Genomic DNA, 57671 nt, shown 5'->3' on the forward strand with positions numbered 1-57671 from the left:
TCAGTTCACTCTGTCGTTCTATTCTAACCGTCTGCCTGTTCGATCTTTGCTACATGGCGAGATGTATTTGCTTGTACGTCAAAAGCTCCCGTCGCCGAGAAGGTCGTCGAAATCCGCCGGGATGGCTCCATTTATATCTCCGATAACCTTCGCCGATCGGAGAGGGCGCGAACATTTGCCGATGACAAATCTCCGCGCCCCTTTGGTCAATTAAGCGCGTAGCATTCGGATGTCGGAACGTTCGCGTCGGTCGCTGGATTGGCGCCTCTCAGAAGGCAGATGCTGTAGGCCTTCTTCAACTGAACCGTCACGATCGGGCCGTTCGTCCCGACATAGGAACTGACGACCTTGCCGCCTGCGTTCAGGATATCGGTAAGCGACTGCATCATCGGGTCGAGTTTTGTCGGGATGCTGAGCGCCTTGGTCGGCGACTTTACCGACTCTTCGAGGGGCCAGCGTGCCTCCTGCGCGAAGAGCGGGGCTGGCACGACGACCATGACGAGCGCTGCAAGATTGAGAAAAGTCTTCATGGCATTGCGTCCTTGGCAGGCATCATCGCCTGTCATTCGAGGGGGAAAATCAAGATGGTCGATGTCGCTGTGGCGCAAAGGCGGCCGTGACGGTCGAACAGGCGGCCAGCGGCAAACGCGGTGGTGCGCCCGATCGAGATGACGCGGCCTTCCGCCTGAACGGGGCCACTTTCGTACGTCGGCGGTCGGTGGTGCGCTATTTTCAGTTCGAGCGTCGTGTAGCCCTGGCTAGCGTCGAGTTGCGAATGGACCGCATAGCCACATGCGCTATCGAGCATCGTGGCTGCGTAGCCACCATGTACCGTGCCGATCCGCGTGTGGACCCGCTGGTCAGGATGGCCTTCGAACACGACCATGCCGTCTTCGACTGTGATCAGTGCAAAGCCGAGCGTCCGATTGATCCTGGGCGACGCGTTACCGGACATCATTGCGCGCAAGGCCGCGATGCCGGCATGTCTCGTACAGCGCCGGGGGCAAACGCCGTCATGCTACCCGCTAATACGATTCAGTCGGACTTCGGGGCAGGGCGCGCACTACGCCGAGGCTGGCGACGGAGAGTCTGGACCGAACACGGAGCGCGTATTGCTGTAACGGCCTGGGTTTCCGACCCGAATCGCGGACTAGCACGAGCATATCCTTCAAACCGTTATTGCGACCCATTATCATGGCCGGATCGGTCCTGCAAGCGTGGTACTATACTGGTAATGCTCCAGCGTGCCGCAGGATCTTTCGGATTCAAGCGCCTGTGCGTTGCCCCGGGGTGCCTTGCACGGCGAGCAAACCGGCAAGCAGCTTATGGACGGTGTAGGGCGGCGACCGCGAACCGTTGAGATCGAACCCACCCGATTTGATCTCTCCTTTCATGCCTGGTGGCGGCAGGCTGCAAAACCGCCCGGTGCGGTGTTCGCGTTCAACCGAAGGCTTGCTCCGTACCCAAGTCCCGGGGTGCCAACAGCATGGCTCGGCGGACATGGTCCGGGTTCGCCAGGGTGCGTGAGGGCTTGCCGATCAGATAACCCTGGATCGCGCCACATCCTTCCCGCGTGACGATGGACAATTGCGCCGGTTGCTCGATCCCTTCCGCAAGGACCGGCATATCCAGGCTGGAGCCGAGCGCGGTGACGGACCGCAGGATGGCGACTGCCTGCTCGCTATGCTCGATTTCCGCGACAAACGACGCGTCGAGCTTGATCCTGTCGAACGGAAACGAGCGCAGAACGTCGAGCGAAGAGTATCCGACGCCGAAGTCGTCCAGTGCCAGGGCGATGCCCATAGCCTTCAACTGACGAAGCTGGTTCAGGGCGAAGTCGCGGTCGTGGATGATGGCGCTTTCCGTCAATTCCAGCGAGAGCCGTTCGACCGGCAGGCCACTGTCTTCGAGCGCGGACCGCACCGTCTCGACCAGTTGAGGGTCTGACAGATGCAGCGGTGACAGGTTCACCGCAACCATGTGGCGATTGGTCCAGAGGGCGGCTTCGAAACAGGCTTGGCGCAGGACCCAGATACTCAGCGGCACGATCTGCCCGCTTTCCTCCGCTACCGGAATGAACGTTGCTGGCGAGATCGAACCGCGCGTCGGATGGTGCCAGCGGATCAGCGCTTCGTAACCGGTGATTTCGCCGGTCGCGACCGAGGCCTGGACTTGATAATGGTGTTCGAATGCGCCGGCGGCGACCGCGCTACGGAGGTCGCTGGCAAGTTCGCGTCGATCGCGGACTGCGTCATCCATCTCGGCCTGGTAGTAACATGGCTCGTCGGAGTGCAGCGATTTGGCGCGGTACATCGCCAGATCCGCCTTCGCGAGAAGCGTATCGGCGTCGAGCCCGTCATGGACCGCCAAGGCCACACCGATGTTTGCCCCGACCGACGCGGTGAACCGCTCGAACTCGAAAGGGGCCGTGAACGTCGCGCGCAGACGATCGAGGAAGTCGGCCAGGTCGGACGGAGTGTCGTAGGAGATCAAGGCAGCGAACTCGTCACCGCCAAGGCGAGCGATGCTTTCGCCACGCCGCTGGGCTGCAACGAACCGCGTGGACAGAGCGATCAGCAGTTGGTCGCCGGCTTGATGCCCATAGGTATCGTTGACCGCCTTGAAGCGCGACAGGTCCATCATGACGATCGCCATGCAAGGGCGTCCGGACTTCAATCCCAGTCGTCGACCAAGCTCTTCGTTGAAGCTCATGCGGTTGGGCAGGTCGGTCAGGCCGTCATGCAACGCCATCCGCCTGAGGCGTCGATAGGATTCGTCCTGGCTATGTCCGTCGATCAACGCGCTGAGCGCGGCGCATCCGACCACGAGCAGCGCGGCGATCGCGGTCGTGATCCCCAGAGCGGACAGCGTTCCGTCGGACAGGCCGTCGCCGAGTTGCAGAACAGCGATGTTCATTGCCGCCATGCCGGTGAAATGCAGCACCGCAACGCTCAATCCCAGCATCCCGCCAGCGCGTGCCCGCCGCCATCGGCCAGCGCGTTTCAGGATGTGAAACGCAGCCGCGGAGAGCACCGCCGAAAGGACGATCGAAGCGAGAACGTATCTCCAGTCCCACGTGACGATTCCGTCGATCCGGTACGCCGACATGCCGAGATAGTGCATCGCCGACACCGCCACGCCGATGATCGCGCCACCGGCGATACCCGTCCAACGTTGCCGCATCGCCGCGAGTGCGAGTCCGGGAACGGCGACGACGATCGCCAGAAGCAGCGAGGCAAAGGTCAGGATCGGATCGAGTACCACCGGGGCCTGCGTGCGGAAGGCCATCATCGCCACGAAATGCGTCGACCAGACCATGGTCCCGGTGCTGACCGCGGTCAGCAGGACCCAGCCGAGCCGGCTGTATCCCATCGCCGACCGGATCCGGCCGAACAATTGCACCGTCGCAGCCGAGCCGATCAGGCATACGGCGAGGGCAACCATGACGAGCCGCAGATCATGATCCTGCGTGATGCAAAGCGCGATCTTCATCATGCCGCGCTACCTTCGCGCCACAGGTCGCCACGCGCTTCCAGTGCCATCGATGCCTGGCGCGCCAGGCCCAGGAGGTAGGCGCGCTGGTCGGGCGAGGAGGGGGGGCGTGTCACGGTGTCGAGTACGCAGAGCGCACCGACATCGACACCGTTCAGAAGCGTGAGCGGGGCGCCGATATAGTAGCGAACGAACGGGTCTCCGGTAACGATCGAAAAATCGGCAAAGCGGGGATCGACTTCGGGATGGCAACATTCCAGCACGCCTGGATGGTCCAGCGTGTGCCCGCAGAAACCATTATCACGAGGTATGCAGGTTACCGCCATCCCCACGGCAGCCTTGAACCATTGGTCGTCGCTGTGGATCACGGACAGCACGGCGATGGGCGCGTCGAACGATAAAGCCGCTTGATGGACGAACCGATCGAATGCCGGTTCAGGTAACGTATCCAGAACACCGAGCCGCTTCACGGCATGGGAGCGCCGACGCTCCTGAAAGAGATTTTTGAACATCGACGGACCACCACGGCGTTAGCTAACCGCCGACATATCCAATCAAACTGTTTAGGATTGGTAATCGGTCTGCGCGAACGGATGGCGGTGCGCGATGAAATCGCAGCGTCACTCGTCGGCCTGAAAGTCCCTGACGTGGCAGCTACTTATAAGATGACGCACGCATTGATTGCCGGCATCGCTGGTCGCTATGGGCTGGCCATGGAGAGAACTGCGCTGCGGCGATCATCCTTCGCGCTGCCGACGATCAAGCCAGCCAACCGCCTGCGAAGCCAGCGCGTTGCAGACCGCGGCGGATGTGCGGGTTGCCGCGCATCGTCGTCCAGACCAGACCGGTCCGCCAATTCTCCATCATCACGACGATCGCGCCCTGGTCGATCCCGAGATAGTCGTTGTCGACCCAGCCCATCTTCGGATCGATGCTGCCATGCTTCAACGGCATCGCCGCTGCCGTCAGCGTCGGATTGAACGAGTCGAGAAATCCGTATTTGCCGTAGATCTGCGTGCGGTAGCGCCCGTGCATCGTCTCGATCGCACGGCGTGCCAGTTCCGGCTCGAACGCGATCGATGCCGCGGCTGCTGTCGGTGCCAGCGTACCGTCGTCGCGATCGTCGGGCCCGCGCGCGGAATAGCTGAAGAATTCGCGCTTGCGCCCGCCGAGGTCGATCGTGAAGTCGCCCGGCCCGTCGCAGGCTGTCAGCCCCCAGACGTCGGGGCCATAGCCGCTCCAGCCGCCCGGATTGGCGATCGCATAGGCCCGCTGCGCGCGCACCGCACGGCGGCTGTTCTCGAAATAATCGATGCCCTTCTTCGCCATGTAGCGATCGCGGATGCCGCGGAAGTCGATCCAGCAATGGCTGTATTGATGCACGAACAGCGGCGCGAAATGGATGTGCGGCTCGCCACCCCATTTGTCGGTCCACTGCGTGTCGAAGCGATCGGTCCATGCATCCCAGGTTTCGGCGGGCAAGGCGTGCGTCGGCGATCCCAGCGCCAGCACGTACAGCAGCAGCGCCTCGTTATAGATGTTCCAGTCGTGTGCGATGAACCCGCTCTCGGGGTGCCAGCCCATCGACATGAACGGCGGGCGCGGCACGATCCAGCTCCAGTCGATCGCGGCATAGAGCTGGTCCGCGAGCGCACGGATTCGCACTTCGCCGGGATGATCCGAGTCGAACCAGCTCTGCGCGAACAGCACGCCGCCGATCAGCAGCGCCGTGTCGATCGTCGACAGTTCCGCGCGCGCGAACCGGTGCCCCTTGGTGGTGCCGAGGAAGTGGTAGAACAGCCCCTTGTAGCCGCTGTCGTCGCTCTTGCTGTCGCCCTGCGGCGCGGCGGCGAAGAATTCTAGCGTGGTAAGCGTCCGGGTGCGTGCCTCGTCGCGCGTGATCCAGCCGTTGACGACGCCGATCGGATAGGCGGTCAGCGCGAACCCGACCGCGGCGATCGACGCGAACGACGGCGTCGGCCAGCGATCGGGGGCCAGCCCAGTCGTGGGGTCGGTCGTATCCCAGAAGAACCGAAAACTGCGTTCGTGCAGATCGGCAAGCAGCGCGGTCGGCATCGCCGTGCCCGTAGCGGTGCCCTTCGCGCCACCTGCCACGCTACCGAGCCGGGTAGCGGACGGCATCGCGCAGCCGGCCATAAGTCCTGCCAAGCCCAACGAAGTGCGGCCCAGCAACTGCCTGCGATCGATCATGACGTCCTTCGGTTACTGATACGCGAACAGGGGCGGGACGCGGTCATGCCGCGTCCCGCCAACGGGTTCTAGAACGAGAAGCCCGCAGACAGCTTGATCGTGCGCGGCGCGTTGCCGCCCGTGCTGTAGGTCGATCGCTGTCCGTAGTTCGGATCGAGCGGGCTGTTGTTGAAGTCGGTGTAATTGCGGTCGTTCATCACGTTCAGGATATCGAGCCGCATGCGGACCCTCGCCTGTTCGGTGATGAAGCCGACGGGCACATATTTGGTGAACGCGAAGTCCAGCTGTCGGCGGCCCCAGAGATCGCCCAAGCTGTCCGCCTGCCGTCCGACCAGTTCGCGTGAGAAGGGATCGGACCGGTCGACGAATGCCTTCAAATAGATCGGCGACTCGATCTGGAACTTGGTCGAGAAGGTCACACCGATCGGCGTATCGACGCTGCCCGCGATCACGAAGCGGTGCTGCGGCACGCCCGACGAGCGCAGCATCGGGTAATCCGAGAGCTGCGCATAATCGAGCAGATACGTGTCCCCGAATTTCCCCGTCTCTTCGGCCTGCGTGTAGGTGTAGGTCGCATCGATGCTCCACGGCGAAGCCGCCGAATAGGTCTTGGTCAGCTTGAAATAGACCGCATCCGAGTTCGTCTTGAGACCGTTCGTGCCGAGGATGATCGAGCCATAGCCGTTTGGCGAGAACGAGAAGGGCGACTGCGGCACGTCACCGGGATCGGCCGGATCGTTGAAGAAGAACGAGCCGTCGGGCCGGCGATTGCCGAGCAGGAAGGCGAACCCGTCGCGGCTGGCGATATGCGTGTAGCCGACCTCGAGTTCGACCGGCGAGAAGCGACCGCGCATGCCGAGGCTGAACTGGTCCGAATACGGCACCTTGAGATCGTTGTTGAGGAAGCGGAACTCGCGCCCGCCGCCGATGGCCGCGCTGGCCAGCTGCTGGCGTCCGGCCGCGGTCAGATAGACCGGGTTCCACGCGATGCAGGTCTGGCTGGGGATGCAGGGGTTGAGCGAATCGTTGCCGATGAAGTTGAACGTGCGGACCTGGTACGCGCCCTGGCTTGCTTCCTGCTGGAGGAAGTCGAACTGGTTGCGATCGTACGACCGGCCATAGCCACCGAACATCGAGAAGCGTCCGGCTTCGTCGAAGCGGTAGGTAAAGCCAAGCCGCGGCTGCCACGCGCCCTTGAACGCCTTCCGGTCATTGCCGTTCGAGATATAGTCGTTGATGTCGTAGTCGGCTTTGTTGAGGTTGGGGTAGTTATCTGGCGATACCGCCGCGATATTCTCGGCCGACGTGACGTAGTCCAGATAGGACGGCGTGCGCTCGTAATCCCAGCGCAGACCGAGATTGAGCGTCAGGTGGCTGGTGATATCCCAGTCGTCCTGCGCGTAGAAACCGATCTGGAAATTGTTCGACCGGACATTGGCCTGCCCCGCCGCGCCGGTTGCCCCGAACTGAAGTTTGTACGGCAGCGCATCGTTGAAGGCGACGCCGGGGATCGCGTTGACGTCATAGGTATATTCCGGGTTCGTCAGGTTCTGCTCGAGCGTGTTGAGCTTCACCCACTTCGCCTTGGCACCGACCTTGATCGTGTGCCCCTGAAGTCCAGTGAATGTGAAATCGTCCTGGATCGTCCAGCCCTTTTGGCCCTTGGTCTGGAAGTTGCCGCCGCCACCGGCACGGAGCAGGTCGGTGCGCTGGATGCCGTTGCCGATCCGCTGCGTCGCCTGGAAGAACTGTGTGATGCCGTCGGTCGCGGGGGTCGGCGCGAACAGCGAGTCCTCGTAGGACAGGCGCGCGTCGTTGATCCACTGGTTGCCGGTGTGCTGCCAGCGGAGCAGGCCACGCTTGTCGACGACCTTGTTGAGCGTCGACGTGCTGGCCGCATTGATGCCGGTCGCGTTCTGGATGCCCGACTCGTCGCGATATTTGCCCGACAGTTCGATCAGGTCGTTGTCGGTCGGCTCGATGTCGATTTTGCCGAAATACAGGTCCTGCTTGAACTGCAGCGCGAAGGTGCCAAAATTATCCTGGTATTGCTGCGGAATAGACGAGATCGGATAGCCGTTCTCGGGCCGCACGTCGTACGGGCTGGAGATGCGCTTGCCTTCGTAAGTGAAGAAGAAGTGCGCCTTGTCCTTGATGATCGGACCACCCAGCGCCGCGCCGAACTGCTTGTTGCTGGTGTCGACCTTCGGGATCGTGGTCGGAAAGATCTCGCTCGGGCGGCGATCGCGCAGTTTCTGGTTGGTGAAGTCGTAGAAGCCCTCACCGTGGAACTCGTTGGTGCCAGACTTGGTGACCGCGGTGATCGCCACCGAGCTGACCTGGTCGAATTCCGCCTTGTAGTTCGACGACAGCACCTGATACTCGCCGATGCCGAGCTGCGGGAACGGGTTGCCGGGCGAGGAATCCTGGCCGGTGATGCCGTTCTTGAGGACGTAATCCTTCTGGCTTACGCCATCGATGAAGACGTTGACGGTGCGGCTGTCCTGCGCGCCGCCCTGGATGCGCGACGCGCCGCTTGCGTCCTCGATGAACCGCACGCCCGGCGCGAGATCGGCGAAGGCGAGGAAGTTACGATTGTTCTGCGGCAACTGCTCGATCAGCCGCGACGAGATGACGCTGCCGACCTGGCCACCCGACAGCGATCGGATGCGGTTGCCGGTGACGACGATCTCGTCGCCAGCCGCCGCGGCCCCCGTAGCGGGCGTATCGCCGGGCGTGGCTTCACCGGTGGTACCCGCGGGGGCGGGCGTTCCGGCGGCTGCGAGATCGAGATCGAGGCCGGCCACCTGGCCGACGCGCAGTGTCAGCGCGTCCGAATTGCGCGTGCCATTGCGCTGCTTGATCTCGAGGCGATAGGTGCCCGCGCGCAGCGACGCGAAATTGTACGCGCCGTTCGCGTCTGCCGGCACGGTGCGCCGCAAGCCCGTGGAAATCTCGACCGCGGTGACTTCGACGACCGGATTGTCGGCGGGTGCGGTGATCGTGCCGCGCAGCGAGGCCTGGCCGACCTGCGCCGCTGCCGGCGTCGGCGCAAATAGCAGCCCGCTCGACAGCGCCGTCAGCGAGACGACCGCCGCGCGCAACATAATCTTGGTCATTGGAGTTCCCCTTTTCCCGATTGTTCGGGTTTGTTGTTGTGGACGTTGGAAAGATTCGGGCCGTGCTGGCCGTGGCTGGCCGGGCCGGTGGATTCGCGGACGATCACGATCGGTACGCGCTGCTCGACACCGCCGTCGTCGTCGCCCGCGATCGCCTTCACCAGCCGCGCGACCGCGCTGGCGCCGAAGCTGGCGATGTCGATGCTCGCCGAGGTCAGCGACGGCGAGATGAGCCGGGTCAGCGGGATGTCGTCGAATCCGGCGATCGCGATCTGGTCGGGAACGACGATGCCGGCCCGCTTGAGCGTCATCATCGCGCCGATCGCCATCATGTCGTTGGCGGCGAAGATCGCGTCGATGTCGGCGCCCTCCTCGATCAGGCGCGCGGCGGCGGCGGCGCCCGACGGCTCCTTGAAGTCGCCCGTCAGCACGCGGAGCGAAAGCCCGGCGCGCGTGCACGCCTCCTGCGCACCGCGCAGGCGCTCGTCGGCATCGATGTTGCCCGCGGGCCCGGAGATATGGACCAACCGCCGCCGGCCAGTCGCGATCAGATGCTCGACCAGCGCCGACGCGCCCGCGACATTGTCGATGCGCAGTTCGGTGCGACCCGAGTGTCCCGGCGCGCAGTTGACCAGCACGGCGGGCATGCCGCGAGGCAAGTGCGCGAGCAGTTCGTCCGCGGACACCTGCGGCGCCATCACCACCAGCCCGTCGACCCGGCCGCGCATCGCGTGCAGCGCCGCGACGCCGCGCTGCGCATCGCCGTGCATCACCATCATCATGCAGTACAGGCCGCGCTCGGACGCCTCGCGGTCCATGCCACGCAACAGTTCGGAGAAGAATTCGCCGTGCAGGTCGGGGACGACGACGCCGATCATGCCCGAGCGTGCCGAACTTAGATGGCGCGCTGCGGCGTGGGGGACATAGCCGAGCCGCAAGGCGACGCTTTCGATGTGTTCGCGGACTTCGGGGCGCACGTTGCTGTGCCCGTTGAGCGCGCGCGACACCGTCGCCACCGACACCGCGGCTTCGCGGGCGATATCACGGACAGTGGCGTGCGGCATGAAGCGTCAGTATCCCCTCTGGCACCGATCTGCGTGTTGCGACCGGCATCTTGTTCTTGATGTAACCGGTTACATGATCCAGAAGCAGGGATCAAGAACCTTGCGACGATCGTCTTTCCGGTGTGGGCTGGAGCGATCGCTACTGGCATGGATGGGGATGAGCGGATGACGGCGGCAACGAATTCACAGGCGATTTCAAAGGCAATTTCACGGCGGGCGATGATGATGGGTGCCGCGGCGGCGACGGCCTGGGCCGCGAGTCCCGCGCGCGCGCTGCTTCAGCAGGTGAGGGGTGGTGCCGCGGCGCTGCCCGCATCGGTCGAGGCGCTGATCGGTCGGATGACGGTCGTCGAAAAGGCTGGGCAGTTGACGCTGATGGCTGCGGCCTGGGCAGGGGGCGCGGCGACGTCGCTCAACCCGGCAGGCGGAACCGCCAGCTTCGATAGTCAACTCGCCGACGTCCGGGCCGGGCGGCTTGGTGGTGTGTTCAATGGCAACGGCGCGGTCATGGCGCAGCGGATGCAGACCGTTGCCCTGCGCGAGTCGCGTTTGAAGATCCCGTTGCTGTTCGCGGCCGATGTCATCCACGGCCTGCGCACCGTGTTCCCGGTACCGCTCGCCGAAGCCGCCAGTTTCGATACGGAGTTGGCGCGGCTCACCGCGCGCGCCGCGGGCGCCGAGGCAGCGGCGTCCGGCATCGACTGGACCTTCGCGCCGATGGTCGACATCGCCCACGACGCGCGCTGGGGGCGCGGCGTGGAGGGCGCCGGCGAGGACGCGCTGCTTGGCAAGATGATGGCAGCGGCACGCGTCCGCGGGTTCCAGGGCGAGCGCGGGCTCGCGGCACCCGATGCGGTCGCGTCGTGCGCCAAGCATTTTGCCGCCTATGGCGCGGCCGAGGCAGGGCTCGACTACAACTCGGTCGACATTTCCGAGCGCACGCTGCGCGAAACGTATTTTCCGCCGTTCCAGTCCGCCTTCGCCGCGGGATCGCCGACGGTCATGGCCTCGTTCAACGAGATCAACGGCGTCCCCGCCACTGCCAATCCCTGGCTGCTGACCGATGTGCTCCGCCGCGAATGGGGTTTCGACGGGCTGGTCGTCTCCGATTATACCGGCGACGAGGAGCTGATCGCGCATGGCTTCGCCGCCGACGCGCGCGAGGCGACCAAGCTTGCCTTCATGGCTGGCGTCGACATGAGCATGCAGAGCGGCTTCTACCTAAAGCACCTCCCCGATTTGGTCGCGTCGGGCGACGTCCCGATGGCGCGGCTCGACGAAGCCGTCCGCCGCGTGTTCGCCCTGAAAGTACAGCTCGGACTGTTCGACGACCCTTTCCGCCGGATCGATCCACGCCGCGAGAAGACCCGCATCCGCACGCGTGAGAGCCTCGCGCTCGCGCGTGAAGCCGGCGCGAAGTCGATCGTCATGCTCAAGAACGACGGCGGCCTGTTGCCGCTGCCGCGCGCGGGCAAGCGGATCGCGCTGATCGGTCCGTTCGCAGCCGGACAGCACGACCTGATCGGACCGTGGAACGTCTACGGCACCGATGCCGAGGCGGTCGACCTCGCGACCGGAGTCCGCGCGACCGTCGCGGATCCGTCGCTGGTCAGTGTCGCGCTTGGCTCGGGCGTCGACGGTCCGCTGGCCGGCGGCATCCCCGCGGCGGTCGCTGCCGCGCAAGCCGCCGATATCGTCGTGCTCGCGATCGGCGAGAGCCAGCGCATGTCGGGAGAGGCACAATCGCGCGCCGACATCGTTATCCCGCCCGCACAGATGGCGCTGGTCGACGCAGTCGCGGCCACCGGCAAGCCGATCGTCGTCCTGCTCCGCACCGGCCGCGCGCTGGCGCTCAGGGGGGCGGTGCTCGCCGCGCCGGCGATTCTCGTCACCTGGTTCCTCGGCTCGCAGGACGGCCCGGCGATCGCGGACATAGTGTTCGGCAAGACCGGACCGTCCGCGCGCCTGCCGGTCTCGTTCCCGCATGCGACCGGGCAGGAGCCCTATCACTACGACCACAAGAGCACCGGCCGCCCCAATCCGCCGGGCCCGCTGGTCGAATACAAGGCGCATTATCGCGAATTCGCCAACGACGCGCTGTTCGCGTTCGGCCACGGCCTGACCTATGGCGCGATCGGGTATTCGGGTCTCGACGTCGGCACCGGCATCGTGGCAAGCGACGGCGTGCTGACCGTGCGCGCGACGATCGCGAACACCGGCACACGGGCGGCGGAAGAAACGGTCCAGCTCTACATCCGCGATGTGGCCGCTAGCATTACCCGGCCGGTGCGCGAACTGAAGGCGTTCCGGAAGATCTCGTTGAAACCCGGCGAGCGGCAGGTCGTGGCGTTCACGCTCCGCCGCAGCGACCTGCTGTTCGTCGGCCGTGATCTCAAGCCGACCGTCGAGTCCGGCCGGTTCCAGGTTTGGATCGCGCCATCGGCACAGGCCGAAGGCGTCTCAGGGCAGTTTATGCTGGCCTGAACCCCGACAGCGTATCGCGGCGAAGTGGGATGGCGACCACCGCCACCAGCATCGCCGCGATCAGCACCGCGGGCCCGGCGAGCATCAGCCAGCGGATCGCGTGCAGGCTGTCCGCGCTTTGTACTGCGCCGGCCACGAAGCCGTTCGCCTGATACACCGCGCCGATCGCAAACCCCGCGCCCGCCAGCGCGATCTTCTGCACGAGCGCAAACGTGCCGAACGCCAATGCCTCGACCCGCTTGCCGGTACGCGCTTCGTCCCAGTCGACCGCGTCGGGCAGCAGCGTCCATGCGGCGAGCGCAAATCCTATGAACACCGCCTGCATCGCCAGCAGGAATGCGGCGGTTCCCATGCTGCCGGGGGCCGCGATCAGCGCGAACACGGCCGGCAACACCAGAGCCAATGCGCCCGCACCGATCCACGCGACGCGCGCGCCACAAGCACGGGCCAGCGCAGTCCAGACCGGCACGGCGATGAGGCTGGCGAGCGCCATGCCGGCCAGCGCGCGCGGTCCGCCCGAGGTGTCGAGCAGGACGTAGCGGAAGAAGTACAGCACCGACTGAGAGGTCAGCGCGGTCGCCGCGCCACCCAAAGCGGCGGCGATGTTGAGCGCTACGAACGCCCGGTTGCGTGCGAGCGTCGCCAGTCCGGCGCTGATGGTGGGGCGATCGACGGGAAGGGCAGCGGGAATTGGCTCGGGAACGCGCCACGCCATGATCGCGAGAATCGGCACGCCGAATGCGGCAAGCAGCGCGCTCGCTGCGCCATAGCTGCCCATCCGCTCCGCCAGCCAGGGCAGGGCCAGCGCGACGAGTGCAGCGGCGGCCGAGCCGAACCCCATCCGCCAGCCGGCCACCAGCGACCGCTCCCGACTGGTCCGCGCCACGCGCGTCGTCCACGCCGCGTACGGAATATTGGTGAACGCGTAGAGCGTCCGGAACAGCAACTGTGTCGCCAGTGCCCATTTCGCGGCCTCCGCCGGTACCGCGAACATCGCGACGAACGCCAGGCCCAACGGCAATGCGCCCCATCCGACGAGTCGACGATACGAAAGCCGCATCCGCTCCGCCGCCGCACCTGCGAGGAAATCCGCGGCGCCGTCCCAGATCGCGCCGATCATGAAGATCAGCCCGGCGGTGGCAGGCGGCAACGCCAGCGTGTCCATGTAGAAGAACAGCAGGTAAAGGCTGATCGCCTGCCAATAGAGATTGAACGCGAAGTCGCCGGCACTGAACAGCACGAGTGTCCGGCTCGGGATCGTCGCAGGATTGCCGGGAAAGGCAGCCGTATCAGACCGTCGTTGCGATATCTCGTTCATCGTCGGGAAGCACCCGACGAGCTTTCCGGGATACGCCGGCCGGGATGGCAGGCGCATCGGGCGAGCGTGACAAACTCGGTCGAGCTGCCCTTGATGGATCTACCCGGACTTGGCGCACTTGGGCGACGAACTTCGAGCAGAGGGACCAAGGGCCACGATTTTACCAAGGGCAAGGCGTGCTCCTCCTATCTCAGCCCCGAGTAGCACAGACCGGTAGGCCTCCCGACAACCGATCGGCGCTGACCGCTAACGGGTCCGTTGGACAGGAGATATGATGGGTTTTGCGACGACCCATAACGCGACCGTCCGTTGCGGCGGAATGGGGGGAGTATGCAGTGTCAGCGCGTCGACGGGGCGGTGTTTTATCGATCGGTCGTCGGGAGCGCGGCAGCGTCGCAGCCCTTCACTCGCCAGCCGTCCCACCGCGTGACGAGATCGCGTGCGTCCCGAGACATCGCCGCATCGAACGGATCCGCGTCGATCCGCTTCGCCTGCCGTTCGATCATTGCCAACCATTTTGTACGGACCGCATCCACGTCGCGGGGCAGTATATACCGATGCCACAGCCGCGCGACCCGACGTTCGGCGAACAAGCGTTCCAGTACGTCGTGGGTAAGTTCGAGCGGCAGGCCAGGATCGAGCCGCCGCAACTCGCCGACCATGTGCGACGGATAGATTTCGCGCCGCGTCGCCAACAGATCCAGGATGGCGTCTTCGATCAGCGTTTCGTCTTCTGCGGTCCTGATCGGCATAGAAACTCCGGCAAGGGGGATGGTCACCGCGCAAGCGCGATCAATTGGGCAAGTCCGTTGGTGCCGGTCTTGGCGACGATCGCGGCACGGTGATCCTCGATCGTCTTGGGGCTGAGAGTCAGGAGGTCGGCGACCGCCTTGTTGCTGTGTCCCTGAACGAGCAGATCGAACACCTGCCGCTCGCGCCCGGACAGCGCCGCGGTACGGGCGCGGATGTCGCGCTGGCGCCGCGACCAGGCGACCCCCTCGTCGACCGCGGCGAGCAAGCGGAGTTCGTCGAGCGGCTTCTCCAGATAATCGAGGCCGCCGTGGCGACGTACCGAATCCACCGCATGGGTGGTCGTCGGCCAAGCCGTCATGAAGACGATCGCGACGGCGGGATCGATTGCGCGCAGACGGTCGGCAAACCCGAAACCATCGAGATCGCCCATCATGATGTCGGTGACGATGCAATGCGCCGGCGCGTCGGTGTAGACGGACAGCAACGGCGCAGGGTCCAGAAAGGGCTTTGCAGCATGACCGTGGCGCACGAGCAGCCGCGCAACCGCCGCGCCTAGATCGCGGTCGTCATCGACGACGTAGACGACTGCACCATCTGGTCCAGCAGCGCTCTGATTGGCGCGCAGGGTCATGCAACGGCTCCTACAAGTTGCAGCGAAAGCGTCGCGCGTACGGTGCCGTCGCCGTCGGTGACCCGGTCGAGCGTACCGCCATGCGCTTCGATGATCGCGCGCGCCACCAGGGCACCGACTCCCATTCCGGGCTGCGGTCCTCGACGATCCGGGCACCGGTTCGCGACCGTCACCTCAAGCTGGTCGTCGTGGCGGCGGGCCGACAACGTCACACGACCGTCGCACGCCTGAACGGCATTGCGGACGAGATTGACGATCGCCTGCGCCAGTTCGATCTCTTGTCCCATGATGATAAGGTCGGGATCGACGGGCGCGATCTCCAGCACGACCCGTGCGGCCTTCGCCTCGGCGTGGGTCAGTGCGGAAACGGTCTCGATCAGCGCGGAAACGGGTAGAGCGCTCGGCTCGTCGACCGACCTGCCCCCGAAACGGCGCAGGCGACGCACGAGCGTCGATAGCGCGGCGGCCTTGCGATCGATGATGGCCGCGGTTTGCGCGATGTCCGGATCGGTGGAGACAGTGATTTCGTGAAGGTGCTTGGCCTCGATCGCCAGTGTCGAGAGCGGTTGACTGATCTCGTGAATCACCGCGACCGACATCGCGCGCAACGTTTTCAAGCGCTCGGCCTGGAACAGCATGCGATCGCGGCGCGACAAGGCTATCTGCGCGCGAACCTGCGCATCGGCGAAGCTGCCGGCGAGATACCCGACGACCACGATCGACGCGAGGCTCATGTGAAATTCCAGCCGGTCTGCGAGCGGCATGTCGCTGGCGGTATAAGGTAGCACCATCGCGGCGACGATCAGGATGGCCAACCAGCCCATGGTGCGCCCGAAGCGCAGCCCGATCCACGCTACCGCCAGCAAGGCAGGGGTAGCGGGGACGCCGAGGCCGATATGCGCGAGCAGCATGCTTGCCGCGATCGCCACGCCGAGAACGACGCCGGCCTCGCCGAGCACGGCAAGCTGCCGCAGTGCCGGCCGATGCAGCGACAGCCGCCCGTCTTGTACCGCCTGGGTTGCCCAAAGCAGTGGCGGGGCGATCAGCAACACGCCGAGCAGGTCGCCAACCGCAAATCCGGTCAGTGATGCGATTGTCTGGCGGAGGCCCACGACCCCGGTAAGCTCGGGACTGAGCAACGACCAGGGGAGTGCGACGAGCGCCACCGCCATGGGCGCGGAGACGGCGGCGAGACCGAGCGGCATCGGTGCAACGCCGAGGCTGGAGTGCGAGCGCGCGGCGACAAAGCGGACCAGCCAGACGACGAGGCCATAGACGAGCCCGGGACGTGCGACCCCCACGGCGGCGGCGAGCCAGTCCGGCTGCCCCGGCACGATGATCCCCGCGGCAGTCTGCACCGCCAACTCCGTGGCGACGATGGATAGCGTCAACCGCGGTCCGCGGCTCCATAAGAGCGCGATACGGACACCCGCCGCGGGATAGAGCAGCGAGTAATAGCCCTGACCGCCCCAGCCCGCCGCAACATGGTGCGCGATCACGAAGGCTACGGCATAACCGACCAGCCACGGCAGATCGGCCGGTCTCGGTACCGCTGCATGAACTGCGGCGCGTATCGCGAGCGGGGTGGGGAGACGAAGCGCAGGCATCGCCGCCTGCCTAGCCGCATCCGGTCTTCGAAGACTATCGGGGAAATTCCCGGATTCCGTGTCCACGGCGCGCTGCGGTGATTTAGCCGAGCCACGATCAACGGAAGCGGAATGCCGATCCGTTCCGGTGTGGGCCGCTGCCGAAACTACGCGCTGGACCGTCCACCGACGCCACGATGCTGAACGATAGTCGCGGTATCATACCGCCTACATCCCAACGGATGTCGCTCTAAGCTTCTCGCGCACGAACCACCGTGTGTGAAGAAGGACGTCAGTTTATGACAATCGAGTTTGCTCCTGTTGTTCCAGCGGACGAAAACGGGTCGCGACATGGAACCGTGACCGAACCCCTACGCGCGCCTCTAGGCCAGCAGCCGTTCGCCTTCGTTGATCTGGAGACGCGGTTCGATCCCGAGCTCGATACGCTCTGGACCTACATGCGACAGCGTAGTCGACCTAGCTTCAACCCGGATTTGCTCGTTGAGTTCGCAGGGTGGCAGAACGACATCTGGGTAGCCCGATCTTCCGGAGCCATGCCGATCCGGTACGTCGTGCTCGGGTCTCGCTTTCCCGGCGTCTTCTCGCTGGGGGGAGATCTCGATCTCTTTGCGACGCATATCCGCAACGGGGATCGCGCCGCTCTGGTGCGCTATGGGCGGGCGTGCGTCCGGATACTCCACCGGAACATGCTCAGTCTGGAGCAGCCGATCATCACGATTGCATTGGTCGAAGGTGACGCGTTGGGGGGTGGGTTTGAGGCGTTGCTGTCGTTCAACGTGGTGATTGCCGAACGCGGAACGAAGTTCGGGCTGCCCGAGACGAATTTCGGTCTCTTCCCAGGGATGGGGGCGCACTGCTTCCTGTCCCGACGCCTGGGGGCGGCGCGTGCCGAACAGATGATCCTCAGCGGGAGGACCTACACCGCAGAAGAACTGTACGACCTGGGGATCGTCCATGCGCTCGCCAATCCCGGCCAGGGGCGTGCCGAGGTCGAGGCCTATATCCGACAGAACCGGCGTCGGCATAGTGGCCACTGCGCCATCTACGAGGCGTCTCGATCGGTGAATCCGCTACCGCTGCGCGAACTCGAGGCGGTCGTCGACCTTTGGGCCGATGCGGCACTCCGGCTCAGCGAGGCCGACCTGAAGCTCATGCGGCGGCTGGTCGGTGCCCAGACCCGATTGCTCGATAAGGCGGCGTAAAGCGCTCGTTACTCAGGACCGCCCATTCGCCTCGAGCCGACTCCCGGCAAGCATGGACGTTACCATGCTTGCCGAGATCGGCCGCGCGAGCAGAAACCCCTGCACCGCATCGCACCGGGTGCGGCGTAGCTGATCGAGCTGGGCCTGCGTCTCTATGCCCTCGGCAACCGTCCGCATGCCCAGTTTGGCGGCAAGCTCGATCACGGTCTGAACGATCGCGACCGATGCGGGACTTTGGTCGAGGTCGGTGATGAAAGAGCGGTCGATCTTCAGCGTCTGGAACGGGAATTTCGTAAGGTAGCTGAGCGACGAATAGCCCGTCCCGAAATCGTCCAGCGTCGTGCGGACGTGGAGGCGGTTGATCGCATTGAGCGCGGCGAGCGACGCATCGATGTCGTCGAGCAGGACCGATTCCGTCACCTCCAGCTCCAGGCGTTCGGCGGGCAGGCCGCTCGCGGCCAACGCCCCCATGATGACCATTGGCAGATTGGCCGACCGCAACTGGATCGGCGACAGATTGACCGCAATCTGCACGTCACCCGGCCATTCGCTTGCAGCCTTGCACGCCTCGCGGATGACCCACCCGCCGATGGCGACGATCAGACCGTTGTCTTCCGCGATGGGAATGAACTCGGCTGGCGAAATCGGACCATGCCGACGATTGGTCCATCGCAGCAGTGCCTCGCACGACAATACGCGCTCGCCGGCAAGATCGAAGATAGGCTGGTACATCACGTGGAACTCGCCCCGTTCCAATGCTCCCGCCAGCTCCAACGCCAGATCCCTGCTGCGCTGGACCTTCTCGTCCATAAGCGGTTCGTAGAAGCACATACGCCCCCGTCCGGTATCCTTTGCCCGGTAGAGGGCGAGATCCGCGTTTTTGAGCAGGGTATCGGCATCGGCGCCGTCGGCGGGCGCTATTGCGATCCCCAGCGATGCGCCAACGCGTAGCAGACGCCCGTCATGATCGACGGGCCGCTCCACCAACTCTATGATCCTGTGTCCGATCGAGTTTGCGGCATCCCGGTGTTCGATTTCACAGACTACGGCAAATTCGTCGCCCCCCAATCGTGCTACGATCCCCGCGCTCCCGAATGCCTCGTCCAGTCGACCGGCTATGCAGACGAGGAGCGCATTGCCTGCAAGATGCCCGAACGAGTCGTTGATTTCCTTGAACCGGTCGAGGTCGATCCAGTGGATCGCCAACCATTGGCTACCGCCGTCCAGCGCGCGCAGGCGAGCTTCGAATCGCTCGCGAAACGCCGTCCGGTTGGCCACGCCGGTCAGGTCGTCGCGACGGGCGATTGCCGCGTGGTGTTCGGCCAGCGCAGCCTTTTCCCGCGACGCCAGGGTCGCTTTCAGGATGACGCTGTACGTCTGCAGCGTGATGTCCATCATCGCAACGACGAACAGGACGATGACGACCGCGAGAACGATCTTGAGCACATCGAACGAGACGATCAATCCGACCGCCAGCGGGAGGGACGCACAACAAAGCTGTGCCAGCGCGATCCATGGCCGCCCTGCATTACGCCCCGCGATCCCGGCGGCGTACCCTATCGTCGTCGTCACCGCGAGCAGTTGCAGCACGCCATCGCTCGTATTCAGCAGCGTGAGCAACCCGAACGTACCGAGCAGCGCCGAATAGCAGAGAGCCCCCACCCGATACACGATTTCCCGACGGCGACCCGGTGCCTTGTTCGGCGTGGCTCGCTTGGGAACGCGAAGTTCGAGACGCACGGCGTCGGCAATGCGGATGCACGCGACGATCGCGATGGCGATTGCGCAGATCACCATGGCTTGATCGCCGCTGACGATCGATACGGTCGCCGTGATGGCGCTGCTCGTCAGCGCACCGATTATCAGGGACCTCGGCGAGGCATAGAGCGACTCGACAAGCGTTTCGCGCACGGCATCGGCGATCGCCTGATCGGATTGCCGAAGCTGTCTCAAACGAGAGATTAGACCATTCATGAATCTGGCTTTGGACTCGTGAAGTGAAAAAAACCAAAATCTTTCGGTGGTTCGAACAAAATGCGGAATCGCGAACGGTGCCGTATGCGTGGTCGTCTTTACCTGCCCCGGGAGTATCCCGACCACCGCGGCGGTTTCGCGGACGGAAGGATTGACCCCACCGCGAAACCGTCGCGTGTGTTCAGCGATTGTCGGGGTTTATGCCGCGCTTGCGATCAGCGCAGGCGTTTGCTGATGTTGGACGACGCGCCACTCTTCATGCTCCAACCGCCGCATCGTCGTCGTGCAATACGCAGTGTAACCGGTCGAATCATCGCGGCTGGCCTCCGCTCTGTAGGCGATCGCGATCAGGCCCTCTTGCGGGCGTATGATCTGCTGCTCGCTAAACTGCACCTTCGACCAGCGCGGCGTATTGGCCACTGCCTCGATCGCCTGCGTGCCAGTAAGCACGAAGGGGTGCTCCGGCAAAACCATGACGCACTCGTCGTCGATCAGCGCGCGGTACTGTTCGGCATCGCCGGTCCATAGGCTTTCCTCGAAGCCCCATACTCGATTGTCGTCCATTCCATGTCTCCTTCTCGCTATCGAGCGCGGGGACGATGGAGTTCGTTCCTTGCGGCCCGCTGGAAATCGCCCTTTCGACTGCCAGAGCATCTTATGTTGCCGGGCAGGAACGTCGTCTCCGACGCAACCTCTAGATCGAGAGCGGAAAGGGCTTCGTGAGCATCCGGGATACGCGCCCTGCCGGCCAGGCGTCGGCCCGACGCGAGTGCGGGATCGCGAGAGGCCCGGCATCGTTACCTTGTTTATCGCGAGCGCTCGCTCGCTAAAACATCAGAAAGGCCGATGCCGATGAACGCTGCCGATGTCTTCACGACGCTCGATGTCGAGTTGAAACCCGATCCGTCGCGCACTGTGATCCGGCCGTTCAGCTTCGACTATCCCTCGGCTTTCAAAGCCGGACATCCACCCCGCAGCCAGGTCGTGGTGGACCGCATTCGGGCACTCGACGACACGATGCGGGAAAGGATGCGCGACTTGTTGCTGACTCCGATGCGCGAACGCCATCGCAACGTCGAGCAGGTATTGCTTCGTCGCTTCGAAGACGTCCGCGAGGACATCGGCGAAGGCGACTTCAACGACGACGAAAAGCTGTTGATCGGCGCGTATTTCAGCCAGGAATACGCGTTCGAGTCCGCCGCGCTGTTCAATCCCAGCATCGTTTTGCTGGCGGACGAAGAGGCGTCGGTGCCCGGCGCAGTTCGCTTCGTTATGTCGTTGCGGGGGATCGGCGAGGGACATATTTCGTCGATCACGTTCCGCACCGGCGAATGGGGCCCCGGCGACCGATTGGTACTCGATCCCCCCAGCGCCCACGGCGTACCGCCTCGCATTGAGCGTCAGGACGACGGTTGGGTCCGCCTGCTATGCGAGGATAGTCAGGATGCGTCGGAGACGGTCATCTTCCCGGTGCTGCCCAGCCAGCGCCAAGGCATCGAGGATCTGCGACTCGTCAATTTCACCGATCACGACGGTGTCCGCAGCATCATCGGGACGTACACGGCGTTCGACGGCAAGGATGCGCGACAGGAAATCCTGCGCGGCGTCGATTTGCGCCGGGTCGAGATGAGGCCGCTTGCCGGGGCGATGACCGGGTACAAGGGAATGGCGCTGTTCCCTCGACGGATCGAAAATCAGTTCGTCATGCTTGGCCGGCAGGACAGTGAAAACATCTGGCTGCTGCGTTCCGACGATCTCTATACGTGGGAAACCGGAGCGCCGATCATGGCGCCGAAGTATCCGTGGGAGTTCGTGCAACTCGGTAATTGCGGATCGCCGATCGAGATAGACGAGGGCTGGCTCGTCTTCACCCACGGCGTCGGCATGGTCCGGGGATATTGCATCGGTGCCTGTCTTCTCGACAAGGACGATCCCTCCAAGGTGCTGGCGCGGACCGCGTCGCCCTTGCTGGTTCCCAGCGCGGAGCAACGCGGGGGCTATGTGCCGAACGTCACTTACAGCTGCGGCGCCTTGATCAAGGACCGTCGCATCCTGTTGCCCTACGCGATCGGCGACGAATATTCGGCGTTCGCCGTGGCGGATGTGAACGACCTGCTGGCGGTGATGACGGCGGATTGAGTCGATTTGGCGCGCAGGGCGAACGCCCCCTGCGAGCCAATGGCGTCGATACGGCCGCGAGGGATCATGCGATACCGCGCGATTAGCGTGCCGGTATCGCAGAATGGAACATGCCGACCACGAGCAGAACGAGCACGAGCGATACGAGGCTGGACAGCGCGACGAGGATTGCGGCTGCCTTGCGGTTGGTATCGAGAAGGGTTGCGAACAGGGTCACGTTGCTGGCGATCGGGAACAGCGCGACAAGCCCGACGATCACGCGGTCACGAGGGCTCAATATGCCGACGAACGCCGCTTCCGCCGCGAGCGCGGTGGCGAGCAGAACCAGTCCGCTTGCTTGCCGGATCGCGAGAATGCGCGCCATCAGTGCTGGTCGCCAATCCTCGCCGCTGGTTTCCGCGAGATTGAGACCGATTACCGCCATGCCGAGGACGGAGACCAGCGTGCCGGCTATCGATACGATCGGAGCCGCCCCTTCGGGCATAGTGACACCCGCCCATTTTGCGATGATAGCACAGATGATGACGTAGACGACGGGTACGCGCAGCGCCTTGGTCGCCGCCTTGCGGGTGCCTTCCTTGGTACGGGCGATCAGGAAATAGCCGATCGTGTCGCCGTACAGCGCGCTGCCGATATACGCGCAGATCACGGTTGAAACGCCGACGTCCCCGAACAGCGCCTGGCTGACCGGAACCCCGAAAAACGCGACGTTGAAGAACGAGAAAGAGGCGGAGAGCAGCTTTGGGTCGAAGTCGTCGCCAAGTCGCTTTGCCAGCCGGTGCGCCGGGATGCTCATCAGTGCCGCGACCAAGAACATCATTGGCGGGATCACCATCAGCTGCCGCGTTTCGGCGGCAAGCATCTTGTCGATCACGAGCAACGGAATGAGGCCGAAGACCAGGATCGTCGAAAACAGCTTTGCTGCCCAGGGAACGCGGCTGCCGAAAGCCCATGCGAGCAGGATCACGCCGTAGAGTGGCAGGAGTGCCGATGCGATATTACCGAGCGCGCTCATCGTTGGCGCAGAATGTCATCGATCGCGCGGCCCGCACATTCGACATTGAACCACACGGCATTGGTGTCGCGCAGTTCGCCATTCAACAACTGGCCGAGCGCATAAAGACGCGGTGCATCGCGTGTCGCGGAAATGACCCGGCAGGTGGCACGGTGCGCGATCGCGCCGCCTACCGGATGCGGTTGCAACCAGTCCTTTGCAAGCAGATCCCGGATCAGCGGCTCCTTCATCTCTTCCAGCGTCGTGGCTTGGCCGGTGGCGTTGACGACGATCGGCGGCGCAAGCGTCTCGCCATTTTCGAACCGGACGACGAAGCCTTTGCCGTTCTCGTCCGCGACGGTTTCGTCGACGAGTCCGCGTACGCTGAGCAAACCCCGCGTCATGGCGTCGGCGATACGGCGTGCGTTGATCATCGGCGTCACGAAGCGTGCGGCGGCGAAATGCGGCGCCAGCCATTTGCCGAACCGTTTCTGGTCGACGGCGCGCAACAGATTCCAGATCGCGGTCGAGTCATGGCGAGCGGCTGTGAGAATGCGTTGGAAAGGCTCGTCTTCGGCCTCGGCCGCGGCGATGTCGCGCAACAATGCAGCCTCTGCGTCACGACCACGGCGATCCTCCGCATGCCAATCGATCGGATGGCGCAGGGCGGTTTCGGCTTCCATACGGAAAAGACGGACAAGATCGACGACCGAAAAGGCGGTGCCGCGTTCGCGGATCAGGCGGTGGACGTTTTCCAGCGTGAGGTGACGGCGTTCGTAGCCGGTCTCCGGGGCCGGGATCTCCACGCGCGGCAACAGCCCCTCCTTGGAAACGAGGTGGATGTGACCGCGATGATCGGTGTCGAGCAACGTCATCACCGCATCGATCGCGCTGAGCCCGCTGCCGAGAATGACGACCGGCTGATGCTGGCCGATACCCTCGGTCATGCGATGCGAAGGATAGGGGGAGTCGAAATAGCCCGACACGCCGTCGAGGTTGCCGAACCTGTCCGGATCGGGCGTGCCGATCGTCAACAGGACTACGTCGGTCGCGATCGAGGACCCGTCCGAGAATTCTATCGTCGCCGAGGAATGGTCACCGTCGATCGTGATAGCCTCCGCGCGATGGATTTCGACCGGAATGCCGGCGGCGCGTGCGTCCTCCAAGGCGCGCTCGAAGACGTCATGCATGTACTCACGATACTCGCGCCGTTGCGGGTATTCCACGCCATCGGGATCGAGCGGCGTGCCCATTGCCGCGCGCCGAGCCTCGAGCCAGGTCCGGAAATGACCCGGCTCGCGGTCGTAAAGTCCCATCAGCCGGGATTCGGTATTCAGCAGATGCCCGGGCTGCTCGGTACCGAACGCCAGCCCGCGCGCGAGCTGGTCGTCGCGCTCGACCAAATGGATCGTCCAGCCATCGCCCGGATCGTAGCGCAGGCGCGTCACGGCTTCGGCAAATGCGGCGACGCCACAGGCACCCATGCCGATAATAGTCAGTGTTTTCGGCATGATACCCCACTCCCATAAGGAACCGCGACAACGCGCGGGGGCTATTCAGTGCCACGAGGGACGGAAAAAATAGCAGGACCGAGGCGGCATGCCGATCAATTGCGAAAATCGGTTGGTCGGGAGCGCCATGGTACGTCGCCTCGCTAGAAACATCGGCCATCTCGCGGGCACGGACGATGCGACACGGAAAGGGTCTGAGCCCGAGAACTACGTAGATTAATCAAAGGGTTCTTCAACTTTTTGATCTGGATCAATGTGCCATCGATCTGGTAGCACGACCGATATGACCACCATCAACCCACGCGTCGTCCGCCCGAACCTCGTGGCGTTAGCCGGCGCGGTCGCGGTGATCGTAGTCGTCTCGCTCAGCATTCACGTCGTGATGCTGCAGGTGCTCTGGGTGCCTTTTCCCGACCCGCAGGGGCTTGGCAGGCTGGGGCTGCTTTATCCGATTGCGCAATCGTTGGGGCTCGTGGCGTTGGCCGCGGCCGCACTGCCTTGGCTGAGTCGATTTCACGGTCTCGCACGTGGCCTGATCGTCGGAATGCTGTTCGCGACGATGAACGGCATTTTCCGCACCGGGCTCATGGCCGGCCTGACGACGACCGACTTCGGCGGCGGGGTCGCGGGGTTTGTCCAGGAGACGCTCCATGACGTGATCCTGAGTACGCTTGCCGTCATGGCCGTGTCGTTTCTACGCGGCACTGCGTTCCGGTTCATGGCAGCGGTCGCGCTGGCCGCGGCGAGCCTCATCGTTCTCAGGCCGATGCTGGCGTCACTGCTCGCCCCGATCATCGCATGGTCGGCGCGGCATATGCATCCGGATGTCTATCTGGTGCCATACGGACCCAACATATTGGTGCCGAGTTACCTGCTGTTCGCCGAGACGGTGATCGCCTGCCTGGTCGCACGCTTCGTCATTACCCTGCGCGCCGTCGCGTGGGATCGAACGGGGCTCATCCGCTATGTCGGGTTGATCCTCCTCGTTCGCGGCACCGGGGCGATGATGTTCGGTTGGGGCCCGATCATCGGAATGCTGAGCGTCAGCCAATTTTTCTTCCAGGACCTCGTCACTGCCTTGCTCATCCATGCCGCGTGGCTGCGGTTCGGGAAGGGCGCTCCCGATGTGTAGCGCTGATCCGATACCATGGCTTCAGGGCTGGCCGAGGTGTCGTCCGGCGTGATCGCGCGCCGATGACGACTGCCTAAAGTTCCCGGCGAATGGGGTATGTCCGGTAAAATACGCTACGATCGGGCAGCCGGGCCGTAAGCCATTCCAGGCGAGCCTCGGGGGAGGTTGCAAACGCCGGATCGGCCTTCAGTTTCGCCTCGAACTCGGCCCTAACGCCGTCGTCCCGGGCGAGCAGCGCCTCGGCCAGCGGCGCGAGCACGAACGCTTCGGCGCCGGGCGGGGACGACAGCATCTCCGGAAAGAAGCCCCAGGCGAGGAACGAGTCCGGCGCTTCCGGCTCGAGCAGTGCGGCGGCCAGCAAGCCAAGCGGTTGATCGGACGGTACGCGGATCGTGCCGGCCGGGAGCGTTTCCGTCGCCGTTTCGTGCCGGAACGCTGCCTTCAATGGCAAACGGCCGTCCTGCGCGGGTTGTACGGCCGGGTTCTCCACGCGGGTACGGTCGAGCGTCAGGGTGCGTGGGGCCTCGATCGCGTCGAACCGAATGCCGTGCAGACGAAGGCGATCGAGCACCTCTGCCTGCTCCTTCGGCACCCACCAGGCGATCGGCAGCGTCACCGTCTTAACCGGCTCCTGACCGATGATCGGCATACGGAAGGTAATGGGCTTGCCTGTCCAGCGCTGTTCCATGCGGCCCGTCGCCGGCGAAAGATATCGTTCGAACGCCACGCCCTTGAACGCGTCGATCCAGCCGATCGGCTGTGCCGCGCGCGTCCAACTCGTCAGCAGGGTGGCGGGGCGGCTGGCACGGTCGCTTCTCTTCGCCGCGACGATGCGATCCTTGTCCGTTGCCGCGAGCTTCAGGGCCGCTTCCAGCAGGACATAGGTTCCGAGTACGCGCTGCCGATAGGGTTTGAGCATGTGGTTTTCGACCAACACGGTCGGCACGCCGATGAAATCGCCATAGCCGGTCGAGTATCGGGGCCCCTCGGGCGCCTGGCGGATACCGCTCGCCGGCTGACGCGTGTCGACCGGGCTGGGATACAGCGTCGGGATATGGCCGCCGCGTTCGAGCGCTGCGGTAACCGTCGGTCCGAAACGCCCCGCCAGCCAGTCGGCGGTAGCACGGTGATAGGCATAGCGGCCCCAGCCGGCATAGGTGAAGGTGATGTCGTACTGCATGTCGAAGCCATCGCTGACATGGCAGTCGACATAGAGGACCGGATCGAGCCGTTGCAGCAGCGCGATCATCGCGCGGGTTTCGGGCGCATCCGCCTTGGCATAATCGCGATTGAGGTTGATGTTGCGGGCGTTGACGGCGAGGCCTTTCTCGCGCGGCCCGCGCAGCGCCGGGAAGTTCCAGCGGCTCTTCGCTTCGTGTCCGTCGATATTGTAGATCGGTACGAACACCAGATCGACCTGGTCCAGCAGCGACTCCTTCCCGCGCAGGGCGATGTCGCGCAGCAGCATCAGCCCTGCGTCCTTCCCGTCGATCTCGCCGGCATGAATACCGGCCTGGACGAGGACCACGGGTTTGCGCGAACCGCCCTTGCTTGCACGCACCATGAGCATATCGCGCCCCTGACCCGTACGCCCGAACGTCTCGATCGAAACAAGCGGTGAGGCGGCATCGAGCCGCTCCAGCCAGGCGCGGGTCTGGTCATAGCTTGGCGACGTCGCAAAGCCGGTGCGTTCCGCCGGCGTAATCCAAGGATCGTCCTTGGCGACGATCAGCCGCTCGCTCGTCCCCGACCAGCGAGATGCCGGCGGCAGGACGGACGCGGGAAGTTCGGGACTCTGCGACGCCTGCTGCGCCTGCACGACGGGCGCGGCCAGGACGGCGAAAATGATCGACAGGAAGGATGGCAAGCGCATGGTGATCTCGATTCAGAAGCTCGTGCGCAGGCCGATCGTCGCGGTGCGCGGCGCGCCCGGCTGAACCCAGACGGGCGAGTAGCTGTTGGCATACCAATGTTCATCGAACAGGTTGGTGACGGAACCGAACAGCTGCACCCCGTCGATGATGTCGAGTTGGCCGAAAACGCGGAAAAGCGTGTGTGACGGCAGCGTGAAATCGGTGCCCGTCTCGCCGTTGCGCTTCCCGACATATTGCAGACCTGCTCCGAGTAGCGCGCCGTGTCCTTTAAGGCTGAAGCGCTTCACCGCCTGCATGTTCACGTTATGCTTGGGGATGTTGATGAGCGGGTCGCCCGGCTCGATCTGGAACGAGAAATTCGTATCCAGCACGCGCGATCGTGCCTCGGCATGCGTGTAGGCATAGCTGAGGAGCACGTCGACGCCCCCAGGAAGACGGCCGTTGAGATCCGCTTCGATGCCCCGGCTCCGCGCCTTGCCGATCGCAACGGAGAAACCGGGGTTGAGCGGATCGGTCGCGAGAACGTTGGTTTTCGTAAGCTGATACGCCGCCAGAGTGCCGGTCAGCTTGCCGCCCAGCGCCGTCAGCTTCACGCCCGCTTCGATCGACCTGCTCGTCTCGGGGTCGAACACGTTGCCACCGGCGTCTGCACCGATATTGGCGCGGTAGCCTTCGCCGTACGCGGCATAGAGCGAGACGGGTGTGCTCACCGCGTAGACGATGCCGGCCTGTGGGCTGAGGCGGCTACGCCTGCGTCGACCGAGCACGGAGGTTAGACGATTGTCCACCCGCAGCAGAAAATCGTCGTACCGCCCGCCAACGCGGATCTGCAGCCGGTCCGTCAGGCTGATCTGGTCCTGCAGATAGGCGCCCATCGTGCGCTGGATATCCAGACGGTTGGTGATCGGCGCGGTTACGGGCGGAGGGTATCGGCCATAGACCGGGTTCTGGAGGTCGAGCACATAGCCCGCCTGATCCGTCGTGTTCGCGGTCACGACGGGCCCGCGATACCGGGTGAAAAGCTGGTCGGTGTCGAAATAATCGAAATCGCCACCCAGCAGGATACGGTGACGCAGCGTGCCGGTGCGGAACTCACCCGCAAGCTCGGCACGCAGTACGCTGTGCTCGGAGGTGTAGCGACGCGAGCGACGCTGGCGCGACAGCGACCGGCCGTCCACGTAGAGCTTCTGGCGCGAGCGAAGCGTTTCGGCGTCGGAGGACAAGCTCGTCAGGAGCGTGTCGCGGTGGCTGGCGCCGACCGACAGACTCCAGCGGTCGCTGAAGTCGTGTTGCAGGCGCAGTTGGTGACCCGTGGCGCGCGCCACGGTGTCACCATCGCTCGGCTCGCCCAGGAACCGCGAGCGTGGCACCGTGTCGAAATTGTTGTTCAGAACGACGATCCCGCGATCGAATGGCACTTCGACCCGTGTCCACTCGAAGTCGTAGGTCAGGCGCGTCGCGTCGCCCAGCTTCAGGCCGATCGACGGCAGGAACCCCCAGCGCTTCTGCTGCACGGTATCACGGAAACTATCCCCGCTCTCGGCGTAGCCGATAAGCCGCGCAGACAGCGTATCGGTGAGCGACACGTTCGCATCGCCCTCGGCGCGAACCGTGTCGAAGCTGCCATATTGGAGCGATGCGGTGCCGAAGGTGCGGCCGAGTTCGGCCTGTTTCGTTACCAGGTTGATCGAGCCGCCCGGTTCTCCCCGTCCGAGCACCGCGGCGGCCGGGCCCTTCAAGACTTCGATTCGCTCGATCCCCGCCACGTCGCGCTGGCCGCTGAAGCCACGCCCGGCATTGAAGCCGTTGACGAGATAGCCGCTGGGCAGGTTCTCATCGCCGGCAAATCCGCGGACGGCAAAACTGTCCCACAGGCCGCCCAACGTGTTCTGCCGCACGACCGACGCATTCAGGTCCAGCGCGTCGGTCAGCCGTAACAGGGTGTTCTGTTCGAGCACCTTGGCGTCGATCGTTGCGATCGCTTGCGGGATCTCACGCAGCGCGAAGTTGCCGCGATACGGCTGGCGCACGCCGGTAACCGTAATTTCCTCACGCTCGCGATCGGCGCGCGTATCGTCGTCCGACTGGGCGAGCGCCGGCGTGCAGGTCAGCATGATGGCAATGGGAAAGGCACCAGCCTTCGAGGCGGTACGCATGGACTGGCGTAAAATGATGATCCCCCTTCGGCAGTTAAGCAGGGGCGCCACCCGTGCGTCCCGTCGCGAGCGCCTATGGAGGATATGATGTAACATCGTCAATGATATCTTGTTACATTTAAATGCCGTGTATTACGGATAGAGTGAACGCTCGAACCTCGTGCGGTCACTCGATCCGCAAACCCTCGGTCAGGGTCTTGAGGAGCGCGTCGACCTTTGGGGTGAGCTGGCGGCTCCTTCTCCAAACAAGGTGCAGCGGCAAGCCGACGGTCGCCAGTTCCGGCAGGATCTCGACGAGTTCGCCGCGGTCGAGTTCGTCCTTGATCAGCCATGTCGCGAGTTGGGCGATTCCGAACCCTGCCTTCACGGCGCCGACCTGCGCCTCGGCGCTGCCCAGGACGATGCGGGCCTCCACCGGGTACCCTTCGACTTGCCCGCCTTCGCGGGCAAACCGCCAGTTGATGGTGCTGCCATCGCCGCGGCCGTAGCCGATGCAGTCGAACTCGCCGAGCGCATCGGCGCTGGCGGGCGTTCCGCGGCGGTCGAGATAGGCGGGGGCGGCGCAGACGATGACGCGTTCGCTGCCGAGATAGCGGTGACCGAGATTGTCCGGCCAGGGCTCCGACGCGCCGATCCGGATCGCGACGTCGACGCCCTCCTCGACGATATCGATCTTGCGGTCGGTGAAGGTGATGCTCGGGCGCAGGTTCGGGTGGCGTTCGGCAAAGGCGAGCAGCAGCGGCATCGCCTGCATCCGCCCGAACGCGATCGGCACGTCGACCTTCAGCCGCCCGACGATCTCCGAGCGATGCGCCGCCAACACCGCTTCGGCATCGGCCAGGTCCCCGAGCACGCGGACGCACGTCTCGTAGAACGCCGCGCCGACGTCGGTCAGCGTCAGGCGGCGCGTGGTACGTTCGAACAGCCGGCTGCCGAGCCGCGCCTCGAGCCGCGCGACGCTCTTGCTGACCGCGGAATTGGTCAGGTTCAGACGCACGCCGGCCGCAGTGAAACTGCCGGCGTCAGCGGTGCAGACAAAGGCTTCGATACCCTTGAGGCGTTCGGACGGGATCATGGCTGACTATCCATTGTGGAATTATTGTCGCGCCATGCACGAATTAATGCCGCACGACGCGTGTTTTCGTCGCGCGTAGAGAGGCCGCCATTCAGGAGCCTTGCCAATGTCGTCCCCCAGCCAACCGATCCACGCCGCACCATCCGGCACGAAGTCCGCTGGCCACGGTCTCGCCGTGCTGTTGCTGGCGATCTCGGCGTTCGTGATCGTCACGACCGAGTTCATCATCGTCGGGCTGTTGCCGAGCCTCGCGCGCGATCTCGACATCTCGATCACGGTCGCGGGGCAGCTCGTGACGCTGTTCGCGTTCACGGTGATGCTCGCCGGACCGTTCCTGACCGCGATGCTGTCGCATTTCGAGCGCAAGCGGCTGTTCGTCGTGATCCTCGTGATCTTCGCCGCCGCCAATGCGCTCGCGGCGGCGGCGCCGGACATCTGGGTGCTTGGCCTTGCGCGGTTCCTGCCGGCCCTCGCGCTCCCCGTGTTCTGGGGCACGGCAAGCGAGACCGCGGGTGAACTGGCGGGACCTGAGAAAGCGGGCAAGGCCGTCGCCAACGTCTATCTCGGGATTTCCGGCGCTATGGTGCTCGGCATTCCGCTCGGCACGCTCGCATCGACTGCGTTCGGCTGGCGCGGGACGTTCTGGGGGCTGTCGGGGCTGTCGCTGCTGATGGCGGTACTGCTGCTCGTCGTGATGCCGACGCTGGCACGCCCCCCGCGCGTCAGGCTGGCCGAACAGGCGCGGATCCTCAAGGACCCGTATTTCCTCGGCAACGTCGTGCTGTCCGTGATCGTGTTCACCGCGATGTTCACCGCCTACACCTATCTCGCCGATACGCTCGAGCAGATCGCGCACATCCCGGCAGGGCAGGTCGGCTGGTGGCTGATGGGCTTCGGCATCGTCGGTCTCGCCGGCAACTGGCTCGGCGGGCAGTTCGTCGGTCGCGGGCCGCTGATGGTGACGGCGATCACGTCGCTGGTGCTCGCGATCGGCATGGCCGCGACGACGCTGGTCGCGGGCTCGCACGTCTGGCTGGTGGTCGCGCTCGCCATCTGGGGCATCGCCAACACCGCGCTCTACCCGATCTGTCAGGTGCGCGTGATGCAGTCGGCGAGCCATGCACAGGCACTGGCCGGCACGCTGAACGTCTCGATGGCCAATGCCGGGATCGGGCTTGGCGCGATCATCGGCGGGTCGGTGATCCAGCATATGGGCCTCGGCGCGGTCGGCTATGTCGCCGCCGCGATCGCAATCCTCGCGGTGCTGGTCACGCCGGTGGTGAACCGGTTGAGGAGCGCGCAGTGATGAAGGCGCTGACCCCGGACCTAGCCGAACATCCCGCCTATGCGCGCGTGTTCCAGCCCGGCCGGCTGACGCTGGGGTTCATCGCCCCGCTCGAAGCCTATCCGAACGCGCCATGGCCGACGCTTAAGGATCATGCGGCACTGGCGCGGAAAGTCGACGCGCTCGACTTCGCGGCGATCTGGCTGCGCGACGTACCGTTCTACGATCCGAGCTTCGGCGATGTCGGGCAGATCCTCGATCCGATGGTCTATGCCGGCTGGCTCGCGGCGCAGACCACGCGCATCGCGATCGGTACGGCGGGGATCGTCCTGCCGCTGCGCGATCCGCTGATCGTTGCCAAGCAGGCGGCGAGCGTCGACCAGTTGGCGGGCGGGCGGTTCCTGCTTGGCCTTTCGACTGGCGACCGCCCGTCCGAGTTCGCGGCGTTCGACAGCGACCTCGGCAACCGTCCCGATCGCTACCGCGATGCGATCGACGTCATTCGCGCGGCGACCGAGCAGTCGTTCGCCCGCCACGCCTCACGCCACTACGGCACGCTCGACGGCACGATCGACCTGGTACCGAAGCCGGTCGGACCGCGGCTGCCGATCCTCGCAATCGGGCGCGCGGGACAGACGCTGGAGTGGCTCGGCGAGAACACCGACGGGTGGATCTGGCATCTGAGCGACCCTCGGCGGTTGCCCGATGTGCTCACGCGCTGGCGGGCGGCAACGGCCGGCGGGGCTTACAAGCCATACGGCTATGGCGCGATGTTCGACCTGCTGGCCGACCCCGATGCACCCCTGGCGTATGCCGCGGGCGGGATCAGGAGCGGCCGCAACGCGCTGATCGAGCTCTGGAAACGCCAGCGCGACGAGGGTGTCGCGCATGTCGCGCTCAACCCCAAGCCCTCCCGGCGCCCGTTCGCGGACGTCGCCGACGAACTCGCAACGTATGTCCTGCCGCATTTCCCGACCGACGCGCGTTGAACCCCCTCACCGACAGGATCACCCCCATGCCCAAAGCCTCGACCACCACCGACTATGCGACGCGCGACGATAGCATCGCGACCAACAGCTACACGACGGTGCTGCGCCGTCCCCGCGTGCCGCACGACGTGTTCGCGACCTATTGGCGCGACGTCCACGGCCCGTTGTGCTCGCGCATCCCGGGTCTCGCCTGGTACGTCCAGAACCATCTGAACCGCGAGCAGGACGCGCATCTCTGGCCGGCGATCGACGGGATCACGCCGTTCGCGGACTATGAACTCGACGGCGGGGTCGAGATCGGTTTCGCGTCGAAGGCTGACCAGGACATCTTCAACGCAGCGAGCCACATCCTGTTCGCCGACGAGCAGAACATGTTCGCCGCCACCGTCGCCTATGCGCTGCCCGACGGATCGCGCACGCTGATCGACCGCATCGCCGACCCGATCCCCAATGGCGACGACGGCTTCGACCGCATCCACGTCCACTTCGGCGCGGCGGGCAACGACGCCGAGACGTTCGGCACCTTCATGACCGAATTCGCCGAGACTCTCGCTGCCGACCAGGCGGTGCTGAAGCTTCGGCTGCACCTGCCGGACCGGTACGACAACGCCGAGCCCGCGCCCCCAGCGCCCAACGTCGATCACCTCGTACCTGACGAGCGTGCGTTGATCGCGATCATCGAGCTGGCGTTCGAAAGCCCACTGACACGCCGCGCGTTCTTCGAGTCCGACACCTTCAAGGCAACGCAGCCCGCGCAAAAGGCGCACATCGCACATGTCTCGGCATTCGCGGTCAGCGGCGTCTACACCTACGTTCGCGACAAGCAGCTTACCACCGCAGGCTTGCGCGGGAGCCGTCAGGCGCAGTTGATCGAGCGGCTCGGCGCCAACAATCAGATCGCAGCCGACGTGCGCGAGTTGATGCGGACGGGTTCGGTCAGCTGAGCATTCGGCACGGTCGAATAGTCCGGGGCGGGATGGCTGCGATCTATATCGTGGGGCAATCCCGCCGGCACCGGCTGCCTTCGGTGAAGTACGGTGAGCTCAGAGCGGAGAGATCGGACGCCGTATACGCGCCGATGCAAAGCAGGTGAGCCCCTCCAGCTAGGCATCGTGAGCACGATACTCTTTCTGCAAACACGGTCCTGAACTTCTCGAAGGGTGATCGCGTAAACCACCGATCGATCGTCGCACACGCATCGTCACGATCACGCGAGCATCGGTAGCAGTACTGGTAATCCGCTGCTCGTCACGACCTGACGATGCGCGCGGCGTAGCAGCCTGGCTTTGCATAATGCGCGTGCAGATAGGCCGTTTCCCGGTTCGCGAAAAAGCGTGCGATCAGAGCCGCCAGCTCGGTACCCTCCGCAAGGTCTGCGTCGATCATGGCGCCCGATGCGTCGAACGCGCGCAGCGAGATCGTCCGGATGCGAAGCACGTCGGGGATGGTGTCGATCAGGTCCGACGCGTGCTCGGCGCCTTCGCGGATGTAGATCGCATGGCGTGACCGGTAGGGAGTATCTGCTGGCTGATGCTCGAAGTTGAGGAGGATCGCCGTCTCGCCGATGTCGAGATCGCGCATTTCGATGCGATCGGGAAAGCCGGGCTTGGCGTCGACGACGTGGCGCTGGGCGCCAAGGCGCGTCAACGCGGCGTCGGAGAGCCCGAACAGGTGACTGAACTGGCTGGGGTCGAGACCCTGGATACGGAACGCCATATGCTTTGATCCTGCTGTTGAGGCAGCCTGCTCGCAGAACCGGAGCGTCGCCGCATCCCGAACCTTGCGGCTGAACTGGTGGCCGCCGTGCTCAAATCCGTGCAGCGGACGGAAAGCCGTGCCGCCGGGCAGTCAGGACGATAACCAGGCACGGTACCAGGAGGATACACAGGCTCCACGGCAACACGCCGGCACCGCGCGTCTCGAGCAGATACCCGCCGATGAGCCCGCCGCCAGCGATTGCGATGTTCCAGGCGGTGACGATCATCGACTGTGCGACGTCGGCGGCCGTGCCCGCGGCATGGGTCGACGCCGTCTGGAACAGCGTGGCCGCGCCGCCGAATGCAAGGCCCCAGACGAGCACCCCAGCATAGATCGCCGGTGCAGCGGTGCCGACGCCGAGCAGGATTGCACCGCCAAGGAAGATCATGACGCTGGCGATGCTGAGCCCGCGCAGCCAGCGGTCGATCCGTACGCCGACCACCCAGATGCCGCCGAACGCGGCGATACCGAACGCGAGCAAGATCCGGTCGACCTGACCGGCCAGTCCTGCGCCTTGAAGATAGGACGCGATGTAGGTGTAGAGGATGTTGTGCGCGAGTACGAAGGTCAGCGTGACGAACAGGATCGGGCGGATACCCGGCATCGTCAACACGCGACGCAAGGAGGCACGGTCGCCACCGGTCTCGCCAGCGAAGTCGGGGACTTTCCATAGTGTCCATCCGATCAGCGCCACGCTGAGCGCGGTCATGATGCCGAAGCTGACCCGCCATCCGACCGTACCGCCGAGGAACGTCCCCGCGGGCACGCCAAGCGACAGAGCGATCGGCGTGCCCACCATCGCGACCGCGATCGCGCGGCCGGCCTGATGCGGCGCGACCATGCGCGTGGCGTAGCCGGCGAGCAGTGCCCAGAGCAGCCCAGCCGAGACGCCCGCCAGGAAGCGCGCACCCATGATGACCGCATAATCGCTCGATACCGCGGTGATCGTGTTGACCACCGCAAAGCCGGTGATCGCGCCGAGCAGCAACGGTCGCCGCCGCATCGACCGGGTCGCAGCAGTCAGCGGAATCGCCGCCATGAGCGAGCCGATCGCGTAGATCGTCACGAGCTGACCGGTCATCGCCTGGGTTACGTGCAGATCCCGGCTGATCTCCCGGAGGAGCCCGGCGGGAAGGGCTTCGGTGAGGATCGTAATGAACCCCGCGGTCGCGAGCGCGAGCAGGCCGGACAACGGGAACGGGGTTGGCCTAGCCCCACGGTCCGAAATGCTGACGGTGAGGGCTTCGGGCATGCAATTCTCCCGACGTCGCATTGCGCGGCGTCGCCGTCCCGCCTAGCGCGGATGGCATCGGGGAAAATCAGGCATGGACGATCGACAGAGCGGACTAACATTCCGTAATGATCTGCGCTGATGGACAAGCTTGGAGCGCTGCGCGCTTTCGTCCAGGCAGCCGAAACACGCAGTTTCGTCGAAGCCGGGCGACAGCTCGGGCTGTCCGCATCGGCGATCGGCAAGGCGATTGCGCGGCTGGAAGAGGGGCTCGCGATCCGCCTGTTTCACCGCAACACGCGGGGCATGGCGCTGACCGAGGAGGGCGCGGCGTACCTCGATCGATGCCGCAAGATCCTGTCCGATCTCGATGATGCCGAAGCGGGGCTGCGGGCGGGTGCGACCAGCCCCAGCGGGATGCTGCGCGTCAGCCTGCCGATCGTCGGCATGTTGCTGATGCCCGCGATCTCCAGCTTCATGACCGCCTATCCCGACATTCGCCTCGACATCGACTTCACCGAGCGACTGGTCGACGTGATCGAGGAAGGGTTCGACGTGGTCATCCGCACCGGCGAGGGCGGCGACAGCCGGCTGATGAGCCGCAGGATCGGCGGCTTTCGCCACGCGATCGTCGCGTCGCCCGCTTATCTTGCGCGTCGCGGAACGCCGGTACTGCCTGCCGATCTGACCGCGCATGCCTGCCTGCTGCACCGCTATCCGAATACGGGTAAATTCGAGCGCTGGCCGATCGAGATCGACGGCATGGCGGTGGACCCACCGCTGGCGGTCCGTGCATCGGCCAGCACGATCGAGCCGCTGGTCGATATGGCGGAGGCCGGTTTCGGGATCGCCTGTCTGCCAGACTTCGCGGTGTCGCGCGCGGTCGAGACCGGCACGTTGACGACGGTGCTGGATCGCTACGTCGGCACGCGCGGCGTGTTCAAGGCGCTATGGCCGTCGAGCCGCCACGTTGCGCCGAAGGTCCGGGTGTTCGTCGATCACATGGCGGACAACCTGTTCCGTCAGGGGTGAGCGAGATCGTTGGCGGATGGCGTGTCGACAGGCCTCGCCCAGAAACGCGAACAGCGCTTCGTCGTCACACATCGACACGTTGAACCTCACATAATCGCTCCAACCGCCACTGGTGCTGAACACGTTGCCAGGCGCGAGCACGATATTTTGCGCCAACGCGGCACGGGCTAGCGCGACCGCGTCCATCCCGTCCGGGAGTTGCGCCCAGAGAAAGATCCCGGCGTCGGGCTCGATCCACGGTTCGATTCCGACCGCGCGGAGTCGCTTCGCCGTTCGCGCCATCGCGCGTGAGAGCCGGGCACGGACCGTCTCGATATGGCGGCGATAGCTGCCGTCGGTCAGAACGCCGTGCAGCAGGTCCGCCGAGAGCGGGTTGCCCGACATCGACGTCGCGATGCGGAGGTCGGCAAGCGCCTCGATCCAGTCGGGGCGGGCGACGATATGCCCGCAACGTACGGCGGCGGAGAGCGATTTGGAGAAGCTGCCGATCCGGATCACGCGATCGAGCCCGTCGAATGCCGCGAGCCGCGGCGCGACGATGTGCTCGAAATCGGCGAAGATGTCGTCCTCGACGACGACCAGGTCATGCGCTTCTGCGAGCTTCAGCAGCTTGTGCGCGGTCGCCGCCGCCAGCGTGGCGCCGGTCGGGTTATGGACAGCGGAATTGGTCAGGTAGAAGCGCGGGCGGTGCTCCGCGAGCGCGGCTGCGAACGCCGCAACGTCCGGCCCGGTCGGCGTCATCGGGACGCCAACCACCTTGACGCGGTGCGCGCGCAGCAGGGCGAGAAAGTTGAAATAGCACGGATCGTCGACCAGCACGGTGTCGCCGGGTTCGAGCAGGAAGCGGCAGACGAGATCGAGCGCATGCGTGCTGCTGTCTGTCAGCAGGATCTGGTCGGGCGCGGCGTCGATGCCCTGTGCGGCGAGCCGTCTGGCGAGCAGCGCGCGCAACGGTAGCGATCCCTGCGGCGAGGCGTAGCCGGTCAGCGCGCCATCGCGCGTACCCCGTGCGGCGGCGCGCAGCCCCTTGCGGATCGCATCGCCCGCGAGCCAGTCGTCGGGCAGCCAGCCGCATCCAGGCATCAGTCGCTTGCCACCTTCGCTTGACGACTGGTTGGCAAGCGACTGGCGCAGCATCCACAGCGGATCGACCTCGCGCTCGACCGCGCTACCGAGCCGGTCGAGCGCGAGCGGCGCGAGCGGCGAGGCTACGTAGAACCCCGAACCCGGCCGCGACCGGATCGTGCCATCTGCGGCCAGCCGGTCATACGCCTCGACCACGGTGGATTTGGAGAACCCGATCGTCTCGGCCATCGCACGCACGGAGGGCAGGCGCGCGCCGGGCGTCAACGTGCGCCGTTCGATCCGATCGCGGATGACGTGCATGACCTGTCCGGTCCGCGTGTCGTGCATGTTCGTTGCCATCGTACCGTTCTCTCGACCAATACAGTTTGGCCCGATCGTACGCATCCGTCCCTGTAATGGCCAGCCGCAATTCGCCATCGGTCATCGCACAGGAGGCTATCATGAAGACTATCGTTCCCGTTGCATCGATCCTTGCCGCGCTGTCCACGCCGGGGATGGCGCAGGAGGTGAAAATCGGTCCCGCCCGCTACGCCGTCGCGGTGGCGCGTGCCGATGTGTCGGCGACCACGCCCGCGTCGGCGCGTCGTGCGCTGAATCGTATCGGTCGTGCGGCGACCGCAGCATGCGGCGGTGCCGGTGGCAGTCTGCGCGAAGTGACCAGGGCAGTCGAAGCCACTGGCTGCTGGCGCGACGCGGTCGACGGCGCGGTCCGTGCGATCGATGCGCCGCTGCTGTCGCAGGTTTGGCAAGACCACCACGTATCGGAGAACCGCTCATGACAAGACCTTTCAAGCTCGTCGACGTGTTCGGCACCGATCCGTTCACCGGCAATCCGCTCGCCGTCATCGCCGATGCCGAAGGGCTTTCCGCGGACGAGATGCAGCGGATCACGCGCTGGCTCAATCTGTCGGAAACCACCTTCCTGTTGCCGCCGACCGACCCGCTCGCCGACTACCGCGTCCGTATCTTCACGCTCGCACGCGAACTACCGTTCGCGGGACATCCGACGCTCGGCACGTGCCATGCGTGGCTGGAGGCAGGGGGTGTTCCGAAACGCGACGGCATGGTCGTGCAGGAATGCGGCGTCGGTCTGGTCGATGTCCGTCGCGACGGCGATCGGCTCGCGTTCGCCGCGCCACCGCTGATCCGGAGCGGCGCACCGACCGAGACGGAGATCGCCGAAGTGGCCGACCTGTTGCGGATCGACCGGGCCGCGGTCGTGGATGCGCAATGGGTCGACAACGGTCCGGGCTGGATCGCGGTCATGCTTGCTTCGGCTGCTGAGGTGCTGGCGGTCGATCATGCGCGCCATCACACCCGTCGTATCGACATCGGTATCGTCGGCCCGCACCCGGCCGGCAGCGATGTCGCGTTCGAGATCCGCGCGATCTTCAGCGACGCGCACGGCGCGCTGATCGAGGACCCGGTCTGCGGCAGCCTGAACGCCTCAGTCGGGCAATGGCTGTTCGCCAGTGGTCGTGCGAACGGTCGCTACGTCGCCGCGCAGGGATCGTGCATCGGTCGCGATGGACGGGTGAGCGTCTCGCAGGACGAGAACGGACAGGTCTGGGTAGGCGGCCGGACGATGACGATGTTCGACGGACAGCGCCGAGAGTAGCGGTCAACGCCGACCGCGATGGAGCTGGCAGGTTCCGCCTCGTCCTCTCGGAGCATGATGCTTCTCCGTTAACGGTAGTCGCCGAGGGTGTCGGAACACCCTCGGCGATCGTCAGCGGCTTCGATAGTCATTGTCGCGCTAGCAAAGCGTGCTCACCCGCATTTGCTGTAACCGCACTGATAGCAGGTCAGGCATCCCTCGAGCATGTGCGCGGTGTGGCGCTTGCAGCTTGGGCATTGTTCGCCGGTCGCCTCCAGCGCGAGCGCTGGTTCGGGCTCCGAATGCTGGCGCAGGATGCGGCCGATCAGGGCGATCAGGCTGGGGGCGTAGCTACCCTTGGTTTCGTGATCGAGACGTACGAGCGCGCCACCCTTGGGGGAATGGACGCGTTCCAGCTCCTCGAACAGGAAGGTCGCATCGCCGCGCCGGCACGCCGCCGACAACGTCCGGGTAAGCGCCGCCATCGTCTCGAAATTCTCGACCGAGCTGGTCGAGATGAAGATTTCGAAGGGCACGCGGCGACCGTCGGGATGCACATAGTCGTTGATGGTCAGGTAGTAATTCTCGCCATCGATCGGCCACTTGATCTTCACCGTCTTGCCGCTCAGCACCTGCGGGCGGGTCAGTACGTCGGACGTCGAGGCCGTCGGCGGCGCGACGACCGGTTCGGCTTCGATCGAGTCGCTCTTCACCGACAGCACGGACCCGCGAATGCCGCTCGGGCGATAGGTCGTACAGCCTTTCATGCCTTCGCGATATGCGGTCAGATAGACCTCGCGGAACGCCTCGTACGGCATGTCGGCAGGGCAGTTGATGGTCTTCGAGATCGCCGCATCGACCCACGCCTGTGCCGCGGCGGCGACAGCGATGTGATCGTCGACCGACAGTTCGAGCGCGGTGACCATATAGTCGGGCAGCGCGGCGGCAGGGTCGAAGCCCGGCATCCGGCTGTAGAGGTACCAGCCGTAATCCTGCACCTCGAAGCGTTCGAGCGTCTGGTCGGTCGCGGTCTGTTCGATCACGACGGCGCGATCGTAATGCCAGCTGAAGGTCGGCTCGACCCCCGAACTGACGTTGCCGTAAAAGATCGACGTCGTGCCGGTCGGCGCCAGTGTGAGCAGCACGCCGTTGCGGATACCGTAGGTGCGGATGTCGGCGACGAGGTCGGCCGGCAGCTTGGTCAGGAACGGCGCGCGGGCGAACGCTTCGGTGTCGTAGGCCGGGAAGGTGCCACGTTCGCGCGCGAGCGCCACCGACGTGCGGTAGGCTTCGATTGCGATCGCCTTGCCGATCTCCTCGACCAGCGCAGCCGCCGTACGGCCATAGCGCACGCGCATCTGCTGCAGCAGATTGCCGAGGCCGGTATAGCCGAGGCCGATGCGACGCTTGGCAAGTGCCTCGGCGCGCTGTTCGGGAGTCGGGAAGGGCGACGTGTCGAGAACGTTGTCGAGGAACCGGACGCCGACCTGGACCGCGCTACGCAGCCTGTCCCAGTCTACCGCCGCGTCGGGCGTGAACGGATTCAGCACCATGTTGGCAAGGTTCACATGGCCGAGGTCGCAGTCGCCATTGGGCGGCAGAGGCTGCTCGCCGCACGGGTTGGTCGCGGCGATCGTCTCGCAATAGTTCAGGTTGTTCAGCCGGTTGACGCGATCGATGAAGATTACGCCGGGCTCGGCATAGTCATAGGTCGTGCGCGTGATCAGGTCGAACAGCTCGGCGGCGGGCAGCCGGCGATAGACGTACCAGGGACGGCCGTCCTTTTCGCCGACCGCGACATGCTCGCCGTCCGCACGCGGCACGTGGAAGCCCAGGTCCCAGTCCGCGCCCGCCTCCAGTGCCGCCATGAAATCGTCCGTTACCGTCACGGACACGTTGAAGTTCTTGAGAAAATCCTTGCGCGTCTTGGCCGAAATGAACGCCAGCACATCGGGATGCCAGACCGGCAGCACGCCCATCATCGCGCCGCGCCGCGATCCACTCGACCGGATCGTGACGCACATCCCGTCCCACATCGCCATGAACGGGATCACGCCCGACGAGATCGATCCGGTGCGGCCCACGACCGCGCCGTCGGGGCGCAGCGTGCCGAAATCCATGCCGATGCCGCCGCCCTGCTGCTGCGTGAACGCCGCGACGTTGAGCGCGGGCATGATCCCCACGCCGGGCAGGCCGGGTTCGCTGTCCATCGAATCCTGGATCGTCGGGCTGACGAAGCAGTTGATCCACGTGACGCGCTTGGTCGTGCCGGCGCCGGCGAAGATACGGCCGCCCGGTACCCAGTCACGGGCTTCCAGTGCTGCAAGCGCCTTCGCCGCCTGTGCGGCATCGTCGTTCGCATAGACGCCGCCGACGACGCGCGCGAACGTTTCGGACGGCGTCGCCTCGCTCCCGTGGCGGTACTTCTCGCGCCAGATATGGACGGTAACGGGCTGATCGAGCGGACCCATGGCGGTGTCGGAAGTCATAGACGAACCTTCGGTAATCAGACGGGCCAGCGTTCGACATACCCTCTCGTGGGGACGGAAATGGCCTCTGCCAATATATGGGTCCAAAAATCGCTGAACGCAACATCTGGTGTGCCTCGCCTGCTTAAAACGCCACAGCTATGGGTTAGTCTGTTGAAGACACTGGCTTGTTCACTCGCCTGATCCAGTCGGCGAGGGGCCGGCATCAAACCGCGAAACCGGCCGCTCGAAACCCGCTTAGTCCTCGGGTCGGCAACACGGCGGGATACGGTCTGTCCTTGCTGCCAAAATGATAATAAAGCGTCCACCGAAACGTTGCGGCAGCCGCGACGATCGTGTCGACGTATGCGTCGGCAAACCTTGTCGGCGAATCTACCGTCGCGACCATGATGAGCCCGCGGCGGTTACGATCGCCAAAACCGGCTCGCACGGCAAGGTTTCGGCGGTTCCGGCCGACGGGGGAGGCAGTTTCACAGGCGCAACCCCAGTCTGGCTCGCCAGCTTCACTACGCAAGGTATCGCATCATGACCGGCAACAAAATCCAGATCGTCATCGTCGGCGGCGGTGCCGCAGGGCTCGAACTCGCGACCCGTCTGGGTGCACGCTATGGACGCAAGCGTCACGACATCATCGTCGTCGATCGCAGTCGGACGCACATCTGGAAGCCGCTGCTGCACGAGGTCGCGACGGGGTCGCTCGACGCCAACATGGACGAGGTCGGTTATCGCAGCCATTGCCACCGCTGGGGCTACCGGTTCTTCTATGGCGCGCTCGCGGCGATCGACCGCGCCGCACGCCAGGTCCATCTCGCGCCGGTACACGACGAGGACGGTCGCGAAGTGATCGCCGCGCACTCGATCCGCTACGACTATCTCGTGCTGGCCTATGGCTCGGTCACCAACGATTTCGGTACGCCTGGCGTTGCCGAGAATTGCACGTTCCTCGACAGCCGCGCGCAGGCGGATCGATTCCGCGATCGCCTGCTCGACCAGTGCCTGCGCGTCTCGCGGATGCTGACCACCGATCCCGCCAGCAACGCGCGTGTCCGCGTCGCGATCGTCGGTGGCGGCGCGACCGGTGTCGAACTCTCCGCCGAACTCTTCAATGCCGCCGCGGCGCTAGGCTATTACGGGCTGGAAGTCTTCGATGGCAGCCGACTCGAAGTATCGTTGATCGAGGCTGGCCCGCGCATCCTCCCGGCGTTGCCCGAGCGCCTTGCCCAAGCGGCGCATCGGGAGTTGGAGGCGCTCGGCGTACGCGTACTGACCAACACGCCGGTCACGGCATCGGATCGAAACGGTATGACGATCGGGACCGGCGAGCGGATCGACGCCGATCTCCAGGTCTGGGCGGCGGGGGTCAAGGCGGCGGCCATCCCAGGCGGACTGGACGATCTCGAACTGTCGCGGAGCGGCCAGATCGTGGTGACGCCCACTTTGCAGACGGCGATCGACGAGCGCGTGTTCGCGATGGGAGACTGCGCGTCCTGCCTGCTGCCCGGTCGGGACCGGCCGGTACCGCCCCGTGCGCAGGCCGCGCACCAGATGGCATCCGCGGTGTTCGACAACCTCAACCGTCTCATGGATGGCAAGCCGACGCGGCCCTTCGTCTACAAGGATCATGGCTCGCTGGTGTCGCTCAGCCGCTTCTCGACGGTCGGCACGCTGATGGGCAACCTCGTCGGCGGCAAGCTCGCGATTGAGGGACGCCTTGCGCGGTTCGTGTATCTGTCGTTGTATCGGATGCATCTCATCGCGATCCACGGCTGGCTGAAAGGGAGCGCGCTGATCATGGTCGGCCATGTCAACAAGATCGTCCGCCCCCGGCTGAAGCTGCATTGATCGCAAATATCGCAAAGCGCCGTCAGCTGGATCGGCTCGACCGGTAACGTCCGGGATGTTTCCGACGACATACGGCTTTCGCACTAGTGCTCGCTTGAGCCGCGACCTTCTGGCGAACCGGTGTGGCCGATCGTGCAGGCCCGTTCACAGGTTCGGGCCGGGGTGACGAAGGCGCCGGCGTCATCTAGGTCGATGCGATGGTTGGCCTACTCGATCGCTTGATGCCCGCAAAGCGCTGGACCCCGTCGCGCTATAGCGCCTTGCTGCGCACACGGGGGCCGAGGTCGGTGCAATTCCGTACGCGTGCCGCCATCCTGACGGGCGCCATCCTCGTCGGCGTGCTCGCGACACTGTTCGCCGAGGCGGCAGACAGGGCGGCGCTCGTGTTTGGTGGGTACGCGCAGCGGTGGCACTGGTTGCCGCTTCTGACGACGCCGCTGGGTTTCATGGCACTGGTGTGGCTGACGCGGCGCTACGCGCCGTTTGCGCGGGGATCGGGTATCCCCCAGGTTATCGCCGCTCAGGCTGATCCCGACGCGGCAACGCACAGCCTGATATCGCCGGGGACGGTCGGTGCGAAGGCCGTGCTGACGATCGGCGCGGTGCTAAGCGGTGCGTCGGTTGGGCGCGAGGGGCCGACCGTTCAGATCGCTGCGGCGGTGATGGGCCTGACGCATCGCCTGGTCCGCGTGCCGCTGCGGGGCGGGGTGGTGATTGCTGGCGGCGCAGCGGGCGTCGCGGCGGCGTTCAACACGCCGCTGGCAGGGCTGATGTTCGCGATCGAGGAACTGGCGTCGGCGTATGAGCAACGCGTGACGCTACTGGTGCTCGCTGCCATCGTGATCGCAGGGATGGTCGCGCAGTCAGTGCAGGGAGACTATATCTACTTTGGAGCGATCGGCGCGCATCTGCCGCTCCTGTCGGCGTTGCTCGTGACACCCGTCGCCGGGATCGTCGGCGGGATGGCGGGCGGACTTTTTTCCCGAACGCTGCTGGCGATGGCGCTGGGCCGCAACCGGATCACGGGATGGACTCGGGCCAATCCGGTGAAATTCGCAGGCGCATGCGGCGTCATCGTGGCGCTGCTCGGTGTGTTCACCGGATTGACCTGGGGGACCGGCTATTCCGCGGCACGGGCGATGATCGTCGGGGTCGACGCGCCATTGTGGTTCGGGCCGGCCAAGTTCGCGGCGACGGCGGCAACCGCGATCGCCGGTCTGCCGGGCGGCATCTTCGCGCCATCGCTCGCGGTCGGCGCAGGCGTGGGAAATCTGCTGCGCGAGCTTTTCCCCGGAGATCCGGCAAGCGCGGTCGTCATTCTGGGCATGGTCGCGTATTTCACCGGCGTCGTTCGCGCGCCGTTGACCGCCGTCATCATCCTGTCGGAGACGACCGCCAGCCGCGGGTTGATGCTCCCCATGTTCGCGACCGCTTTTATTGCCGATGCCGCCAGTCGATGGGTGTGTCGCGAAAAGCTGTACCATGGCCTGTCGAAGACGTTCGCGATGCCGGCCATCCCGAAAGAGAGCACTGCGCCCCGGCCACCGGCAGCGTAAGGCGATGCAACCGCTGCTCGGGTCGATCAGGCGAACGCTTCGTCGCCCTCCAGCTTCGTGCGGAGCATGAGGCGTCCACAGGCCGGATCATAGGACTCGGCACGGTGCATCGTCCCGGTATTGTCCCACATGACGAGGTCGCCGGCCTTCCAACTGTGGCTATAGCTGAACCGGGGACTCGTCGCCCATTCGCGGAGGCCGACGAGCATGGCGGTGCTCTCCCGGTCGGCAAGACCGACCACGTTGCGCGCCGTGCAGCCGAGAATGAGCGACTTCCGTCCCGAAGCGTGCGTCCAGACGAGCGGTAGCTCCTTTTCGCCGAGCGACTGCATCGTCTTCAGCATGTCGAGCGTCGGCTCGGGTCGATAGTAGAAGAGCGAGGCCCACGGGCCGTGAATGACGCGCAACGCGTCGTAAACGGCCTTTTCCGCGTCGGGCAGGTCGTCATAGGCCGCGTAGGTGTTGCAGAAGCCCGTGTTCCCGCCGCTCGGCGCGGGGACCACGCAGGACAGCAGCGAAGCAAGGATCGGCACGTCGCTGTTCGTGCCATCGATGTGCCAGTAGAGCGACCCCTTGAGGAACTCCGCGGTGGCCGGATTGTGCCGCGCATCGAGCGAGATCTGCGCGGTTATCCGACCGTCGCTACCCTCCGATGCCAGCGTACCCAACGTCTGCGTGAACGCGATCTGTTCGGTTTCGGTGAAGTGGATCTCGGGAAAGACCAGCACCCCACGCTCCTCGAGCAAGTTGCGGATGTCGGCGGCGAGATGGCCGGCGAGCAGGTCCCGCTTTGGGTTGAGGATCCGGCTGCCGATGCTGTCCTTCACGGCCTCGCTGCGTAATGTCGTCGTCATGTCGTGCTCCCGGAGCAATTTCGAGGGGATCAGCGGGCGGGTTGCCAGGTCGGGCCCCGGCACAGGAACGCAACGCATCCTTCGACCTTCAGCGTACCGTCGGGGTTCTTGGCCAACCGGGCATTGTAGCTCTTGCCGCTGTCGGGATTGTAGATCCTGCCTTTCCAGATCGATCCAGCGTCCATGAACCCGGTCAGGATGAACGTACCCTCGATCGGATTGCCGCGTTTGGAGGGATCGGGATTGGCAATGTCGGTAGTCGGCTTGCCCGGCTCTTGCTTGAGCACCTTGACGATCCGGCCGCAGATCGCCTTTCCGCAGGGTTCGATCCTGACCAGTGCCTTCCCTTCGTCGGTGAGCCAGTTGCCGGTCACCGGGGTTGCTGCGCTTGCGCTAGCCGCCGTGCCGGTCAGGATGGCGACACCGAGGGCCGCGCGGAATGTACGAGATGTCGTCATCGATCTTTCTCCCGGGCGCGACCGCCAGACGATGCGCGCCGATTGCCCGCCGGGACGATCCCGGCCTTCGGTACAGAGCAGCGCACGGTGGAGATGCGATGGAGAGCAGGTGCAGGTGTCGTGGAAGAAGACGCCGAAGATCAGAGCGGCAGCCATACCGAGAAACACGCGCCCGACCGGTCGACGCGGTTCTTCGCGCGGATACGTCCGCCATGTGCCTCGGCGATCTTCGCCGCGAGCGTGAGGCCCACGCCGCTGCCGGGGCGCCCGGCGAGCTTGTCGGTGCCGGCGCGCCAGAACGGCATGAACATGCGCGTTTCGTCCGCGGGCGCGAAGCCGTCGCCCTCGTCGGTCACGCTGACGATCGCATGGCCGGTCGCGGTAAATACGGCGACGTCGATGGTGCTGTGATCGGGGGCATGCTTGATCGCGTTGGTGAGTATGTTCGTCGTCACCTGGGTCAAACGGACGGGGTCGCCCCGAACGCATACCGTTTCGTAGGACTCGGTGATGGAGACACCGCGTTCGGCTGCCGATGCGCGAAGATCGCCGACAGCCATCCCCAGCAGCACCGCAAGGTCGACCGGTCGTCTGTCGAGATCGAGTTCCCCCGCATCGGCATGCGCGAGGGTCCGCAGATCCTCGACCAGATGCGACAGGTGCTCAACCTGGCGCAGCAGCCGATCGGCCTCGCCGGTTGCCGGATCGATCACGCCATCCGCCAGCCCGTGCAGCCGTCCCTTCAAAATGGTCAGGGGCGTGCGGAGTTCGTGCGCGATTCCCGCAGTCAGTACGGTGCGTTCTCGCTCGTAAGCGTCGATGTCGGCGGCCATTCGGTTGAAGCTCTCGATCAGGTCGCCGGTCTCGCCCGATGTCTTGCCGCGCTCCACCCTGACCGATCGATCGCCTGCAGAGACGAGCGCCGCCGCGCGTGCCACCGCGGTGATCGGTCGGCTGATGCGGCGGGCGAAGATCATCGCGACGCCGCCGCCGACGAGGATCGAAACCAGCGCGATCGTCCCGACAAAGCCCAGGTCGGTAATCGCCGGAGCCTTGGCGCCATAGCGGTCGAACAGGTCGAAATAGCGATCGCTCCCCTCCTGGTGCGTCCGCACGAGGAATTCGAGCTGCTCGCGGGCCTTGGGCGGCATGTGCTGCGTCGTTACGCTCAGTCGGTAGTGAACCGCCGCGATATACGCGACCAGACCGAGCAGCATCGTGATGATCGTGGTTGCCGCCGCCAACACGACCATCCGGGTGACGATGCGGTTCAGCAGTCCGGCCACAGTCGATACCCCATTCCGCGCACGGGTTCGATCATGCCGACGCAGCCGGCCGCCGCGAGCTTCTGCCGTAGTTTCGAGAGGTGGCTGTCGACTACCCGGTCATATGCGTCGCTGTCGGGAGAGGCCGCCTCGAGCAGTTCGGCGCGGGTGAAGGCACGTCGCGGCTGCCGCGCCATGTGCGCGAGGATCTCGAATTCGCTCGGGGTCAACAGGATCCGGATCGCCTCTCCGTCGTCGGCCGGGCGACAGCTGACGACCCTTGCATCGAGTTCGATCAGCAACGTGCCGACCGACAGGGTGCGGCGGTTGGTCGCGCCTTGCGTACGGCGCAGCACGGCCCGGATACGCTCGACGACTTCGGACGGGTTGAACGGTTTAACAACGTAATCGTCAGCACCGATCCGGAGCGACGACAGCTTGGTCACCTCGTCGTCATGCGCGGTGATCATGATGACCGGCGTGTCGACGCGGCGGCGGATCGTGGTGAGAACGTCGAGCCCGTCGCCACCGGGCAGGCCGATGTCGAGCAGCACGAGCGCGGGGTTCGACTGGGCGTGGGCGCGGATCGCGTCCTGCACCGTGCCCGCTTTCACGACTTCATACCCCGCGCGCTCGACATAGGCGGCAAGCAATTCGGCGATCTCGCGTTCGTCTTCGACGATCAGGATACGGTCAGTCACGCGATAATCCTTCGGATCACTGGGGTCTCATACGCCTTCGTCGCGAATTGTGGACGAACGATGGAGGCACCGCTTCATCATTCCTACACCGAATCCACGACGAGCGTTCATCGTCCCCCGCCATCAGCCTGTTCGACACCGCCCCGAAAGGCGGAACCCGAAGAAAGGCTTCTCCATGACCCGTTCCGTATTTGCCCGCGTGATTGCCCTCGGCGCTGCTGCTTTTTCCGTGGCTGGCCAGGCGCAGGATGCTCCGGCGCGCGGCATCTATGCCGTCGCGCGTGCTGGCGCCTCGGTCAATTCCGAGCAGAAGTTCGACGTCGACACTCTACCGTCGCAGTTCGACGACAAGACGAAATACAAGACCGGGCTGACCGGCGAGATCGGCGGAGGCTATGATTTCGGGATGTTCCGCATCGAGCAGACGATCGGCTATAATGGGAACAGCCTGAACCTTAAGGACCTCGGTACGAGCAATCTGCCGGCGTCGGGCCGGACGCGGTCGTACAACGTCAGTGTCTCCGGCTATGTCGATATCCCGCTGCACGCGGTGTTCGTACCCTATATCGGCGGCGGCATCGGTGCATCGCGGGTCGATGCCAATCTGTCGCGGGTCGGTGCGTCGGGCGTCGGCAGCAGCTATTCGGGCAAGGACTGGGGCATGACGTGGCACGGCGACGCCGGCATCGGCATCAATGTCGCCGCGAAGACCACTCTCGAGATCGGCGGCCGCTACGCGCAGACCAGCAAGCTGGCGTTCGACGGGCAGGATGCCGGCGTGGCGACCCGCTACGAACCGACGCTGCGGACGCTGTCCGGCACGATAGGCGTGCGCCACATCTTCTGATCCCGCGCCGAACGGGTCAGGCCGTTCCCTTCCGAGAGAACAGGGCAGGGCACCGCTTGCGGGCAGCCCTGCCCATAGAGGACCGAACATCATGTTGCTCGCTCTCCTGCTCGGCGTCACGTCCGGTGCACTTCAACACCCTGGCTTGGTGCCGATGGCAGTGAGCCCTTCAGGCGTGATCGGCTCTGGTTTGCACAACGATTGCGCGGCATCCGAACCGGGTATTCGGATCGACGTGTCGGGCCTGCGCGATCGGAGTGGGCGGCTTAAGCTCGAATTGTATCCGGCGAACGCGGACGATTTTCTTGCGGACGACGATGCGTTGCTCCGTGCAGGTAAGGTGTTTCGTCGGGTCGTGACCGCCGTTCCGCCCGATGGGATGGTGAGCCTGTGTGTCGCCGTACCAAGGCCAGGCCGCTACGCCGTGCTGGTCATTCACAAACGCGATGGCAGTCGCGCGTTCAGTATCTCCAACGACGGCGTCGGCTTGCCGGGTAGCCAGCACATCGGTCGTCATCGCCCACCTATCGAGCAGGCGATCGTCACCGTGCCAGAGACGCTCGCGATCGTCACTGCGCGGATGCGATATCTGCGCGGCATTGCCGGATTCAAGCCGATGCCATTCAGGCCGATGGCGCAATGACGCGCCCGCGGATCGTCCTGATGGGCGGTAGGGCAGGAGGCTGTCGACGCGGTCCCGGCCGACGACAGAGGGCGCTCGTCGGCCTGCTTGCGGGGGCATCGATCGTCGGCGCGCTGACACTTGCCCTGGCCCTGGAGCGCTGGCTTGCCGAGGCGATCGACGATCATGTGATCGCGACCATACTCCTGCTGATCGTCGGCATCATCACGATCGCGTTCGTGTCCCCCCTGTTCGCCAGGCCATCGCGCTGATCCATGCCGCCGAGCAGTATCGATCCGGCAGGGTGGTCGATCGCAGCTCTGGCCCCTCGGAGCGATGGCCGGACGCGTCCCGGACAGCCGTTGTCGACGACGGTCTGGTTCGCCTCAGCGCTGTTTCTTGGTCGTGCCAGCGGTGAAATCGGGGTCTTTCTTGGCGACCCAATCGACGAATTTGCGCACCGCAGGTTCGGCCAGCAGCGCTTCGGCATTCATCCCGTGACGCTCAAGCTCGGAGTTCGTGAAATTGGCTGTCACGGTCTGCTGGCAAATCGGGTGCATCGGTACGACATCGCGGCCGCCGCGGCTCTTGGGTACGGGGTGGTGCCAGACGATGGTCTTGCCGGTCGGCCGACCACATAACCAGCAGGGTGGCACCGTCGCTGCAACCTCTTCGTCCACATTCGTGTCTTCGTACGGGCCGTGTTTCGAATGCTTGCGAGCCATGCGTTGATCTTGATCCGTCACTGCGCTGCCAACTGGAAGCAGCGCGTGCGGCTCCACTACACGACCGGTTGATCGATACCGAGAGGAAAGATCGGCGTCGGCAGGGCGACGTTACCCAGCGTGCCCACTGGACCATGGGGCAACCGACGTGGACGTCCGCTGACGGGCATCCGAGAACTCTTAGCGCAGTGGTGTTCGTTTGCAGGCATGATCGGTAGTCGACCGCAAGGCCGCGCCGAACGCCCGCGGATACCGGTCTGTCGCGACTGCACCTATCCCGCGCGATCACGCAGGAACTCCGTCTTCGCGACCGCATTGGTTGGACAGGTGTCGTCATACGCAACGATACGCCCAGGAGGCTCCATGTTTCGCAGCATCAATCCCGCAACCGGGGACGAAATCGCAACTTATCCCGAGCTCACCGGAGCGGAGGTCGATGCAAAGCTCGACAAGGCAGCGGCGGCCTTTCGTGACTGGCGCGACGTGACCATATCGGAGCGCGCCGCGCTGCTTGAACGGATCGCCGAAGAATATGAGGCGAACGACGACCGGCTTGCCCGGATGGCGGTAGCGGAAATGGGCAAGACGCATGCCTCCGCGTTGGCCGAAGTCCGGAAGTGTGCAGCGGCATTCCGCTACTATGCGCAACAAGGCCCGACAATGCTCGAGCCCGTCCACATCGACTTGTCGGGTGGTGGCTCGGCGGAGGTGCGGTATCTGCCGCAGGGGCCGGTGCTGGCGATCATGCCCTGGAATTTTCCATACTGGCAGGCGGTCCGCTTCATTGCGCCAACGATCCTCGCGGGCAATGTCGGCCTGCTGAAACACGCGAGCATCGTACAGGGCTGCGCGCAGCTGATGGAAGAGATGGTGATCGCCGCCGGCGGTCCCGACGGGGTATTCCAAAACCTGGCGATCAAATCCGCTGCGGTCGCCGACATCATCGCCGACGACCGCATCGTCGCGGTGACGTTGACGGGTAGCGAGGGGGCGGGGCGTGCCGTTGCCGAGCAAGCGGGCCGAGCGCTGAAGAAGGTCGTCCTCGAACTTGGTGGGTCGGATCCGTTTATCGTGATGCCGTCGGCGGATCTGGACGCTGCGGTAAAGCAGGCGGTCACCGCGCGAATCCAAAACACCGGGCAATCCTGCATCTGTGGGAAGCGGATGATCGTTCATGCGGACATTCATGACGCTTTTCTCGCGAAATTCGCCGCGGCGATGCGCGCCGTGACGGCAGGTGACCCGATGGACGCCGCGACCGACATGGGGCCGTTGTCGAGCATCGAGCAGCGCGACACCGTGCTCGGGCAGCTGGCCGAAGCGAAGATCGCGGGGGCGCGCCTGTTGTTCGGCGGCGAGGCGCTGCCCGGCAAGGGCGCGTTCCTGTCGGCGGGGATCCTCGTCGACCTGCCGCTCGACAGCCCCTTCATGGCCGAGGAGCTGTTCGGACCTATCGCCATGGTCTTCCGCGCCGCGGATATCGAGGAGGCGATCCGTATCGCCAATGCGATCCCCTACGGCCTCGGCTCATCGGTATGGACCAATGACCCCGACGAGCAGGAGCGGTTCGTGCGCGATATCGAGGCGGGCATGACCGCCATAAACCAAATGCTCGCATCCTCCCCCGAAGCACCGTTCGGCGGTATCAAGGCGTCCGGACATGGGCGCGAATTGGGTCCATATGGGTTGCACGAGTTCATGAACCTCAAGACGGTCCTGCGCAGTGCCTGATCGTCCCCCGCACCCTGGGAAGGAAAACCTATGACCGCCTATGTCGTCTTCGTCCGCGATCGCATCACCGATACGGCGGAATTCACCGCCTATCAGCAGACCGCACCACTGGCACGCGAGGGGCATGCGATCACCCCGCTCGCGTTCTATGGTGCGGTCGAGACGCTCGAAGGTACGGCAGTCGACGGCGCGGTCATCCTGGAGTTCGCGTCCGTCGCCGAGGCCCATGGCTGGTATGACAGCCCGCTATATCGCGAGGCACGCGAGCACCGACTCAAAGGTGCCGAGTACCGTGTGTTCATCATCGAGGGGCTTGCCAACCAGACGTGAATCCCCCGCCGGATTCCATGAATGCGTGCGGTTGCAGGGGGGCACGACCGATATGCCTTGGCGTTCGGATACCGCCTGCCGGGTCTTGCGTAACGCATCGTCCCTCGACGATGCCGAGGACGAGCCACACGCGTCGATCGAACCTCGACGCGTGTGGCAGTATCGAGGCGTCGGGATCATCTACCGACGCGGGCTTATGCTATGGCCGATCGTCGAGTTCCGGCACGCCGCTGCTGCGATCCGCATAGGCGGCGAGGAACGTCGGCCGGCCCTGCCAGCGCTGCCAGAACGCATCGATATGCTCATAGCGCTCGTCGAGCGGCATCGCGTTCACCTTGAACTTCGAGAACGCGATCGCGGTCGCCATCGTGATATCCGAGAAAGTCGGTTCGTCGCCGCCGAGCATCCAGTCACGACCATCGGACAGATGGCGGTCGATCAGCGCGGTATGGGACAGCGCTTCCTTGCGGCAATGCTCACCCCACGCGGCGTTCGCGGTCAGCTCGAGCTTCGGCCCGAGTCCCTGGTGCAGGACATGGAACGCGGTCGTGATCCGGTAGAGGATGTGCACCCAGATCCGGTTGTCCCACATCGCGTCGAGCCCCTGCTGTTCCGGCGTCTCGCCCATGATCCGCCGCCCCGGATAGGCCTGGTCGAGATAGCGTACGACCGCGGCGGTCTCCGAGATGAAGCTGCCGTCCGCCAGTTCGAGCGTCGGCGTCTCGCCCCACGGGTTCATCTTGAGGTGCTTCCACTGGCGCTGCTCGCCGACCGGCGACATGTCGTAAACCGTTTCATCGAAGCGGTCCGCGATGCCCTTCTCATACAGGAAGATACGCAGGCGCTGCGGGTTGGGGAATGCCGAAGGCGAAGTGAACAGGCGAAGCTTAGCGGTCGATGGCGACGTTTGAACGGTCATGGCGTATCCCTACCAAGTGATCGGTAGCCATCAAATGCGTACTTGCCTGCCCCGCGTCAACGTCTATCTATCACTTGGTCGGTTTATGAATGGATAGGGCGGATGGCGAGTTCGAACTCCAGGGAAGCCGTGCTCGCCGCGGCGAGGCGAAGCGCGATGGCGCACGGCTATACCGGCCTGAACTTTCGCGACATTGCGGCCGAGGTCGGGATCAAGGCGCCCAGCATCTATCATCATTTCCCGACCAAGGCCGATCTCGGTGCGGCAGTGGCGCGGCGTTATTGGGAGGATACCGCCGCCCAGTTGGCGGCGATCTCGGACGAGACACCACGCGCGCACGATGCGCTCCGCCGCTATCCCGAGATCTTTCGCAAGTCGCTCTCGAACGATAACCGGATCTGCCTGTCTAGCTTCATGGCGGCCGAATACGACGACCTGCCGGATGCCGTGAAGACCGAGGTGCAGGGCTTCGCCGACGTCAACGTCGCGTGGCTGAGCAAATTGCTCGTCGAAGCAGACATCGTCGGATCCGGCGAAAGCGAAACCCGGGCGAGAGCGATCTATGCGGCAGTTGCGGGCGCACAATTGTTCGCACGAGGCCGTTCGGATATCGCGCTCTTCGACACGATGATCGACAGCTATCGTGCCGCGGGCCTCTTGCCGGGATAGTTGCGGCTTAGCGAAGCCCGCATCGCTGAAATAGCATCGTGGTCGTTTGATCGTCATTCCGGTCCACCTCGGCGATCGGCTCGACGGCCAGTGCCGGCGGAATGCGTCCCGCCGGCACTGGAGCATCAGGCCACGAGCGGCAGCTTGGCGAGATGCTTTTCGAGCGTGATCGGGTAGTCGCGTACCCGCACACCGGTCGCATTGTAGACCGCGTTGGCGATCGCCGCGCCGACACCGCACAGGCCCAGCTCGCCGACACCCTTCGCCTTCATCGGCGAGGTGGTGGGATCGGCTTCATCGAGGAAGACGACGTCCTGATGCGGGATGTCGGCATGGACCGCGACTTCGTAGCTGGCGAGGTCGTGGTTGACGAAGAAGCCGAAGCGCTTGTCGACCGCGAGTTCCTCCATCAGCGACCCGCCGACGCCCATCGTCATCGCGCCGATCACCTGGCTGCGCGCGGTGGTGGGGTTCAAGATGCGTCCGGCTGCGCAGACCGCGAGCATGCGGCGGATTCGCACTTCGCCGGTGTACCGATCGACGCCGGCCTCGACGAAATGCGCGCCGAAGGTCGACTGCTGATACTGCTTGTCGAGATCGCCGAACTCGATCGTGTCCTCGACGACGATCTCGCCTCCGGCCGCCGCCTTTGCGAGTGCCACTCGGTTGCCGCCCGAGCGCACTTCCCCATCGCTGAAAGCAATGTCGGTCGTGTTGAAGCCGAGCTTCTGCGCAACCGCCTCACGCAGCTTGACGCACGCCGCATATACGCCCGCGGTCGAGCTGTTCGCGCCCCACTGGCCGCCCGAGCCGGCCGAGCTCGGCATCGCGGAGTCACCGAGCTTCACGACGATCTTGTCCATGCCGACGCCCATCATCTCGGCCGCGGTCTGCGCGATGATCGTATAGCTGCCCGTGCCGATATCGGTCATGTCGGTCTCGACGGTGACGATACCCTTGCCGTCCAGCCGCACGCGCGCGCCGGACTTCTGGTTGACGTTGTTGCGGAACGCGGACGCGACGCCCATGCCGACGAGCCAGCGGCCGTCCTGCACCTGCGCAGGCTTGGGGTTGCGGCGCGACCAGCCGAACTGATCGGCACCGGTGCGCAGGCACTTGACCAGCTGACGCTGCGAAAAGCGACGGCCGGGCTTTTCCGGATCGGTCTGCGTGTCGTTCATCACGCGAAATTCGATCGGATCGATCCCGAGCTTCTCCGCCATCTCGTCCATCGCGACTTCGAGCACCATCAGGCCAGGAGCCTCACCCGGCGCACGCATCGCGTTACCCTCGGGCAGATCGAGTACCGCGAGGCGCATCTTCGTCAGGCGGTTGGCGCCCGCATATAGCAGTCGGGTCTGGAGCACCGCAGCCTCGGGGCCACCGTCGGGAAGGTCGCCCGACCAGCTCTCATGCCCGATCGCGAGGATCTTGCCGGCCTTGTCGGTACCGATCCGGACGCGCTGGATCGTTGCGGGACGATGCGTCGCGTTGTTGGTCATGAACGGCCGGGTGAGGGCGATCTTGACCGGACGCTTGGCGGCACGCGCGCCGAGCGCCGCCATGACGGCGTCCGCGCGCAAGAACAGCTTTCCGCCGAAGCCGCCACCGACATAGGGCGAGATCAGGCGGACATTCTCCGGCGGCAGACCGAGCGTGGTGGCCAGATCGGCCTTGGTCGGCGTGATCCACTGGTTCGAAGTCCAGACCGTCAGCTTGTCGCCTTCCCACGACGCGATCGACGCGTGCGGCTCCATCATCGCATGGCTCTGATCGGGGGTGGTGTAGTTCTGGTCGAGCTTGACCGGTGCACTGGCGAACGCGCCCGCGAAATCGCCGACGGCGCTGTCGGCATTGTCGCCCGTCAGCTTGGTCGCGGTGGGCTTGGCGGCTTCGAGATCGAAGCGACCCTTGGCGCGGGTATAGTCGACACGCACGAGCGCCGCGGCGGCGCGGGCCTGTTCGAAGGTTTCCGCGACGACGACCGCGATCGCCTGGTGATAATGGTCGATCTCGGGTCCGCCGAGCAGCTTGGCGGTATTCATCTTGCCCTTGCCGAGCTTGCCCGCATCGGCAGCGGTGACGATCGCGAGCACGCCGGGTGCGGCCTTCGCATCCGCGAGGTCCATCGAGGCGATCCGCCCCTTGGCGATGCCCGAGCCGACGATGTAGCCGTAGGCGGGGTTCGCTACCTCGTGATGCTCATAGGCGTAGGGCGCGCCGCCGGTGGTCTTGAGCGGACCATCGATACGGACGTGCGGCTTGCCGACGACCTTCATCTGGTCGATCGGATTGGTGCCCGCAGGCGTGGTGAACTTCATGCGCGGGCCTCCGCAATCGCTGATGCTAGTGCCCGTTCGGTCAACGAGACCTTGAAGGCGTTCTCTTCGGTCGGTCGTGCGCCAGTCAGCAGCCGGTTGGTGACGGCCTTCGCCCCCTGCGGCATGGCAGCTTCCGCCGCCTCGACGCGCCAAGGTCGCGGCGCGATGCCACCGACCGCGACCCGGCCGGTGCCATCCTTCTGTACGACGACCGCGACCGAGACGAGCGCGAAGGCGTAGGACGCGCGATCACGCACCTTGCGGTAGATATGCGTGCCGCCGATCGGCTTGGGCAACGTCACCGCAGTGATCAGTTCGCCCGGTGCCAGCGCGGTCTCGACGTGAGGGGTCGTGCCGGGAAGACGGTGGAAATCCGCTATCGGAATAGAGCGTGCGGCTCCTTGCGCGTTGACGGTCTCGACCGTCGCGTCGAGCACGCGCATCGCCACCGCCATGTCGCCGGGATAGGTCGCGATGCACGCATCGCTGGTACCGATCACGCCAAGCTGGCGGCTGAAACCGCCCACGGCCGCACAACCCGAGCCGGGCTTGCGCTTGTTGCAGGCCTGGTTGGTGTCGTAGAAATACGGGCAGCGCGTGCGCTGGAGCAGGTTGCCCGCCGTCGTTG

48 protein-coding genes (1 of these 48 cut by a window edge) are annotated in these 57671 nt (G+C 64.9%); 18 read left to right on the forward strand and 30 right to left on the reverse strand.

Annotated features, from left to right (window positions below; translation table 11 throughout):
• Positions 1–206 precede the first annotated feature (206 nt).
• The 7 genes from IFR23_RS10705 to IFR23_RS10735 all read right to left on the reverse strand — a co-directional run bounded on the left by IFR23_RS10705 (position 207) and on the right by IFR23_RS10735 (position 9886).
• Positions 207–530: a hypothetical protein gene (locus IFR23_RS10705; protein WP_192144843.1), complete on the reverse strand. Its 324-nt coding sequence runs from the start codon at positions 528–530 to the stop codon at positions 207–209.
• 32 nt (positions 531–562) lie between these two features.
• On the reverse strand, positions 563–955 hold the full coding sequence (locus IFR23_RS10710; RefSeq protein WP_244655593.1) for a PaaI family thioesterase: 393 nt from the start codon (positions 953–955) through the stop codon (positions 563–565).
• 485 nt (positions 956–1440) lie between these two features.
• Positions 1441–3492: a putative bifunctional diguanylate cyclase/phosphodiesterase gene (locus IFR23_RS10715; RefSeq protein ID WP_244655594.1), complete on the reverse strand. Its 2052-nt coding sequence runs from the start codon at positions 3490–3492 to the stop codon at positions 1441–1443.
• Entirely contained in the window at positions 3492–4004 is a 513-nt protein-coding gene (locus IFR23_RS10720; protein ID WP_192975875.1) for a GAF domain-containing protein, read from the reverse strand. The genes IFR23_RS10715 and IFR23_RS10720 overlap by 1 nt, the downstream gene beginning before the upstream one ends.
• A 247-nt stretch (positions 4005–4251) precedes the next feature.
• Positions 4252–5703, reverse strand: coding sequence for a glucoamylase family protein (locus IFR23_RS10725; RefSeq protein ID WP_192975876.1), 1452 nt, complete (start codon positions 5701–5703; stop codon positions 4252–4254).
• Positions 5704–5771: 68 nt separating this feature from the next.
• Positions 5772–8822, reverse strand: a complete 3051-nt coding sequence (locus tag IFR23_RS10730) for a TonB-dependent receptor (protein WP_244655595.1) — start codon at positions 8820–8822, stop codon at positions 5772–5774.
• Positions 8819–9886: a LacI family DNA-binding transcriptional regulator gene (locus IFR23_RS10735; RefSeq protein WP_192975877.1), complete on the reverse strand. Its 1068-nt coding sequence runs from the start codon at positions 9884–9886 to the stop codon at positions 8819–8821. Before IFR23_RS10735 ends, IFR23_RS10730 begins: the two co-directional genes overlap by 4 nt.
• Before the next feature lie 165 nt (positions 9887–10051).
• Here IFR23_RS10735 and IFR23_RS10740 point away from each other — a divergent pair, with 165 nt between their 5' ends.
• Positions 10052–12370 (forward strand): glycoside hydrolase family 3 N-terminal domain-containing protein, encoded by a 2319-nt coding sequence (locus IFR23_RS10740; RefSeq protein WP_244655596.1) that lies wholly within the window; start codon positions 10052–10054, stop codon positions 12368–12370.
• Here the strand turns inward: IFR23_RS10740 and IFR23_RS10745 are convergent.
• The 4 genes from IFR23_RS10745 to IFR23_RS10760 form a co-directional block, all read right to left on the reverse strand.
• Positions 12357–13745 (reverse strand): MFS transporter, encoded by a 1389-nt coding sequence (locus tag IFR23_RS10745; protein ID WP_244655597.1) that lies wholly within the window; start codon positions 13743–13745, stop codon positions 12357–12359. The two genes, IFR23_RS10740 and IFR23_RS10745, sit on opposite strands and share 14 nt — an antisense overlap.
• Before the next feature lie 305 nt (positions 13746–14050).
• The gene (locus IFR23_RS10750) at positions 14051–14440 is read right to left on the reverse strand and encodes a hypothetical protein (RefSeq protein ID WP_192975878.1); all 390 of its coding nucleotides are present in this window, start codon (positions 14438–14440) and stop codon (positions 14051–14053) included.
• 23 nt (positions 14441–14463) lie between these two features.
• A complete protein-coding gene (locus IFR23_RS10755; protein ID WP_107962090.1) occupies positions 14464–15072 on the reverse strand; it encodes a response regulator transcription factor in 609 nt (202 codons plus the stop codon).
• Positions 15069–16679 carry an ATP-binding protein gene (locus tag IFR23_RS10760; protein ID WP_192975879.1) on the reverse strand — a complete coding sequence of 537 codons (1611 nt, stop codon included), beginning with the start codon at positions 16677–16679 and terminating at the stop codon, positions 15069–15071. The genes IFR23_RS10755 and IFR23_RS10760 overlap by 4 nt, the downstream gene beginning before the upstream one ends.
• Positions 16680–17017: 338 nt before the next feature.
• Between IFR23_RS10760 and IFR23_RS10765 the strand changes: the two genes are divergently transcribed.
• Positions 17018–17881, forward strand: coding sequence for a crotonase/enoyl-CoA hydratase family protein (locus IFR23_RS10765; RefSeq protein WP_342344932.1), 864 nt, complete (start codon positions 17018–17020; stop codon positions 17879–17881).
• Positions 17882–17893: 12 nt separating this feature from the next.
• Here the strand turns inward: IFR23_RS10765 and IFR23_RS10770 are convergent, their stop codons facing one another.
• Both IFR23_RS10770 and IFR23_RS10775 read right to left on the reverse strand, forming a co-directional pair.
• Positions 17894–19792: an EAL domain-containing protein gene (locus tag IFR23_RS10770; protein WP_192975881.1), complete on the reverse strand. Its 1899-nt coding sequence runs from the start codon at positions 19790–19792 to the stop codon at positions 17894–17896.
• 261 nt (positions 19793–20053) lie between these two features.
• A complete protein-coding gene (locus tag IFR23_RS10775; protein WP_192975882.1) occupies positions 20054–20419 on the reverse strand; it encodes a DUF4440 domain-containing protein in 366 nt (121 codons plus the stop codon).
• Positions 20420–20707: 288 nt separating this feature from the next.
• Between IFR23_RS10775 and IFR23_RS10780 the strand changes: the two genes are divergently transcribed.
• Positions 20708–21994 (forward strand): glycoside hydrolase family 130 protein, encoded by a 1287-nt coding sequence (locus IFR23_RS10780; protein ID WP_192975883.1) that lies wholly within the window; start codon positions 20708–20710, stop codon positions 21992–21994.
• 82 nt (positions 21995–22076) lie between these two features.
• Here IFR23_RS10780 and IFR23_RS10785 read toward each other — a convergent pair whose 3' ends face one another.
• Positions 22077–23009 (reverse strand): AEC family transporter, encoded by a 933-nt coding sequence (locus IFR23_RS10785; RefSeq protein ID WP_192975884.1) that lies wholly within the window; start codon positions 23007–23009, stop codon positions 22077–22079.
• Positions 23006–24499 carry an FAD/NAD(P)-binding protein gene (locus IFR23_RS10790; RefSeq protein WP_192975885.1) on the reverse strand — a complete coding sequence of 498 codons (1494 nt, stop codon included), beginning with the start codon at positions 24497–24499 and terminating at the stop codon, positions 23006–23008. Before IFR23_RS10790 ends, IFR23_RS10785 begins: the two co-directional genes overlap by 4 nt.
• 283 nt (positions 24500–24782) lie before the next feature.
• On the opposite strand from IFR23_RS10790, the gene IFR23_RS10795 reads away from it, so the two are divergent.
• Positions 24783–25631, forward strand: coding sequence for a hypothetical protein (locus tag IFR23_RS10795; RefSeq protein WP_192975886.1), 849 nt, complete (start codon positions 24783–24785; stop codon positions 25629–25631).
• A gap of 73 nt (positions 25632–25704) precedes the next feature.
• Here IFR23_RS10795 and IFR23_RS10800 read toward each other — a convergent pair whose 3' ends face one another.
• The 3 genes from IFR23_RS10800 to IFR23_RS10810 form a co-directional block, all read right to left on the reverse strand.
• A complete protein-coding gene (locus tag IFR23_RS10800; RefSeq protein WP_192975887.1) occupies positions 25705–27504 on the reverse strand; it encodes a M14 family metallopeptidase in 1800 nt (599 codons plus the stop codon).
• A 12-nt stretch (positions 27505–27516) separates the two neighbouring features.
• Positions 27517–29661, reverse strand: a complete 2145-nt coding sequence (locus IFR23_RS10805; RefSeq protein WP_192975888.1) for a TonB-dependent siderophore receptor — start codon at positions 29659–29661, stop codon at positions 27517–27519.
• Between the two features lie 166 nt (positions 29662–29827).
• On the reverse strand, positions 29828–30736 hold the full coding sequence (locus tag IFR23_RS10810) for a LysR family transcriptional regulator (RefSeq protein ID WP_192975889.1): 909 nt from the start codon (positions 30734–30736) through the stop codon (positions 29828–29830).
• A 106-nt stretch (positions 30737–30842) separates the two neighbouring features.
• Between IFR23_RS10810 and IFR23_RS10815 the strand changes: the two genes are divergently transcribed.
• Genes IFR23_RS10815 through IFR23_RS10825 form a run of 3 tightly spaced genes read left to right on the forward strand, consistent with a single transcriptional unit; the run spans position 30843 to position 33954 of the window.
• The gene (locus IFR23_RS10815; protein WP_192975890.1) at positions 30843–32042 is read left to right on the forward strand and encodes an MFS transporter; all 1200 of its coding nucleotides are present in this window, start codon (positions 30843–30845) and stop codon (positions 32040–32042) included.
• Entirely contained in the window at positions 32042–33010 is a 969-nt protein-coding gene (locus IFR23_RS10820; RefSeq protein WP_192975891.1) for an LLM class oxidoreductase, read from the forward strand. Before IFR23_RS10815 ends, IFR23_RS10820 begins: the two co-directional genes overlap by 1 nt.
• A gap of 26 nt (positions 33011–33036) precedes the next feature.
• Positions 33037–33954 carry a hypothetical protein gene (locus IFR23_RS10825; protein WP_192975892.1) on the forward strand — a complete coding sequence of 306 codons (918 nt, stop codon included), beginning with the start codon at positions 33037–33039 and terminating at the stop codon, positions 33952–33954.
• Positions 33955–34258: 304 nt separating this feature from the next.
• Here the strand turns inward: IFR23_RS10825 and IFR23_RS10830 are convergent, their stop codons facing one another.
• Complete coding sequence (locus IFR23_RS10830; RefSeq protein ID WP_192975893.1) at positions 34259–34726, reverse strand: DUF1203 domain-containing protein; 468 nt, start codon at positions 34724–34726, stop codon at positions 34259–34261.
• A gap of 91 nt (positions 34727–34817) precedes the next feature.
• Positions 34818–36020, reverse strand: coding sequence for an MFS transporter (locus IFR23_RS10835; protein ID WP_192975894.1), 1203 nt, complete (start codon positions 36018–36020; stop codon positions 34818–34820).
• Positions 36021–36140: 120 nt separating this feature from the next.
• Here IFR23_RS10835 and IFR23_RS10840 point away from each other — a divergent pair, with 120 nt between their 5' ends.
• A complete protein-coding gene (locus IFR23_RS10840) occupies positions 36141–37031 on the forward strand; it encodes a LysR family transcriptional regulator (protein WP_192975895.1) in 891 nt (296 codons plus the stop codon).
• On the opposite strand, the gene IFR23_RS10845 is transcribed toward IFR23_RS10840, so the two are convergent.
• Positions 36948–38456 (reverse strand): aminotransferase-like domain-containing protein, encoded by a 1509-nt coding sequence (locus tag IFR23_RS10845; protein WP_192975896.1) that lies wholly within the window; start codon positions 38454–38456, stop codon positions 36948–36950. The two genes, IFR23_RS10840 and IFR23_RS10845, sit on opposite strands and share 84 nt — an antisense overlap.
• A 101-nt stretch (positions 38457–38557) precedes the next feature.
• On the opposite strand from IFR23_RS10845, the gene IFR23_RS10850 reads away from it, so the two are divergent.
• Both IFR23_RS10850 and IFR23_RS10855 read left to right on the forward strand, forming a co-directional pair.
• The gene (locus tag IFR23_RS10850; RefSeq protein ID WP_192975897.1) at positions 38558–38896 is read left to right on the forward strand and encodes a UrcA family protein; all 339 of its coding nucleotides are present in this window, start codon (positions 38558–38560) and stop codon (positions 38894–38896) included.
• Positions 38893–39735, forward strand: a complete 843-nt coding sequence (locus IFR23_RS10855) for a PhzF family phenazine biosynthesis protein (protein ID WP_192975898.1) — start codon at positions 38893–38895, stop codon at positions 39733–39735. Before IFR23_RS10850 ends, IFR23_RS10855 begins: the two co-directional genes overlap by 4 nt.
• 152 nt (positions 39736–39887) lie before the next feature.
• On the opposite strand, the gene IFR23_RS10860 is transcribed toward IFR23_RS10855, so the two are convergent.
• Positions 39888–42203, reverse strand: a complete 2316-nt coding sequence (locus tag IFR23_RS10860) for an adenosylcobalamin-dependent ribonucleoside-diphosphate reductase (protein WP_197978387.1) — start codon at positions 42201–42203, stop codon at positions 39888–39890.
• A 525-nt stretch (positions 42204–42728) separates the two neighbouring features.
• Here IFR23_RS10860 and IFR23_RS10865 point away from each other — a divergent pair.
• Both IFR23_RS10865 and IFR23_RS10870 read left to right on the forward strand, forming a co-directional pair.
• A complete protein-coding gene (locus IFR23_RS10865) occupies positions 42729–44045 on the forward strand; it encodes an NAD(P)/FAD-dependent oxidoreductase (protein WP_192975899.1) in 1317 nt (438 codons plus the stop codon).
• 221 nt (positions 44046–44266) lie between these two features.
• On the forward strand, positions 44267–45601 hold the full coding sequence (locus IFR23_RS10870; RefSeq protein ID WP_192975951.1) for a chloride channel protein: 1335 nt from the start codon (positions 44267–44269) through the stop codon (positions 45599–45601).
• A 26-nt stretch (positions 45602–45627) separates the two neighbouring features.
• On the opposite strand, the gene IFR23_RS10875 is transcribed toward IFR23_RS10870, so the two are convergent.
• From IFR23_RS10875 to IFR23_RS10890, 4 genes are all read right to left on the reverse strand, one after another.
• Positions 45628–46455, reverse strand: a complete 828-nt coding sequence (locus IFR23_RS10875; RefSeq protein WP_192975900.1) for a TauD/TfdA dioxygenase family protein — start codon at positions 46453–46455, stop codon at positions 45628–45630.
• Positions 46456–46484: 29 nt separating this feature from the next.
• Positions 46485–46913 (reverse strand): DUF2147 domain-containing protein, encoded by a 429-nt coding sequence (locus tag IFR23_RS10880; RefSeq protein ID WP_192975901.1) that lies wholly within the window; start codon positions 46911–46913, stop codon positions 46485–46487.
• Positions 46914–47053: 140 nt separating this feature from the next.
• A complete protein-coding gene (locus IFR23_RS10885) occupies positions 47054–48199 on the reverse strand; it encodes a HAMP domain-containing sensor histidine kinase (protein WP_107962116.1) in 1146 nt (381 codons plus the stop codon).
• Positions 48184–48879 (reverse strand): response regulator, encoded by a 696-nt coding sequence (locus tag IFR23_RS10890; protein WP_107962117.1) that lies wholly within the window; start codon positions 48877–48879, stop codon positions 48184–48186. Before IFR23_RS10890 ends, IFR23_RS10885 begins: the two co-directional genes overlap by 16 nt.
• A gap of 175 nt (positions 48880–49054) precedes the next feature.
• Between IFR23_RS10890 and IFR23_RS10895 the strand changes: the two genes are divergently transcribed.
• The 3 genes from IFR23_RS10895 (at position 49055) to IFR23_RS10905 (ending at position 50620) form a co-directional block, all read left to right on the forward strand.
• Positions 49055–49726, forward strand: coding sequence for an outer membrane protein (locus IFR23_RS10895; protein ID WP_107962118.1), 672 nt, complete (start codon positions 49055–49057; stop codon positions 49724–49726).
• A gap of 91 nt (positions 49727–49817) precedes the next feature.
• Positions 49818–50369 (forward strand): DUF2141 domain-containing protein, encoded by a 552-nt coding sequence (locus tag IFR23_RS10900; RefSeq protein ID WP_192975902.1) that lies wholly within the window; start codon positions 49818–49820, stop codon positions 50367–50369.
• Entirely contained in the window at positions 50366–50620 is a 255-nt protein-coding gene (locus tag IFR23_RS10905; RefSeq protein ID WP_192975903.1) for a hypothetical protein, read from the forward strand. The genes IFR23_RS10900 and IFR23_RS10905 overlap by 4 nt, the downstream gene beginning before the upstream one ends.
• 114 nt (positions 50621–50734) lie before the next feature.
• On the opposite strand, the gene IFR23_RS10910 is transcribed toward IFR23_RS10905, so the two are convergent.
• Positions 50735–51073 carry a hypothetical protein gene (locus tag IFR23_RS10910; protein ID WP_107962288.1) on the reverse strand — a complete coding sequence of 113 codons (339 nt, stop codon included), beginning with the start codon at positions 51071–51073 and terminating at the stop codon, positions 50735–50737.
• Between the two features lie 363 nt (positions 51074–51436).
• On the opposite strand from IFR23_RS10910, the gene IFR23_RS10915 reads away from it, so the two are divergent.
• Together IFR23_RS10915 and IFR23_RS10920 are read left to right on the forward strand one after the other, a co-directional pair.
• Positions 51437–52804: an NAD-dependent succinate-semialdehyde dehydrogenase gene (locus IFR23_RS10915; RefSeq protein WP_192975904.1), complete on the forward strand. Its 1368-nt coding sequence runs from the start codon at positions 51437–51439 to the stop codon at positions 52802–52804.
• A 30-nt stretch (positions 52805–52834) separates the two neighbouring features.
• The gene (locus tag IFR23_RS10920) at positions 52835–53134 is read left to right on the forward strand and encodes a DUF1330 domain-containing protein (RefSeq protein WP_192975905.1); all 300 of its coding nucleotides are present in this window, start codon (positions 52835–52837) and stop codon (positions 53132–53134) included.
• 199 nt (positions 53135–53333) lie between these two features.
• Here IFR23_RS10920 and IFR23_RS10925 read toward each other — a convergent pair whose 3' ends face one another.
• A complete protein-coding gene (locus IFR23_RS10925; RefSeq protein WP_192975906.1) occupies positions 53334–54053 on the reverse strand; it encodes a glutathione S-transferase family protein in 720 nt (239 codons plus the stop codon).
• A gap of 102 nt (positions 54054–54155) precedes the next feature.
• Here IFR23_RS10925 and IFR23_RS10930 point away from each other — a divergent pair, with 102 nt between their 5' ends.
• Complete coding sequence (locus IFR23_RS10930; protein WP_192975907.1) at positions 54156–54722, forward strand: TetR/AcrR family transcriptional regulator; 567 nt, start codon at positions 54156–54158, stop codon at positions 54720–54722.
• A 125-nt stretch (positions 54723–54847) separates the two neighbouring features.
• Here IFR23_RS10930 and paoC read toward each other — a convergent pair whose 3' ends face one another.
• Positions 54848–57043, reverse strand: coding sequence for an aldehyde oxidoreductase molybdenum-binding subunit PaoC (gene paoC / locus IFR23_RS10935; protein WP_192975908.1), 2196 nt, complete (start codon positions 57041–57043; stop codon positions 54848–54850).
• Positions 57040–57671, reverse strand: the 3' portion of a protein-coding gene (locus IFR23_RS10940) for an FAD binding domain-containing protein (RefSeq protein ID WP_192975909.1). 316 nt of this gene lie beyond the right edge of the window; only the last 632 of its 948 coding nucleotides appear in the window; the start codon falls outside the window, past its right edge; it ends in the stop codon at positions 57040–57042. Before IFR23_RS10940 ends, paoC begins: the two co-directional genes overlap by 4 nt.

It is taken from the genome of Sphingomonas sp. CFBP 13603, from assembly GCF_014892665.1.
In the GTDB taxonomy this organism is placed as follows: domain Bacteria; phylum Pseudomonadota; class Alphaproteobacteria; order Sphingomonadales; family Sphingomonadaceae; genus Sphingomonas.

Excerpts from the sequence above, each read along its gene's own strand:
- IFR23_RS10780 (WP_192975883.1), top strand. The coding sequence starts at position 20,708 with ATGAACGCTGCCGATGTCTTCACGACGCTCGATGTCGAGTTGAAACCC.
- IFR23_RS10865 (WP_192975899.1), top strand. The coding sequence starts at position 42,729 with ATGACCGGCAACAAAATCCAGATCGTCATCGTCGGCGGCGGTGCCGCA.
- IFR23_RS10845 (WP_192975896.1), bottom strand. The coding sequence starts at position 38,456 with ATGGCAACGAACATGCACGACACGCGGACCGGACAGGTCATGCACGTC.
- IFR23_RS10900 (WP_192975902.1), top strand. The coding sequence starts at position 49,818 with ATGTTGCTCGCTCTCCTGCTCGGCGTCACGTCCGGTGCACTTCAACAC.
- IFR23_RS10815 (WP_192975890.1), top strand. The coding sequence starts at position 30,843 with ATGTCGTCCCCCAGCCAACCGATCCACGCCGCACCATCCGGCACGAAG.
- IFR23_RS10740 (WP_244655596.1), top strand. The coding sequence starts at position 10,052 with ATGACGGCGGCAACGAATTCACAGGCGATTTCAAAGGCAATTTCACGG.
- IFR23_RS10820 (WP_192975891.1), top strand. The coding sequence starts at position 32,042 with ATGAAGGCGCTGACCCCGGACCTAGCCGAACATCCCGCCTATGCGCGC.
- IFR23_RS10875 (WP_192975900.1), bottom strand. The coding sequence starts at position 46,455 with ATGACGACGACATTACGCAGCGAGGCCGTGAAGGACAGCATCGGCAGC.
- IFR23_RS10855 (WP_192975898.1), top strand. The coding sequence starts at position 38,893 with ATGACAAGACCTTTCAAGCTCGTCGACGTGTTCGGCACCGATCCGTTC.
- IFR23_RS10925 (WP_192975906.1), bottom strand. The coding sequence starts at position 54,053 with ATGACCGTTCAAACGTCGCCATCGACCGCTAAGCTTCGCCTGTTCACT.
- IFR23_RS10730 (WP_244655595.1), bottom strand. The coding sequence starts at position 8,822 with ATGACCAAGATTATGTTGCGCGCGGCGGTCGTCTCGCTGACGGCGCTG.
- IFR23_RS10880 (WP_192975901.1), bottom strand. The coding sequence starts at position 46,913 with ATGACGACATCTCGTACATTCCGCGCGGCCCTCGGTGTCGCCATCCTG.
- IFR23_RS10895 (WP_107962118.1), top strand. The coding sequence starts at position 49,055 with ATGACCCGTTCCGTATTTGCCCGCGTGATTGCCCTCGGCGCTGCTGCT.
- IFR23_RS10930 (WP_192975907.1), top strand. The coding sequence starts at position 54,156 with ATGGCGAGTTCGAACTCCAGGGAAGCCGTGCTCGCCGCGGCGAGGCGA.
- IFR23_RS10800 (WP_192975887.1), bottom strand. The coding sequence starts at position 27,504 with ATGCGCTTGCCATCCTTCCTGTCGATCATTTTCGCCGTCCTGGCCGCG.
- IFR23_RS10725 (WP_192975876.1), bottom strand. The coding sequence starts at position 5,703 with ATGATCGATCGCAGGCAGTTGCTGGGCCGCACTTCGTTGGGCTTGGCA.
- IFR23_RS10715 (WP_244655594.1), bottom strand. The coding sequence starts at position 3,492 with ATGAAGATCGCGCTTTGCATCACGCAGGATCATGATCTGCGGCTCGTC.
- IFR23_RS10745 (WP_244655597.1), bottom strand. The coding sequence starts at position 13,745 with ATGCGCCTGCCATCCCGGCCGGCGTATCCCGGAAAGCTCGTCGGGTGC.
- IFR23_RS10705 (WP_192144843.1), bottom strand. The coding sequence starts at position 530 with ATGAAGACTTTTCTCAATCTTGCAGCGCTCGTCATGGTCGTCGTGCCA.
- IFR23_RS10760 (WP_192975879.1), bottom strand. The coding sequence starts at position 16,679 with ATGCCTGCGCTTCGTCTCCCCACCCCGCTCGCGATACGCGCCGCAGTT.
- IFR23_RS10735 (WP_192975877.1), bottom strand. The coding sequence starts at position 9,886 with ATGCCGCACGCCACTGTCCGTGATATCGCCCGCGAAGCCGCGGTGTCG.
- IFR23_RS10825 (WP_192975892.1), top strand. The coding sequence starts at position 33,037 with ATGCCCAAAGCCTCGACCACCACCGACTATGCGACGCGCGACGATAGC.
- IFR23_RS10905 (WP_192975903.1), top strand. The coding sequence starts at position 50,366 with ATGACGCGCCCGCGGATCGTCCTGATGGGCGGTAGGGCAGGAGGCTGT.
- IFR23_RS10810 (WP_192975889.1), bottom strand. The coding sequence starts at position 30,736 with ATGATCCCGTCCGAACGCCTCAAGGGTATCGAAGCCTTTGTCTGCACC.
- IFR23_RS10775 (WP_192975882.1), bottom strand. The coding sequence starts at position 20,419 with ATGGACGACAATCGAGTATGGGGCTTCGAGGAAAGCCTATGGACCGGC.
- IFR23_RS10860 (WP_197978387.1), bottom strand. The coding sequence starts at position 42,203 with ATGACTTCCGACACCGCCATGGGTCCGCTCGATCAGCCCGTTACCGTC.
- IFR23_RS10710 (WP_244655593.1), bottom strand. The coding sequence starts at position 955 with ATGTCCGGTAACGCGTCGCCCAGGATCAATCGGACGCTCGGCTTTGCA.
- IFR23_RS10720 (WP_192975875.1), bottom strand. The coding sequence starts at position 4,004 with ATGTTCAAAAATCTCTTTCAGGAGCGTCGGCGCTCCCATGCCGTGAAG.
- IFR23_RS10910 (WP_107962288.1), bottom strand. The coding sequence starts at position 51,073 with ATGGCTCGCAAGCATTCGAAACACGGCCCGTACGAAGACACGAATGTG.
- IFR23_RS10830 (WP_192975893.1), bottom strand. The coding sequence starts at position 34,726 with ATGGCGTTCCGTATCCAGGGTCTCGACCCCAGCCAGTTCAGTCACCTG.
- IFR23_RS10915 (WP_192975904.1), top strand. The coding sequence starts at position 51,437 with ATGTTTCGCAGCATCAATCCCGCAACCGGGGACGAAATCGCAACTTAT.
- IFR23_RS10795 (WP_192975886.1), top strand. The coding sequence starts at position 24,783 with ATGACCACCATCAACCCACGCGTCGTCCGCCCGAACCTCGTGGCGTTA.
- paoC (WP_192975908.1), bottom strand. The coding sequence starts at position 57,043 with ATGAAGTTCACCACGCCTGCGGGCACCAATCCGATCGACCAGATGAAG.
- IFR23_RS10850 (WP_192975897.1), top strand. The coding sequence starts at position 38,558 with ATGAAGACTATCGTTCCCGTTGCATCGATCCTTGCCGCGCTGTCCACG.
- IFR23_RS10840 (WP_192975895.1), top strand. The coding sequence starts at position 36,141 with ATGGACAAGCTTGGAGCGCTGCGCGCTTTCGTCCAGGCAGCCGAAACA.
- IFR23_RS10790 (WP_192975885.1), bottom strand. The coding sequence starts at position 24,499 with ATGCCGAAAACACTGACTATTATCGGCATGGGTGCCTGTGGCGTCGCC.
- IFR23_RS10870 (WP_192975951.1), top strand. The coding sequence starts at position 44,267 with ATGCCCGCAAAGCGCTGGACCCCGTCGCGCTATAGCGCCTTGCTGCGC.
- IFR23_RS10835 (WP_192975894.1), bottom strand. The coding sequence starts at position 36,020 with ATGCCCGAAGCCCTCACCGTCAGCATTTCGGACCGTGGGGCTAGGCCA.
- IFR23_RS10920 (WP_192975905.1), top strand. The coding sequence starts at position 52,835 with ATGACCGCCTATGTCGTCTTCGTCCGCGATCGCATCACCGATACGGCG.
- IFR23_RS10755 (WP_107962090.1), bottom strand. The coding sequence starts at position 15,072 with ATGACCCTGCGCGCCAATCAGAGCGCTGCTGGACCAGATGGTGCAGTC.
- IFR23_RS10750 (WP_192975878.1), bottom strand. The coding sequence starts at position 14,440 with ATGCCGATCAGGACCGCAGAAGACGAAACGCTGATCGAAGACGCCATC.
- IFR23_RS10785 (WP_192975884.1), bottom strand. The coding sequence starts at position 23,009 with ATGAGCGCGCTCGGTAATATCGCATCGGCACTCCTGCCACTCTACGGC.
- IFR23_RS10805 (WP_192975888.1), bottom strand. The coding sequence starts at position 29,661 with ATGCGTACCGCCTCGAAGGCTGGTGCCTTTCCCATTGCCATCATGCTG.